The organism is Nostoc sp. T09 (assembly GCF_002154695.1).
Classification (GTDB): domain Bacteria; phylum Cyanobacteriota; class Cyanobacteriia; order Cyanobacteriales; family Nostocaceae; genus Aulosira.
On the sequence record NZ_MTAV01000108.1, the window covers coordinates 49,927 to 107,597 of the forward strand.

The 57,671-nt window shown below is 42.5% G+C and carries 50 protein-coding genes, 1 tRNA gene, 1 pseudogene and 1 other annotated feature (1 of these 53 running past the window's edge); of the genes and pseudogenes, 27 read left to right on the forward strand and 25 right to left on the reverse strand.

Annotated features, from left to right (window positions below):
• Positions 1–100 precede the first annotated feature (100 nt).
• The 3 genes and pseudogenes from BV372_RS21195 to BV372_RS21205 all read right to left on the reverse strand — a co-directional run bounded on the left by BV372_RS21195 (position 101) and on the right by BV372_RS21205 (position 1,523).
• Positions 101–574 (reverse strand): hypothetical protein, encoded by a 474-nt coding sequence (locus BV372_RS21195; RefSeq protein WP_086688470.1) that lies wholly within the window; start codon positions 572–574, stop codon positions 101–103.
• Positions 575–651: 77 nt separating this feature from the next.
• Positions 652–1,047, reverse strand: a pseudogene (locus BV372_RS21200) (RidA family protein); the annotation flags it as partial.
• 44 nt (positions 1,048–1,091) lie between these two features.
• A complete protein-coding gene (locus tag BV372_RS21205; RefSeq protein ID WP_086688472.1) occupies positions 1,092–1,523 on the reverse strand; it encodes an NUDIX hydrolase in 432 nt (143 codons plus the stop codon).
• A 159-nt stretch (positions 1,524–1,682) separates the two neighbouring features.
• Between BV372_RS21205 and malQ the strand changes: the two genes are divergently transcribed.
• On the forward strand, positions 1,683–3,203 hold the full coding sequence (gene malQ, locus BV372_RS21210) for a 4-alpha-glucanotransferase (RefSeq protein ID WP_306299001.1): 1,521 nt from the start codon (positions 1,683–1,685) through the stop codon (positions 3,201–3,203).
• A 102-nt stretch (positions 3,204–3,305) separates the two neighbouring features.
• Here the strand turns inward: malQ and BV372_RS21215 are convergent, their stop codons facing one another.
• Complete coding sequence (locus BV372_RS21215; protein WP_086688474.1) at positions 3,306–4,118, reverse strand: RodZ family helix-turn-helix domain-containing protein; 813 nt, start codon at positions 4,116–4,118, stop codon at positions 3,306–3,308.
• On the reverse strand, positions 4,093–4,908 hold the full coding sequence (locus tag BV372_RS21220) for a pseudouridine synthase (protein WP_086688475.1): 816 nt from the start codon (positions 4,906–4,908) through the stop codon (positions 4,093–4,095). Before BV372_RS21220 ends, BV372_RS21215 begins: the two co-directional genes overlap by 26 nt.
• 137 nt (positions 4,909–5,045) lie before the next feature.
• Between BV372_RS21220 and BV372_RS21225 the strand changes: the two genes are divergently transcribed.
• On the forward strand, positions 5,046–5,759 hold the full coding sequence (locus BV372_RS21225) for a DUF2993 domain-containing protein (protein ID WP_086688476.1): 714 nt from the start codon (positions 5,046–5,048) through the stop codon (positions 5,757–5,759).
• A gap of 203 nt (positions 5,760–5,962) precedes the next feature.
• Here the strand turns inward: BV372_RS21225 and BV372_RS21230 are convergent, their stop codons facing one another.
• On the reverse strand, positions 5,963–6,853 hold the full coding sequence (locus tag BV372_RS21230; protein WP_086688477.1) for a phosphatidate cytidylyltransferase: 891 nt from the start codon (positions 6,851–6,853) through the stop codon (positions 5,963–5,965).
• 160 nt (positions 6,854–7,013) lie between these two features.
• Positions 7,014–7,616 carry a precorrin-6Y C5,15-methyltransferase subunit CbiT gene (gene cbiT / locus BV372_RS21235; protein ID WP_086688478.1) on the reverse strand — a complete coding sequence of 201 codons (603 nt, stop codon included), beginning with the start codon at positions 7,614–7,616 and terminating at the stop codon, positions 7,014–7,016.
• A gap of 94 nt (positions 7,617–7,710) precedes the next feature.
• Here cbiT and BV372_RS21240 point away from each other — a divergent pair, with 94 nt between their 5' ends.
• Positions 7,711–9,114 (forward strand): serine/threonine-protein kinase, encoded by a 1,404-nt coding sequence (locus BV372_RS21240; protein ID WP_086688479.1) that lies wholly within the window; start codon positions 7,711–7,713, stop codon positions 9,112–9,114.
• Positions 9,115–9,158: 44 nt separating this feature from the next.
• The gene (tatA, locus tag BV372_RS21245; RefSeq protein ID WP_279432994.1) at positions 9,159–9,329 is read left to right on the forward strand and encodes a twin-arginine translocase TatA/TatE family subunit; all 171 of its coding nucleotides are present in this window, start codon (positions 9,159–9,161) and stop codon (positions 9,327–9,329) included.
• A gap of 97 nt (positions 9,330–9,426) precedes the next feature.
• Here tatA and cphA read toward each other — a convergent pair whose 3' ends face one another.
• Together cphA and BV372_RS21255 are read right to left on the reverse strand one after the other, a co-directional pair.
• Entirely contained in the window at positions 9,427–12,129 is a 2,703-nt protein-coding gene (gene cphA / locus BV372_RS21250; RefSeq protein WP_086688481.1) for a cyanophycin synthetase, read from the reverse strand.
• 171 nt (positions 12,130–12,300) lie between these two features.
• On the reverse strand, positions 12,301–13,164 hold the full coding sequence (locus tag BV372_RS21255) for a cyanophycinase (protein ID WP_086688482.1): 864 nt from the start codon (positions 13,162–13,164) through the stop codon (positions 12,301–12,303).
• 592 nt (positions 13,165–13,756) lie between these two features.
• Here BV372_RS21255 and trmD point away from each other — a divergent pair.
• From trmD to argH, 6 genes are all read left to right on the forward strand, one after another.
• Positions 13,757–14,485, forward strand: coding sequence for a tRNA (guanosine(37)-N1)-methyltransferase TrmD (gene trmD, locus BV372_RS21265; RefSeq protein WP_086688484.1), 729 nt, complete (start codon positions 13,757–13,759; stop codon positions 14,483–14,485).
• Between the two features lie 40 nt (positions 14,486–14,525).
• Positions 14,526–15,011, forward strand: coding sequence for a 2-C-methyl-D-erythritol 2,4-cyclodiphosphate synthase (gene ispF / locus BV372_RS21270; protein ID WP_086688485.1), 486 nt, complete (start codon positions 14,526–14,528; stop codon positions 15,009–15,011).
• A 25-nt stretch (positions 15,012–15,036) separates the two neighbouring features.
• Positions 15,037–16,821, forward strand: coding sequence for an ABC transporter substrate-binding protein (locus BV372_RS21275; protein ID WP_086688486.1), 1,785 nt, complete (start codon positions 15,037–15,039; stop codon positions 16,819–16,821).
• A 257-nt stretch (positions 16,822–17,078) separates the two neighbouring features.
• The gene (gene larB / locus BV372_RS21280; RefSeq protein ID WP_086688487.1) at positions 17,079–17,858 is read left to right on the forward strand and encodes a nickel pincer cofactor biosynthesis protein LarB; all 780 of its coding nucleotides are present in this window, start codon (positions 17,079–17,081) and stop codon (positions 17,856–17,858) included.
• Positions 17,859–17,932: 74 nt separating this feature from the next.
• On the forward strand, positions 17,933–18,136 hold the full coding sequence (locus BV372_RS21285; protein WP_086688488.1) for a hypothetical protein: 204 nt from the start codon (positions 17,933–17,935) through the stop codon (positions 18,134–18,136).
• A 122-nt stretch (positions 18,137–18,258) separates the two neighbouring features.
• Positions 18,259–19,653 carry an argininosuccinate lyase gene (gene argH / locus BV372_RS21290; RefSeq protein WP_086688489.1) on the forward strand — a complete coding sequence of 465 codons (1,395 nt, stop codon included), beginning with the start codon at positions 18,259–18,261 and terminating at the stop codon, positions 19,651–19,653.
• Between the two features lie 144 nt (positions 19,654–19,797).
• Here argH and BV372_RS36550 read toward each other — a convergent pair whose 3' ends face one another.
• Entirely contained in the window at positions 19,798–19,962 is a 165-nt protein-coding gene (locus tag BV372_RS36550; protein WP_009457656.1) for a hypothetical protein, read from the reverse strand.
• Between the two features lie 1,116 nt (positions 19,963–21,078).
• Here BV372_RS36550 and BV372_RS21295 point away from each other — a divergent pair.
• The 3 genes from BV372_RS21295 (at position 21,079) to BV372_RS21305 (ending at position 24,296) form a co-directional block, all read left to right on the forward strand.
• Positions 21,079–21,573 (forward strand): NUDIX hydrolase, encoded by a 495-nt coding sequence (locus BV372_RS21295; protein ID WP_086688490.1) that lies wholly within the window; start codon positions 21,079–21,081, stop codon positions 21,571–21,573.
• A 236-nt stretch (positions 21,574–21,809) separates the two neighbouring features.
• On the forward strand, positions 21,810–22,637 hold the full coding sequence (locus tag BV372_RS21300; protein ID WP_086688491.1) for an alpha/beta fold hydrolase: 828 nt from the start codon (positions 21,810–21,812) through the stop codon (positions 22,635–22,637).
• Positions 22,638–22,742: 105 nt separating this feature from the next.
• Complete coding sequence (locus tag BV372_RS21305) at positions 22,743–24,296, forward strand: sodium:proton antiporter (RefSeq protein ID WP_086688492.1); 1,554 nt, start codon at positions 22,743–22,745, stop codon at positions 24,294–24,296.
• 38 nt (positions 24,297–24,334) lie between these two features.
• Here BV372_RS21305 and BV372_RS21310 read toward each other — a convergent pair whose 3' ends face one another.
• The 3 genes from BV372_RS21310 to BV372_RS21320 are packed head-to-tail and all read right to left on the reverse strand — an operon-like array spanning position 24,335 to position 26,507.
• A complete protein-coding gene (locus tag BV372_RS21310; RefSeq protein ID WP_086688493.1) occupies positions 24,335–24,898 on the reverse strand; it encodes a DUF3124 domain-containing protein in 564 nt (187 codons plus the stop codon).
• A 5-nt stretch (positions 24,899–24,903) separates the two neighbouring features.
• Positions 24,904–25,581 carry a TrkA family potassium uptake protein gene (locus BV372_RS21315; protein ID WP_086688494.1) on the reverse strand — a complete coding sequence of 226 codons (678 nt, stop codon included), beginning with the start codon at positions 25,579–25,581 and terminating at the stop codon, positions 24,904–24,906.
• Between the two features lie 47 nt (positions 25,582–25,628).
• The gene (locus tag BV372_RS21320; protein WP_086688495.1) at positions 25,629–26,507 is read right to left on the reverse strand and encodes a pantothenate kinase; all 879 of its coding nucleotides are present in this window, start codon (positions 26,505–26,507) and stop codon (positions 25,629–25,631) included.
• A gap of 110 nt (positions 26,508–26,617) precedes the next feature.
• On the opposite strand from BV372_RS21320, the gene BV372_RS21325 reads away from it, so the two are divergent.
• Together BV372_RS21325 and BV372_RS21330 are read left to right on the forward strand one after the other, a co-directional pair.
• Positions 26,618–28,342: a diflavin flavoprotein gene (locus BV372_RS21325; RefSeq protein WP_086688496.1), complete on the forward strand. Its 1,725-nt coding sequence runs from the start codon at positions 26,618–26,620 to the stop codon at positions 28,340–28,342.
• A 107-nt stretch (positions 28,343–28,449) separates the two neighbouring features.
• Complete coding sequence (locus BV372_RS21330; RefSeq protein WP_086688526.1) at positions 28,450–30,162, forward strand: diflavin flavoprotein; 1,713 nt, start codon at positions 28,450–28,452, stop codon at positions 30,160–30,162.
• 398 nt (positions 30,163–30,560) lie between these two features.
• Here the strand turns inward: BV372_RS21330 and BV372_RS21335 are convergent, their stop codons facing one another.
• Positions 30,561–30,869, reverse strand: coding sequence for an RNA-binding protein (locus tag BV372_RS21335; RefSeq protein WP_086688497.1), 309 nt, complete (start codon positions 30,867–30,869; stop codon positions 30,561–30,563).
• A 432-nt stretch (positions 30,870–31,301) separates the two neighbouring features.
• The gene (locus tag BV372_RS21340; RefSeq protein ID WP_086688498.1) at positions 31,302–31,844 is read right to left on the reverse strand and encodes a phycobiliprotein lyase; all 543 of its coding nucleotides are present in this window, start codon (positions 31,842–31,844) and stop codon (positions 31,302–31,304) included.
• Between the two features lie 516 nt (positions 31,845–32,360).
• On the opposite strand from BV372_RS21340, the gene BV372_RS21345 reads away from it, so the two are divergent.
• Together BV372_RS21345 and BV372_RS21350 are read left to right on the forward strand one after the other, a co-directional pair.
• Positions 32,361–33,794: an efflux RND transporter periplasmic adaptor subunit gene (locus BV372_RS21345; protein ID WP_086688499.1), complete on the forward strand. Its 1,434-nt coding sequence runs from the start codon at positions 32,361–32,363 to the stop codon at positions 33,792–33,794.
• 39 nt (positions 33,795–33,833) lie between these two features.
• On the forward strand, positions 33,834–37,088 hold the full coding sequence (locus BV372_RS21350; protein ID WP_086688500.1) for an efflux RND transporter permease subunit: 3,255 nt from the start codon (positions 33,834–33,836) through the stop codon (positions 37,086–37,088).
• A gap of 43 nt (positions 37,089–37,131) precedes the next feature.
• On the opposite strand, the gene BV372_RS21355 is transcribed toward BV372_RS21350, so the two are convergent.
• Entirely contained in the window at positions 37,132–38,124 is a 993-nt protein-coding gene (locus BV372_RS21355) for a glycosyltransferase family 2 protein (RefSeq protein ID WP_086688501.1), read from the reverse strand.
• A 255-nt stretch (positions 38,125–38,379) separates the two neighbouring features.
• On the opposite strand from BV372_RS21355, the gene rplS reads away from it, so the two are divergent.
• The 8 genes from rplS (at position 38,380) to rplL (ending at position 42,692) form a co-directional block, all read left to right on the forward strand.
• A complete protein-coding gene (gene rplS, locus BV372_RS21360; protein ID WP_086688502.1) occupies positions 38,380–38,742 on the forward strand; it encodes a 50S ribosomal protein L19 in 363 nt (120 codons plus the stop codon).
• A gap of 151 nt (positions 38,743–38,893) precedes the next feature.
• A tRNA-Trp gene (locus tag BV372_RS21365) sits at positions 38,894–38,966 on the forward strand.
• Positions 38,967–39,155: 189 nt separating this feature from the next.
• Positions 39,156–39,377 carry a preprotein translocase subunit SecE gene (secE, locus tag BV372_RS21375; RefSeq protein WP_086688504.1) on the forward strand — a complete coding sequence of 74 codons (222 nt, stop codon included), beginning with the start codon at positions 39,156–39,158 and terminating at the stop codon, positions 39,375–39,377.
• Positions 39,377–40,009, forward strand: coding sequence for a transcription termination/antitermination protein NusG (gene nusG / locus BV372_RS21380; protein WP_086688505.1), 633 nt, complete (start codon positions 39,377–39,379; stop codon positions 40,007–40,009). The genes secE and nusG overlap by 1 nt, the downstream gene beginning before the upstream one ends.
• A 6-nt stretch (positions 40,010–40,015) precedes the next feature.
• On the forward strand, positions 40,016–40,441 hold the full coding sequence (rplK, locus tag BV372_RS21385; RefSeq protein WP_015128148.1) for a 50S ribosomal protein L11: 426 nt from the start codon (positions 40,016–40,018) through the stop codon (positions 40,439–40,441).
• Positions 40,442–40,558: 117 nt separating this feature from the next.
• Complete coding sequence (gene rplA / locus BV372_RS21390; protein ID WP_086688506.1) at positions 40,559–41,275, forward strand: 50S ribosomal protein L1; 717 nt, start codon at positions 40,559–40,561, stop codon at positions 41,273–41,275.
• A 48-nt stretch (positions 41,276–41,323) separates the two neighbouring features.
• Positions 41,324–41,492: a sequence feature (ribosomal protein L10 leader region), on the forward strand.
• 62 nt (positions 41,493–41,554) lie between these two features.
• On the forward strand, positions 41,555–42,106 hold the full coding sequence (gene rplJ / locus BV372_RS21395) for a 50S ribosomal protein L10 (protein ID WP_086688527.1): 552 nt from the start codon (positions 41,555–41,557) through the stop codon (positions 42,104–42,106).
• Between the two features lie 196 nt (positions 42,107–42,302).
• Positions 42,303–42,692, forward strand: a complete 390-nt coding sequence (rplL, locus tag BV372_RS21400; protein ID WP_086688507.1) for a 50S ribosomal protein L7/L12 — start codon at positions 42,303–42,305, stop codon at positions 42,690–42,692.
• A 74-nt stretch (positions 42,693–42,766) separates the two neighbouring features.
• Here rplL and BV372_RS21405 read toward each other — a convergent pair whose 3' ends face one another.
• Complete coding sequence (locus BV372_RS21405) at positions 42,767–44,557, reverse strand: serine/threonine-protein kinase (protein ID WP_086688508.1); 1,791 nt, start codon at positions 44,555–44,557, stop codon at positions 42,767–42,769.
• Positions 44,558–44,746: 189 nt separating this feature from the next.
• Positions 44,747–45,121: a response regulator gene (locus BV372_RS21410; protein ID WP_086688509.1), complete on the reverse strand. Its 375-nt coding sequence runs from the start codon at positions 45,119–45,121 to the stop codon at positions 44,747–44,749.
• Between the two features lie 870 nt (positions 45,122–45,991).
• On the opposite strand from BV372_RS21410, the gene BV372_RS21415 reads away from it, so the two are divergent.
• Positions 45,992–46,372, forward strand: a complete 381-nt coding sequence (locus tag BV372_RS21415) for a hypothetical protein (protein ID WP_086688510.1) — start codon at positions 45,992–45,994, stop codon at positions 46,370–46,372.
• Between the two features lie 128 nt (positions 46,373–46,500).
• On the opposite strand, the gene BV372_RS21420 is transcribed toward BV372_RS21415, so the two are convergent.
• The 5 genes from BV372_RS21420 to BV372_RS21440 form a co-directional block, all read right to left on the reverse strand.
• Positions 46,501–48,081: a serine/threonine-protein kinase gene (locus BV372_RS21420; protein WP_086688511.1), complete on the reverse strand. Its 1,581-nt coding sequence runs from the start codon at positions 48,079–48,081 to the stop codon at positions 46,501–46,503.
• Positions 48,082–48,227: 146 nt separating this feature from the next.
• Entirely contained in the window at positions 48,228–48,527 is a 300-nt protein-coding gene (locus BV372_RS21425) for a type II toxin-antitoxin system RelE/ParE family toxin (RefSeq protein WP_086688512.1), read from the reverse strand.
• On the reverse strand, positions 48,524–48,790 hold the full coding sequence (locus BV372_RS21430; protein WP_086688513.1) for a type II toxin-antitoxin system ParD family antitoxin: 267 nt from the start codon (positions 48,788–48,790) through the stop codon (positions 48,524–48,526). The genes BV372_RS21425 and BV372_RS21430 overlap by 4 nt, the downstream gene beginning before the upstream one ends.
• Before the next feature lie 104 nt (positions 48,791–48,894).
• A complete protein-coding gene (locus tag BV372_RS37760) occupies positions 48,895–49,692 on the reverse strand; it encodes a D-alanyl-D-alanine carboxypeptidase family protein (RefSeq protein WP_256973358.1) in 798 nt (265 codons plus the stop codon).
• Between the two features lie 2 nt (positions 49,693–49,694).
• Positions 49,695–51,377, reverse strand: a complete 1,683-nt coding sequence (locus BV372_RS21440; protein ID WP_218776749.1) for an IMS domain-containing protein — start codon at positions 51,375–51,377, stop codon at positions 49,695–49,697.
• Between the two features lie 184 nt (positions 51,378–51,561).
• Between BV372_RS21440 and BV372_RS21445 the strand changes: the two genes are divergently transcribed.
• The gene (locus tag BV372_RS21445; RefSeq protein ID WP_086688515.1) at positions 51,562–53,940 is read left to right on the forward strand and encodes an ATP-binding cassette domain-containing protein; all 2,379 of its coding nucleotides are present in this window, start codon (positions 51,562–51,564) and stop codon (positions 53,938–53,940) included.
• 353 nt (positions 53,941–54,293) lie between these two features.
• Here BV372_RS21445 and BV372_RS21450 read toward each other — a convergent pair whose 3' ends face one another.
• Together BV372_RS21450 and BV372_RS21455 are read right to left on the reverse strand one after the other, a co-directional pair.
• Positions 54,294–55,082 carry a thioesterase domain-containing protein gene (locus BV372_RS21450; protein WP_086688516.1) on the reverse strand — a complete coding sequence of 263 codons (789 nt, stop codon included), beginning with the start codon at positions 55,080–55,082 and terminating at the stop codon, positions 54,294–54,296.
• Positions 55,015–57,671, reverse strand: partial view of a type I polyketide synthase gene (locus tag BV372_RS21455; RefSeq protein WP_086688517.1) — the 3' portion only. 2,062 nt of this gene lie beyond the right edge of the window; 2,657 of the gene's 4,719 nt are visible here — the last part of the coding sequence; its start codon lies off the right edge, out of view; the stop codon is at positions 55,015–55,017. The genes BV372_RS21450 and BV372_RS21455 overlap by 68 nt, the downstream gene beginning before the upstream one ends.

The following is a 57,671-nucleotide window of genomic DNA, read 5'->3' on the forward strand; positions in this document are numbered from 1 at the left end:
TCGGGATTTTGGTGAATTTGTTACACCCGGTTATCGCACCATATTATTTAAATTGGCGGTGCGTTAGGCGTTCCGCCATAACGCACCATAATTTTTAGTGTTAGGTAGCAGAAGTTTCAGGTTGCTTTTTCTTAGGACGGCGGGTAAACCTGCGTCCCATCTCATCAATAACTGCATCTAATCCTGTAACATCACCGCTAGCTTTGGCATAGTTGTAAATTGCTAATGCTGATGCATAGGCTTCACTACCAGCAGCCATACAGGTGTCATCCACTAGTTCTTGCAGTTGCGTCAGCGATAGCAGCACTGGATATAATGCCTCATACAAGGCCAAATCCCGCCGCATTTCTTCCAAATCAAAGGAACGAGGCAAAAAATCGGGGTTTTGTGTGGCGACTTCCAAAGCTTTGCTGACAAAAGCCCGACTTTTATCGCCCATTTTGACTATTGTGCGGCGGTCTTCGGTGGTCAAATCGATTAAAAACGGTAACTTTTGCCGAATAGTGGCAATAGCTTTCATCACCGCTTCCCGATCTGCTGAGGAAAAGCTAGCACTGATATGATTGTCTGCCATTTTTAGCACTCCTTTAGGACACTTAATCTCAGTATTCCCAAAGTCAAAAAGGCGATCGCTAAACTCAACTGTATCACTCAGCCGGGAATCACCGCGATACAATCAATTTCCACCAACACATCCTTCGGTAATCGCGATACTTCTACACAAGCACGCGCTGGTGCTGTATCTTCCGGAAAATATTTCGCATAAATCGCATTCACCGCAGCGAAATCATTCATATCAGCCAGAAATACAGTTGTTTTCACCACATCTTTAAAACTTGCACCTGCTGCTGTCAAAATAGCTTCCAAATTAGCGATTACCTGCTCAGTTTGCCTTTTCACATCATCAGTGTAGACAACCTGCCCGATGCGGGGATCGATCGCAATTTGTCCAGCGACAAACAGCATTTGACCAGAAGCCGCGATCGCTTGATTATATGGCCCCACTGGTTCGGGTGCATTATCAGTACGAATAACAGTCTTACTCATCTTCTCTTTTCTCTGCGCCCTCTGCGCCTTGGCGGTTCGTTATCCTAACCCAATCTGGGACGTAACCCATAATGGCGATACTGCCAATAATCTCGCAGAATGCGATCGTGGTCAAAACACAAATTTCCAGGCACGCGCCAAGACTCAAAAATTCCGATATTCTTGGCATCATCACCTGCTTTTGGTTCTCCCTTCGCGATCGCCAAAAACACAATGCTAATCGTGTGCTGACGGGGATCGCGATTCGGGTCAGAATACACCAAAAATTGTTCAACTAACTCCACCTGCAAACCCGTTTCTTCCTCAGCTTCTCGTTTCGCCGCCACTTCCACAGCTTCACCGTAATCCACAAAACCACCAGGAATAGCCCAACCTAAAGGAGTATTCTGCCTCTCAATTAACACTATTGGTAGATGAGGTCGATCCACTAATTCAATGATGATGTCAACTGTTGGAGCGGGATTGCGGTAATTCATATGCAGCATTAAGTATTAAGTAGTAATTATTAGGTTTCATAGTGATTTATTACATTCTGTACTTCTCTCACTATTGGTAGCTTTTAAACCAGGCCCTACCGTGATAAATTCGATGCGTTCGCGTAGCGTATCGTTCAGGCGATCGCTTCCTCCTATATCATCAGATTAAATATGCCTTTTCCCAGATCCAGCGGCATTTTGCTGCATCCCACTTCCTTTCCTAGTCGATTTGGCATTGGGGATTTAGGCTTAGAAGCCTATAGCTTTATTGATTTTCTCAAAGATACTTACCAACAATACTGGCAAGTTTTACCTTTGGGTCCTACTGGATATGGTAATTCTCCTTATGCTTGTTATTCAGCAATGGCAGGAAATCCGCAGCTCATTAGCCCAGAACAACTCAAAGAACAAGGTTTATTAGCAGAGGATGATTTTGCTAACTTACCAGTATTTGACACTTCTAAGGTAGATTACGAGAAGATTAAACCAATAAAGATTGATCTGCTCAAGAAAGCCTGCGAGAACTTTAAGACTAAAGCCACGCCTTTGCAGCAAAAAGAATTCGCTGGTTTTTGTCATAGCAAAGCTTATTGGCTAGATGACTATGCCTTATTTATGGCGCTAAAAGATACCCACGAAGGGTCAAGCTGGCATACTTGGGAGCCAGAACTTGCCAAGCGGGAACCCCAAGCCATAGATCAAGCAAGGCGACAGCTGACTGCTGAGATATTCTTTCACAAATTTATTCAATTTGAATTTTTCCGCCAGTGGTCTCAACTTAAGACCTATGCCAATATGAGCGGTATCAGAATTATTGGCGATATCCCCATTTATGTAGCTCATGATAGCTCTGATGTCTGGGCAAACCCCGAAATCTTTTGTTTAGATGAAGAGACAGGTGAACCAGCCCTTATGGCAGGAGTTCCACCAGATTACTTTAGTGCTACTGGTCAACTGTGGGGGAACCCAGTATACAACTGGGAAGAATTGCAAAAACAAAATTTTAAGTGGTGGCTCGGACGCTTTCAAGCAATGCTGGATTATGTAGATGTAATTCGCATTGACCACTTCCGAGGCTTTGAAGCTTACTGGGCTGTGAAGAAAGGAGAAGAAACAGCTATTAATGGAGAGTGGTTAAAAGCTCCTGGGGAAGAATTATTTGAAACCATCAAACAAAACTTGGGCACCCTACCTGTGTTGGCAGAAGATTTAGGAGTAATTACGCCAGAGGTAGAAGCACTGCGCGACAAGTTTGAATTTCCCGGGATGAAAGTTTTGCAGTTTGCTTTTGGTTCTGATCCCGGTAATCCCTTTTTACCCTTTAACTACCCACGAAATGCTGTAGTTTACACTGGGACTCATGATAATGACACAACTTTAGGCTGGTACAACCAAGCTAGTGACTGGGAAAAGCAACAAGTTCTGCTTTATTTAGGTTGTCTCAGTACCGAAGGTATTCACTGGGATTTAATTCGATTGGCTTTGAGTTCTATCGCCAACCAAGCGATTATTCCTTTGCAGGATGTTTTGGGATTGGGAACAGACGCGCGGATGAATTTCCCTAGTATTGCTGAAGGTAATTGGGAGTGGCGCTACCCACAGTCAGCTTTGACTGAGGAATTAGGCCAGAGGCTGAAGATTCTTACCACACTCTATGGTCGTGCTCCTAAACAGTCCTGAGCTACAACTTAAGTCTTTCTAAGTGCCGAGTACCGAGTACTTAGTAAAAAAGCTCATTACTCAGGACTCAGGACTCAGCACTAACTCAGGACTTAGTACTATTCAAAACTTAGGTTTGGCAGCAATTTTAACTTCCTCTACCTTTCCTAGCTCTCCCATTTCCTTAGGTTGCTCCTGATTAACACTCATCAGCACACCCCCAGCATTATCAGTTTTCACCGTTAGTTGCTCTTGAGCTTTCCAAGTGCGATGACTTCCCTCTGGAAGAGTACCCTCAAACTGAGTTTTGCCATCGGCTACTACTCGAATCCAGGATGAAGCTTTCAAAGTGACACCAATTTGTACTGGTTGACCATCTTTGGTGGTCAGGAGGGTGTTGCTATAAGGATTGACCTCTGGCGCTTGTTTTGATTCTGTCTCCTGGGGTTGCGCCAAGGACTCTTTTTGTGCATTTGGCCGATTGGGGATAGTACTTGCTTGTAAAGCAGAATTATTCAGTAGTTGAGATAAGCCGCTGACAGAGCAGATAATCACAAATATATAAAGCAAGTAAAGATGCAGGGGACGCAATTGGTTAATTGGCTTAGTAGTCCAAGTTGGCTTGGGATTTATCTGTTGATAAACAATGGGGAAATTACTAGCAAATTCTACGCCATTAAAGCCCAATGCATCCGCAAATTGCCTAATTAAGCCCTGAATATAGACTGGTTCTGGTAGATCTTCTAAGTTACCTTCTTCAATAGCTTGCAACAGCCGTTTAGGAATCCGCGTTAATAAAACTACTTCCTCTAAAGATAGACCTTGTTCTTGACGCGATGCCCAAAGTTGACCACCAATTTCTGCTAACTTTTCGGCCCGTTGTTGCTCTACTGAAAGAGTTGGTGGCTGATTATCCTTCCTGTTTAACCATTTCATGCGTAGTTACACTCCTTAACTCAGCTGAATCTTTAATAGGTATGTGCTTGATTTGCTCTTGCAAAAAGCGCATCTCATCATCTTTTAGGGAACGATAGTTACCCTCTTTTAAATAGGGTTGTTTGGGAATTTGTAATTGAATCGGTCCAATAGCAGTCCGATGCAGCTTGATTACTGGGTAGCCTAACTGTTCGGCTATACGGCGAATCTGGCGATTGCGTCCCTCCTGTAAAACAATTTCTAAAGAGCTTTGTGTAGTCAAACTTTCTATGAGGCGCACCCTGGCTGGTCTTGTTCTTCTTCCGTCTAACACTACACCCTGACGCCACATTTGTAACAGTTCTTCTGGGGGATGTCCCTTAACTAAAACACGATAAGTTTTAGGTACGCTGTGACTTGGATGCGTGAGTGCGTATGTTAGGTCGCCATCGTTAGTAAGTATTAATGCTCCAGTGGAATCTGTATCTAAACGCCCAACTGGGTGAATACCTGTACCCTCTCGTAAATCTTTTGGCAGTAAATCTAGGATTGTCGTTCTTCCCTGAGGGTCGTAGCAAGTAGAAACTACGCCAGCAGGTTTGTTTAGCAACAAATATATAAGAGCCGGACGTTGTTTTGTAACTACGAGTTTGCCATCAACTGTAATTTTGTCTTTTTGGGGGTCAACTTTTTGACCTAAATGGGCCAATACCCCATTAATCCGCACACGCGATCGCCTGATCATTTCTTCGGCTTCACGACGTGAGGCAATACCCCATTGGGCGAGAACTTTTTGTAACCGTGCCTCCATGTGGAATTTGCTTATTCTTTGGCTAGGATTTAAATCATATTATTTGCATTTTGGAGTTAATAGCCATAAATGTTACATTTAAAGACTGATTAACTTCAGCCAATTGTTGAGTTTCTACCCATAAACACAAAAGTTAAATGCCTGAGCAAAATTCAGATTCTAAACGTACCCATAAGATACGAATAATTACGAATATGCTCACAACAGCACTAAAGCTATGGTTGAGAGCGCAAGTCAGTCAAGTAGCGCAAATAGAAGTGGAAATTAGAGCTAGCGATCGCCAACTTCTCTCTGGGAAGGTTCCCTGGGTATCGATTTTTGCTAGTCATGCTGTTTATCAAGGTCTCCATATTGGACAAATTCAACTTGTCGCAGAAAATATTCAGGTCAACATTGGCTCAGTCATCAAAGGACAGCCACTAAGACTGTTAGAAACAGTACCAGTAGTTGGTGAGTTGATCGTCGAAGAGAAGGATCTCAATCATTCCCTCTCATCTGAACTATTATCAGGGGCTTTAAATGATGTACTGGTTAAACTTTTACCAGAACAATGCGCAAAAACCAAGTCTATTGCTTGGCAAAAAATTATTCTAGAGAATAATCAAATTATACTGAGTGGCATTCTAACATCTGAAGGTAAACCTACGCCTGTGGAGATTTGCACAGGTTTAGATTTAATCAGTGGTCACGAGTTGCAACTAGCACCGCTGCAAATAAAATACAACATGGGAACTCTAGCACAGAGTAATCATGAGTACAATTTCAATCTCGGGTCAGATGTTGATATCCAAGAACTCACCTTGATCCCAGGTAAGCTAATGTGTCGCGGACGGATTAACGTTATCCCCTGAAGATTAGAAATCAAAAACTAAGAATGCTTATTATTTATAATAATTTATATTTTTAAAGACAAATGGGGATTGGGGATTAGGCATGATGGGTCATTGATTATTTCCCCAAATCCCTGTATCTCCTTCCCTCGTCTCTCCTGCTTCTTCATCTGCCCAATCTCCCAGCCCCTTTTTGATTTATAGTACTCAGGCATCGCGCTGGCTTACCGATCAGCAATCAGCGGCAATAGCAAAGTCAGGAAATAATAAACTAGCGGAGCCGTAAAAATATAACTATCTGTACGATCTAAGATGCCACCATGTCCGGGGATCAACTGTCCTGAATCCTTGACACCAGCATCACGCTTAAGAACAGACTCGATCAGGTCGCCTAAAAGACTAGCAATCCCAATCAGCAAACCCAACGCTAACCCAGTGTAGAGTGGTCTGGGCCAGTGAAGATAATAAGCCCCTGCTAGACCTACAGCAACGCTAGCGCTGATACCAAACACGGCACCTTCAACAGTTTTTTTGGGACTAATATCAGACAAACGGGTTTTGCCGAAGAATTTGCCAATTGTATAAGCGCCAATATCTGCTGCCCAAATGCACAGAAAAGTTAGCACAGTCGCCCTCAAACCTTGTGGTAATAAGGCGATATTTCTTTGATCTAGAATATCTGTCCATATGGTAGGCCAGTAACCCCCTAAAGGTAGATTACTGACGGCAACACTGCCAAGCGATCGCAATCGCACCCAGTAACTTGGTAAGTAACCGACATAAAATAGCCCCATAATCGAAGCGGAAATATCAGCGATCGTGGCCATTTTTGGCTGAAACAACAGATAAAAACAAATAAACGTTCCAGCTATTGGCATCACAGCGTCAGCTAAATTCCCATCTAGGGTACAAATCACCAGTAAGGCTAGGCTGACAAACATCGTGGTTTTAGCAGCAGGAGCTATGCCTCTGGCTCGTACCAAATTAAAATATTCCTCTTGCCCTAAAAAGACAACAACCGCAATCATAACGGTAAAGTACCAACCCCCCAACAGGGTTGCAAATAGAGCCAGAGCGATCGCAACAATTCCACTAATAATCCGAGACCAAGGCATAGAAGTATTTTGGATTAGGTATGGGGGATGGGGGATTGGGAATCGGGCATTGGAAATCGGGCATTGGGTATTAATTATTCTTCTGATCTCCTTCCCTTGTCCGCGTTCTTTAATTCTCTAGTCCCTGATCCCCAGTTTAAAATCTAAAATTTATGTAGATTTAGTCTAGTTTCTCACCACTGAGGATAAAAATGGGATCTAAGGCGGCAAAGGTTTGAGAAAAGCCGCGCATCTCCAAGCGATTGACCGCAGACTGAACAACTTCTATATTCCGAGCTCTTAATTGGGCAAAGCTTTGAGAAATAGCATACAGACTTTCTAGATTAGCAGCTGTAGCCACAACTCTACCTGTGAATGGTAGATAATCCCACACGGCTTGCAAAATTTCTTGAATGGGGCGTCCTCCTTCAATGCAAACGCGATGAGGGGTAATTTTAAGGTTCTGCAAACACTCCGGGGCGCTACCTTCAATAACTTCGACATTCTTTAGCTCAAAGCGATCGCAGTTGCGGCGGATCAGATTGGCTACTTCTTCATCCCGTTCTACAGCGATAATCTGCCCGCCTGGACACAACAGTCCTACCTCTACAGGAATTGTACCTGTACCTGCACCAATATCCCACAATACTGAATCTGGTTGAAGTCGTAGTTGGGCGATTAGCAATAGCCTAACTTCTCGCTGGCTCATGGGTATTCCTGGCAAGTGCTCGAACAATTCATCAGGAATACCAGGGGTAATATAAGGCCAAATTTCGGAGGGCATAGAATTACATATTTATACTAAAGATATCAGCTTGTCTATATTTGACGGTCGTAGGCTATAACCAGCTTTAGGCGTAGCGTTATCAGTAATCATAATGACTAACGAAATATTGGGCGATCGCTACGAAGTTCAGCAGCAATTGGGAAAAAAGGCAGGGCGGCGGACGCTATTAGCCCGTGACTTACTAACTCAGGAACTCGTCATCATCAAGTTACTTATTTTTGGCGGTGACTTTGAATGGGATGATCTCAAGCTATTTGAGCGGGAAGCTGAAACTTTAAAATCTTTATCACATCCCTTTATTCCTCGCTATTTAGATTATTTTGAGCTAGATTCAACTACTCTGAAGGGATTTGCCCTTGTACAAACTTATATCTCAGCACAAACTCTAGAGCAATATTTAAAAGCTGGGCAGATTTTTACAGAAGCAGAAGTTAAACAAATAGCCAAAGCACTTTTAGAAATTCTCTGTTACCTACATGGGCTGCATCCGCCTGTAATTCACCGTGATATTAAGCCTAGCAATATTTTATTGGGCGATCGCTCTGGTAATAGCGTTGGGCAAGTTTATTTGGTAGATTTTGGCTCGGTGCAGACTGTTTTGGCAACTGAAGGAGCGACTCGAACTGTAGTCGGAACCTATGGTTATATGCCTCCAGAGCAATTTGGTGGACGTACCGTTCCGGCTTCCGATCTTTATAGTTTAGGTGCGACATTAATTTATCTAGCTACGGGTATCCAGCCAGCAGATTTACCCCAAAAGGATTTTCGGATGCAGTTTGAGCCAGCCGCTAATCTCAGCCCACATTTCACTAATTGGTTGCGCTGGCTGATTGAACCTAACCTGGAACGGCGTGTAACTTCTGCCCTAGAAGCACTCAATTCTCTAGATCAGTCGCAGCTTCAACATGCTCAGGCTTTAACTATTGGCAAACCACCAGGAAGTAAAATTCAACTGACAAAAAATTGGGATGCTCTTGAAATTATCATTCCGCCGAGTGGTTGGCAATCGTCGATGTTGTTTTTAGGTTCGTTTGCGATCGCCTGGAATTCATTTATTCTCTTGTGGACAATTGGCGCACTCTCTGCACCTTTTCCCATGAACCTCCCCTTTGCCTTGTTCTCCCTGCCTTTTTGGGGTGCTGGCTGTTTTATGATGTATGGTTTTTTATTTACTGTGTGGGGAAGTATGCGGCTACGCTTGGATCGGCAGCAAGTAGCTTTAACTCACGAGTTATTCGGATTTAAATCTCATCATCCCCGACCATCGCTCAGGCAAAATATTACTCAGCTGGTGTATACTCCGCAACACTTTACTAAAGACTCTGAGGGTAACAGAACTCAAGTTCCAGCCCAATTAGATATTTGGGCTGGGGTACAAAAATACCAGGTTGGTGGCAATAATGGTGCCATTAAATCTGAAGCAGAACTGCAATGGCTAGCTCAGGAATTAAGTGATTGGTTAGGTATGGAAATCTCAACAGAGAAAGACTCTTAAATGTCTATAGTTAATTTAAGTAAGCTTTACAGGAGAGGCGTATGTTGTTTGGACTGGGATGGCCAGAGATTGCTGTGATTATGATAGTCGCTATTGTAATTTTCGGACCTAAAAGAATTCCCGAACTAGGAAATGCACTGGGTAAAACTCTCCGGGGTTTTAAGGAGGAAATCAAAGGCTCCGGTGCCGATACTAATTCAGAACGAGACCAATAATATTTAACTCCCTGAGGCAGGGGAAGTCTAAATTCAAAATTGAGGGCAAAGCAAGGGTCAATAGTAGAGATACGAGCGATCGCATCTCTACTATTGACTAAAGCAGTTTATTGACGATCCCAGATGCAACGCCATTTTGAGAATCTACGATTGCCGTAGTCGGATTTTGTTGATGTGTTTCTTCTTTGACTACGCCACGTCCTCTAATTAACCGAATAGCGCGGCTGACACTTTCTGGCAAAATCACGACCAGACTGTTATCTGGAGCCATGTCTAAAGCTTTATTGATGGCTTGGGTTTCATCTAAAATGGCTTCAAAACGGCAATTTGGTTTGACTTGGATAATGCCTTTAGTAATCAATTCTGAGGCTGAACCCCTAGGACGTCCTCTAGTGTCATCATCTTCTTTGACGATGATGTAATCAAAAATATCTGCTGCTAGTTTGCCCAAAGTGACAAAATCTTCGTCGCGGCGATCGCCAGGGCCTCCAACTACACCAATCCGCTGCCCAGAAGTCCAGTTACGGACGAAAGAACCTACAGCCTCGTAACTCGCTGGGTTGTGAGCATAGTCGATCAAAGCATGGTAGTTGCCTAAATTAAACAAATTCATTCTTCCTGGCGTTTGACTTACAGAAGCCCGGAATGTCTTCAAGCCAGCGCGAATCTGCTCAATTGTGACGTTTTGCACAAAAGCTGCCAAACTTGCTGCTAAAGCGTTAGCAATCATAAATGGCGCACGTCCGCCCATTGTCAAGGGAATAGTTTCTGCCCTTTCGATGCGGTGTGTCCAATCGCCTTTAACAATTGATAGATACCCATTTTCATAAACTGCTGCTACTCCACCCTTTTGAATGTGCTTGCGCACGAGTTCCGAGTCGGGGTTCATTGTGAAGTAAGCAATATTAGCTTTTGTTTTCTCTGCCATTGCCGCTACTCGGTGATCGTCAGCGTTGAGTACGGCATAGCCATCAGGGAATACTGCTTCTGCTACTACACTCTTGAGGTTAGCTAATTGGTCAATGGTATCTATATCGCCTATTCCCAAATGATCGGCAGCAACATTTAACACGACACCAACATTTGCGGCTTCAAAACCCAGTCCTGAACGCAGAATGCCGCCACGAGCGCTTTCCAATACTGCTACTTCTACAGTGGGGTCTTGCAAGATGAGATGAGCACTTTGCGGTCCCGTATTATCTCCTGCCTCTACTAAGTAATCACCGATATAAGTTCCATCTGTAGTTGTATAACCTACTACTTTACCTGTTTGCTTGTAGATGTGTGCCAGCAGTCGGGTGGTAGTAGTTTTACCATTAGTACCAGTCACACTCAGGATCGGAATGCAGCTCGATTGTTCATTGGGGAACAGCATATCCATGACTGCGCCAGCGACGTTGCGGGGAATGCCTTGACTGGGCGCAACGTGCATTCTAAAGCCAGGGGCGGCGTTAACTTCGACAATTACGCCATCTACTTCCCTTAAGGGGCGGCTAATATCGGTGGTGACAATATCCAGTCCGGCAATATCCAACCCAATAATCTTGACTACCCGTTGTGCTAGCCAAACGTTTTCGGGGTGGATTTCATCGGTGCGGTCTAGGGCACTGCCCCCTGTACTTAAGTTAGCTGTGGCTCGCAGATAACAAACTGTACCTTTAGGGAGAACACTATTTAGGGTGTAGCCTTGCCTTTCTAGTAGCTGGTAGCTAGTACGGTCGAGTTCAATTTTGGTGAGGATATTATCATGTCCTTCACCACGATTTGGGTCTTGGTTGGTTTCCTCAATCAGTTCTGCAATGCTAGATCTGCCATTACCAACTACATGGGCTGGTACGCGTTCAGCTACTGCTACAACTTTGCCATCTACCACCAATACCCGATGATCTCTTCCAACGTAATAACGTTCAACAATAATTGAGCGAGAAACCTGTCTGGCTGCTTCATAGGCGGCCTCTGATTCTTCCCAGGTTCTAATATCAATGGTGATACCCCGTCCGTGATTACCATCCAACGGCTTGATGACTATGGGATAACCACCTACATATTCAATAGCTTCTTCTAAATCGTCCAAGAAATTGATGACTGTACCTTTAGGTACTGGCACGCCAGCAGCAGCGAGGATGCGTTTGGTGGCTTCTTTATCGCAAGCTAGTTCTACTCCCAAAATGCTGGTGTTGTCGGTCATTGTAGCTTGCATCCGCTTTTGGTTCACGCCATAGCCTAGCTGAATCAAAAAGCGTGCCCCTAGAGCCATCCAGGGAATACCTCGTTTTTCTGCTTCTTTGATGATCGCTTCTGTTGAAGGTCCCAAAGAAGCATCTCGCCAGAAGTCTTTTAAGTCTTGAATATCTTGCTCTAGCTCTGCTTTGGGATAACGACCCCGATCGATAATACTTTGGCACAACCGCACTGCTGCTCTTCCAGCATAGCGTCCTGCTTCCTCATTTAAGTACTCAATTACTACCTGGTAAATGCCAGGTGTAGCTGTTTCGCGGGTGCGGCCAAAGCCTACATGCATACCAGCTAATTCTTGAAGCTCTAGGGCTACATGTTCGACGATATGGCCCATCATTGTGCCTTCTCGCACCCGCATTAAAAAACCACCACGACAGCCGGGGGAGCAATAGTGGCCCTCCAGACTTGGCAGCGCCTCTACTAATCCTTCGTAAAAACCAGGGATTTCATTTGAGGGTGTCTCGGCAAGGTTTTCTAAATCGAGGCGCATGACGATCAGCTTGTGGCGTCGAATGCTCCAGTAGTTTGGGCCGCGTAAGGTCTGGATCTTGAGGATTCTCATGGGAATAGGTAGATGGAGATTCGGAACCAAAATTCTAGTTTCTTACTGGAATTGACCGCTAAACTGTTTATGATGAACAGTTTTTTCTTTTTAAATGTTATTTCTCTGATTTTTCTACAGTAAGAAATAAACCAGCGATCAACTCAGTGTAACCTCAGATACTCTATTCCGTCAGCTGGAGATGCGGTGTACAGCAGGCAGTACAGTCCGCTGGTACAGGTGGAAGCGATCGCCATAGCTGAGGATATGCAGACGTAAATTATGTACAGTTAAGGGTTCGTTGGCACCTACATGGGGTTCGTTGGTGTGAGTTACCTCCGTGGGATCAACAATTGTGACGCTACCTTTGCCCATAACTTGTAGCCAACCATCGCGCTCGAAAACAGCACAAGTATCTTCATCAATACCGATACCTAGGCGATCAGGATGAGCTGCGATCGCACTAATTAATCGCCCCATGCGATTACGGTTGTGAAAGTGTTGGTCTACAATCACTTCGGGAATAAATCCTAAACCTGTGGCCATATCAACCAAAGAACGGTTTGGTGTCTCCCCACTACCGCCTCCAGCAATCATGTGATGCCCCATTACCGCTGCCCCTGCACTGGTGCCTGCTAAGGTAAGTTGCCCTGCCCTAACTCGCTGCCGGACAATTTCCATCACTGGTGTATCTGCCAATACGCCACACAGACGCAATTGATCTCCCCCTGTCAAGAAGACTCCGCTACAGGCTTCTAGGGATGCTTTAATCTGAGGGGCTTCGCACTGTTCCCTTTCGCGAATATCTAAAATCTCAACCTTCTCAGCACCCATTTCTTCAAAAATCCGAATATACCGACCACCAATGATGGCAGGTTCGCGAGAGGCAGATGGAATAATTGTAATATAGGCCTTGCTAGCACCAGCACGACCAAAAAAAGTTCTGAGGATATCACGTCCATGAACTTTATCTTCTGCGCCTCCGATAACCAGAACGGCGGTTTTAGTAGCTTGGGGTGTCCTCATTTCCAGCGATTTAGCTTGTAATTGCGGCATTGTGTTTCTCCTGTCAACAACTTCAGGAGCCATCGCCTTGGACGGGTTCCCCGGCTTGTGGCGAATGGCATGTGAATATAACAAGGTTCAGTAGCCTGATTGTTTTTAGCACTTTGCTTCTTGGGGAGGACACTTTTTTGAAGTTTGGATTAGCCATTGCCGCTGCTCCAAATTCTTTGCTCGATCCACACGACGCCTCAGTCTTCATATGTCCGTTGTCCTCAAAGCCAGTACCTTGTTGTTCACCTGTCCACTTTTGCCAATTTGGCAAAATAGTGCTTGGAGGGCTAAGTGGGGAATAGACTGCGCCCTAGAGTGGGGCAAGCAGGTTTTGACAAGCTGTGTTCTGAGGCTGGCTCGATGCATCCTGGAAGTTGTTAACTTAGTTGAGAATATTAATTTAAATGTAGTTGTGACAATATTTAAACATAAATTAAGTAATTAGAAAAACTTTTGATCCTCCGAAAGATCTAAGTTTTCTGGTACTTTTAGTTACTATTGACAAAGTTTATCTGTAGTTTCAGCAGACATTAGCTTCTTGTTTTTCCTAGACATACAAATTTAAGATTAGTGTTCTTGAATACGAATAACTGTGCGCTTTGATATAGTTACGCTTTTTCCTGACTGTTTTACCTCTGTTTTGACTTCTGGATTGCTGGCTAAAGCCTTAGCCAAACAGATTGCTCAAGTCAATCTGATTAATCCACGGGACTTTACCACTGATAAGCACCGGAAAGTGGATGATGAACCCTATGGCGGCGGTGTGGGAATGCTGATGAAGCCAGAACCCATCTTTGCTGCTGTGGAATCGCTGCCGATTCTACCTCAAAGAGAGGTAATTCTGATGAGTCCACAAGGAGAAACCATCAATCAACCGCTTTTGCGCGATTTGGCTACAAATTATAACCAATTAATTGTCATTTGCGGACATTACGAAGGAGTCGATGAGCGGGTATTACATTTAGTTACTCGTGAAGTCTCCTTGGGTGATTTTATTCTTACAGGTGGTGAAATACCTGCAATGGCTTTGATTAATGGCGTGGTACGACTGCTACCAGGAACTGTAGGCAAGGTAGAGTCACTGACAGCAGAGAGTTTTGAAGAAGGGTTGTTGGATTATCCTCAATACACTCGTCCGGCAAATTTTCGAGGGTGGAAAGTGCCAGATGTCTTGCTGTCTGGGAATCACGCAGCAATTGCCAGGTGGCGTTACGAACAACAGATTAAAAGAACAGGCGATCGCCGCCCCGATTTACTGGAAAAATGGAAGCGGGGGAAGGAGGGAGACGAAGGGGACAAGGGAGACAAGGAGAATAATTAGTATCAATGCCCTATGCCCTATCACAAGTGACAAATAACAAATGACAAACATACGTATTGGTAACGGCTACGATATTCACCGACTGGTGAGCGATCGCGCTTTAATATTAGGAGGAGTGAACATTCCTCATGAACTGGGTTTGCTGGGGCATAGTGATGCTGATGTGCTAACCCATGCGATTATGGATGCCATGCTTGGGGCACTATCTTTAGGAGATATTGGTCATTATTTTCCTCCCACCGATCCCCAATGGGCGGGAGCAGATAGTTTGGTGCTACTAACTCAAGTACACCAGCTGATTCGCGATCGCGGTTGGCAAATTGGAAATATTGATTCTGTAGTAGTAGCAGAACGACCAAAGTTGAAACCTCATATTGAAAAGATGCGCGACAAGCTAGCGGCTGTTTTAGAACTACAACCGAATCAAATTGGCATCAAAGCTACTACGAACGAAAAATTAGGGCCCGTCGGACGAGAAGAAGGCATATGTGCTTATGCTGTTGTCTTACTGGTAGCTGCTGATTAAATTCTTTGTTCGCGTATTTTTAATCATGAAATTTATTACTATCTTGGCTACGATTAAACGTTTTTGGTTACTCATAATTCTGAGCATAGCAACAGCGCTGACAGTTGCTGCTTGTAACCCATCTAATTTCAAAACAACAGCTGCTCAAGTCCCACAATTAGTAACTAGTATTCTCAGCGATCCTAAAACATTTAACTTTCCTCTAAGTTCTGAGGTTCCAAATATTTTTGGTCTAACTTATGAAGGTTTAATTACTGAAAGTTATGAAACAGGAAAAGTTGAACCTGCTTTAGCAGAATCCTGGCAAATTTCTGATGACAAATTAAAGATTGTTTTTACCCTGCGTGACAATTTGAAATGGTCTGATGGAAAACCACTAACAGTAGACGATGTGGTATTTACCTACAATGATATTTATCTCAACGAAGCAATCCCCACAGATGCCAGAGATGGAATGAGGATTGGTGAAAGTCGCAAGCTACCGACTGTGAGAAAAGTTGATAATCGGCGGGTTGAGTTTGCTGTTCCAGAACCCTTTGCTCCATTCCTACGTAGCGCTACAGGATACCCAATTTTACCAGCCCACGCATTGCGAGAATCAGTAACTACAAAAGACCAAGAAGGTAAACCCAAGTTTCTGTCAAAGTGGAGCGTGGATACTCCACCAGATCAGCTGATCGTTAATGGCCCTTTTAAGCTAGAGCGATACGATACTAGTCAACGTATAGTTTTCCGGCGCAATCCCTACTACTGGCGCAAGGATGCACAAGGAAAAGCCCAACCTTATATCGAAAGAATAGTTTGGCAAATTGTCGAATCAACAGATACATCTTTACTGCAATTTCGTTCTGGTGGTTTAGATACAGTAGGTGTATCGCCAGAGTACTTTTCGTTGCTGAAAGTGCAAGAAAAACAAGGTAATTTTAAGATATACAATGGTGGACCTGGCTCTGGTACAACCTTTTTAATCTTTAATTTAAATAAGGGTTCACGAAATGGCAAACCATTAATTGATCCTAAAAAATCACGCTGGTTTAATAATGTAGAATTCCGGCAAGCGGTAGCCTACGCAATCGATCGGCAAACGATGATTAACAACACGTTTCGCGGCTTAGGGCAACCTCAAGATTCACCTATTTCTGTACAAAGTCCCTATTATTTTTCACCTAAAGAAGGGCTAAAAGTCTATAATTTCAATCCAGAGAAAGCTAGGCAACTGCTAATAAAAGCTGGATTTAAATACAACGAAAAAAATCAGCTAATAGATGCTGAAGGTAATAATGTTCGCTTCACTTTGCTGACGAATGCTGGGAATAAAATTCGTGAAGCAGTAGGATCGCAAATTAAACGAGATTTGAGCAAGATTGGTATTCAAGTTGATTTTACTCCACTTGCATGGAATACATATACAGACAAACTTGCTAATACTTTGGATTGGGAAGCATCTTTGTTAGGTTTAACAGGTGGTTTAGAACCAAATGATGGTGCTAATGTTTGGTCTCCTGAAGGGGGATTACATATGTTTAATCAAAAACCCCAAGCAGGACAAAAGCCAATACAGAATTGGCAAGTTGCTCCTTGGGAAAAGCAAATTGGTGAACTTTACATCAAAGCAGCAAGAGAGTTAGACGAAACTAAGCGGAAAGCAATTTATGCGGACACTCAAAAACTCGCTCAGGAATACTTACCATTTATTCACTTAGTTAACGCCTATTCGATGTCAGCGGTTCGTAATCGCTTTGAAGGTATCAAATACTCTGGACTTGGTGGCGCATTCTGGAATATTCATGAAATCAAAATTACAGATTAGTCATTGGTCATTAGTCATTGGTGTAATAGCAAATAGCCCCTCAGACTAGAAGTCTGGGGCTAAACAAACAAAGCCTGCCTCCGCAGGCTCAATATAATCCACGCAAGTGGATTTGGTTTTTATAGCCGCGATTTCTAATCGCCTGGTGTTTTTTCCAAAAGTGGATGCTCCCTTACTGACAAAGTGCAAAGTCTCAGCAGAGGAAACTTCTGCTGAGGCTTTGGAAGAGAGGACAAAGGACAAAGGACTAATTACAAATGACCAATGAAAAAGCTTTGCGATCGCTCTTAGAAGCGGTTGCTCATGGTAAGGTTAGCCCAGATAAGGCATTAGACTCACTCAAAGACTTAGCCTATGAAAAAGTGGGTGATTTTGCCAAAATTGACCACCATCGGGCGCTGAGAACTGGTTTCCCTGAGGTAATTTGGGGTTTAGGTAAGACTCCCGATCAGATTGTCCAAATTATAGAGGTAATGCGTCAGCGTAATCCAGTAGTGATGGCAACTCGAATTGAACCAGCGGTATATACTGCATTGCAATCAAAGGTTAGAGGTTTGCAATACTACGAATTAGCACGAATTTGTGCAATTACTCCTGCTGAAATCGAACCCCAGTTTGACGGTGTTATCAGTATTCTATCTGCGGGAACGGCTGATTTACCTGTTGCTGAAGAAGCAGCAGTGACAGCAGAACTTTCTGGTTTTCGGGTTCAGCGCCTTTGGGATGTTGGAGTTGCAGGTATCCACCGCTTGCTGAGTAATCGCCACGTGATTGAGTCAGCCTCAGTTTTGATTGTCGTAGCGGGGATGGAAGGCGCATTACCCAGCGTTGTTGCAGGTTTAGCGGATTGTCCTGTGGTGGCTGTACCCACAAGCATAGGTTATGGTGCAAGTTTTGGCGGGTTAGCACCATTATTGACAATGCTGAACTCTTGTGCGCCTGGAGTGGGTGTAGTCAATATTGATAATGGCTTTGGTGCAGCAGTTTTAGCAGGGCAAATTTTGCGCACAGCTGAGAAATTGAAGAACATGTATTAAATATCAGTAGAGCGATCGCTGGACATCACCTAGAAGTAAAGGTTATGACATAAAAATCTTTTACGTGACTAAGTATGAACTACTTCAGCGATTTACTATCTGAGTTATTTTGGCATTTGCCTCTCAATTCAGTGTTAGCTCAATACGTTCACGATGCCAATCTTATGGGGCAGATGCAGCATAGCTGGCAGCACTTTGTCAAGACAGGTCAAATTTGGGCGCTATTGATTGGTTTAATCATTGGCTTTATCATTCGCAATCTAACTAGCTACGGTTAAAGTAATTTAAGATTTAAGATTTTGCGAAAAGTCGGAGCGCCGGCTTCCGGCGATCTGAACTTTTCAAGACGGATTTATCTAAAATCCAAAATCTTAAATTGATTGCCCCACCTTTAACGTTTATGACCGAACAAAAAACTTGGAGCCAGCGGTTTGAATCAGCGTTGCATCCAGCGATCGCTCGTTTTAATGCCAGTATAAGTTTCGACATTGAACTAATCGAATATGACCTTACTGGTTCGCAAGCCCACGCGAAAATGCTGGCCCATACTGGCATCATTTCCGCACAAGAAGGAGAACAACTAGTTGCCGGATTAGAACAAATTCGCCAGGAATATCGCCAAGGAAAATTTCAGCCTGGTATTGATGCGGAAGATGTTCACTTTGCTGTAGAACGGCGATTGACAGAAATTGTGGGTGATGTTGGTAAAAAGCTCCACACTGCGCGATCACGTAATGACCAAGTTGGCACCGATACTAGACTTTATCTGCGCGATCAAATCCAACAAATTAAGAGCCAACTACGAGAATTTCAAACTGTTTTACTAGATATAGCTGAAAAAAACATTGAAACTCTGATTCCGGGATATACCCATCTGCAACGCGCCCAACCCCTGAGTTTGGCTCACCATCTCCTAGCATATTTTCAGATGGCGCAGCGGGATTGGGAACGTTTAGGAGATGTTTATCAGCGAGTTAATATCTCTCCGTTGGGCTGTGGTGCTTTGGCAGGAACAACTTTCCCTATAGATCGCCACTACACAGCCGAACTCTTAGAGTTTGAGAGTGTTTATGCTAACAGCCTCGATGGAGTGAGCGATCGCGACTTTGCGATCGAATTTCTTTGTGCTGCTAGTCTCGTTATGGTTCACCTCAGCCGCCTGTCAGAAGAGGTAATTTTTTGGTCATCAGAGGAATTTCGCTTTGTTAGCCTCAAAGATACCTGTGCTACTGGTTCTAGCATCATGCCCCAAAAGAAAAATCCTGATGTCCCAGAACTTGTACGGGGAAAAACGGGGCGTGTATTTGGTCATCTGCAAGCGATGTTGGTAATTATGAAGGGGCTACCCTTGGCATATAACAAAGATTTGCAAGAAGACAAAGAAGGCCTATTTGACAGCGTTAACACAGTTAAAGCCTGCCTAGAAGCAATGACAATTTTGCTACGAGAAGGATTGGAATTTCGTCCCCAGCGCTTGGCACAAGCAGTCACAGAAGACTTTTCCAATGCTACAGACGTAGCAGATTATTTAGCAGCAAAAGGTGTTCCCTTCCGAGAAGCCTACAACCTCGTGGGTAAAGTTGTAAAAACCAGTATTGCCGCTGGTAAACTCCTCAAAGATTTGACATTACAAGAGTGGCAACAAATTCATCCAGCATTTGCAGCTGATATTTATCAGGCAATATCTCCTCGTCAAGTAGTTGCTGCTCGTAATAGTTATGGTGGTACTGGCTTTACACAAGTACGCAATGCAATTCTTGCAGCCCGTACTCAAATTGCTGAACCCAAAGACTAGATGCTAGGGACTAAAAGAGAAGGGAGACAATAAAGAAATAATTAATGACTATTGCCTAATACCCTACTAAATAAATAAGGGCGTACACAATGTGTACGCCCTGAAAAATTAAAAACTCAAAGAGTAAGAATTTTATTAGATAGCTTACTCAGCATCAATTGCTGCTGCGCCCTCATCTTCTTCACTCTTAGGAGGTCTTTGTTGGAACCTTCTCTGCATTCTTCCTGTAGTAGTTCGTTTACGAAACTTTCTGGCATATGCCTGGTTCCGTAGCGCCTTTTCTTTTTTCGGGTTACGGCGCTTAGCCATGTTCACCTCATTAATAAACAACAAAAAAGAGCTACTAGGCAATATCAGCTACCGTTGTTATTGATATATTGTTAGCCTAGTCTAGCTATCACACAGTTTGAACAACTTACAATTATAACTTATTTATATTAAAAATGTCAATATGTCTATTGAATCATCTTATTTCTAATTAGCAGTCTTGAGCAAATCATCTGTGGCAGATATTGCACCAAGGGTAAGGATTTTCTTCAATTTGTTGTGTATTAACTATATAAGCATATATCTTCAATAGAAGAGCTAGGGATTGGAGATTGGGGAATAGAGAATTAGAAAAACAGACGTTTTCAGCACTTACATGTGGACAAATGGGTGGGGTTTTTATCTGAAAAATTGGGCAGAAAGAAGAAAATTTTTAAAACTTTGTTGTGCTTTATAGTTTATGAGCATCTTTGACCAAAAATCAATTCTTTCAAAAACGAAGGCATAAATACACACAATTATTCATTATTGTCAATGGGGTTTTATCTGTTGTTTTGAATAATCAATAGTCCTTTTTGCTCTCTAATCTAAATTAGCTAGAAAAATCTCTCTAATTTCGGAGATATTTATCAAATCATTGTTTATCAGTATAAGTCTGGAAACCCTTATTTTATAAGAGATATTTAAAAATTACATTCTGAGTTTTTGCTAAATATCTAATCTTGATTGATAAATGATACATAGATTTTATTTAAAATTTTGTTTTAAGAGATTAATTAAGCAGTACAATTACCAAATAAATTTTGAAATTCTTTTTTTCTTTACCACAAGTACTATTTGCAATAGTTAGTACTGTATTAGACTATTCTACAAGCCTGCTGGTAAATATCTTAAATCTCAAATCTACAATCTCAAATTACTAAAAATATATATACATATTAAGTAAAATTTTAAAAAGCTCATTTATCAATTTTATTTGTATAAAGATATACGCTAATAAATTAGCGCTGATGTTAAGATTGAGATATTCTAATGAAGTGTTAGAATAAAACTCCGAACTACCAACATAGTTGTATAATTAATAACTCAATACATTAGTATTTAGACATCTATGTTAAGTGGTAAGGAATTATAGAATACAACCCCAACATTTGCAGATTGAACGTTCTTGCTTTTTTTACGATAGCTGTAAAGTCCACACGTAGCTTATGGCGCTTTGGACAAACAGTATTGGGTATAATCTTTCGTCATCCCATTACTGGCACCAGCATCATCCCGATTTTACCTGATGGTCGGATTGTGCTAATTCGGCGCAGCGACAATGGTCGCTGGTCATTGCCTGGAGGTATGGTGGACTGGGGAGAAGATATTCCTACCACAGTCCGCAGAGAGTTAGAGGAAGAAACTGGATTGCAGTTGGTGCAAATTCGGCGTTTAGTCGGGGTTTATTCTTCCCCGAACCGCGATCCTAGAATTCATTCAATTTGTATTGCTGTGGAAGCAGAAGTACAAGGAACAATGGAGATTTACGATCCTTTGGAAGTCATAGAAATTAAAGCTTTCTCTCCTAACTCCCTACCTCTAGAACCCATGTCTCACGATCACTCTCAGCAGTTGCAAGACTATTTAAATGGCTTGACAAAAGTGGCATAACAATATTTTGTTTGTCATTAGTCATTAGTCCTGTGTCCAAACTCTGTTTTCTATAGATAATGACTATTAACTATTGAATAACTATGCTAAAACTTAAAGCGGTTTGCAGTTGAGTGTAATACAAATTTTGGTCTTAGGGTAACGGGCAATAGACAACAGTTCTTTGTTCATTGTTTCCTGATGCCATAATTCATGTACATCACCAAGTGAGAATTGCTATAACTCTTAAAATTCAGATGGATACGCTATTTCATAACTCTCGGAGAAAACTCTCGCAAGGGCTATTATTCTGGCGCGAAGCTGGTAAAGGAACTCCGGTAATTTTGTTACATGGTGCTTGGAACGATAGCAGTCAATGGGTATCGGTGATAGATTCTTTGTCTTGTAATTTCCATTGCTTTGCACCAGATTTATTAGGATTTGGTGAATCCGAAAATCCTAATATCCACTACTCAATTGATTTACAAGTAGAGTGTCTAGCTGAGTTTTTACAAGCTTTGAAGCTAGAAAAAGTATATTTAGTAGGACATTCCCTTGGCGGTTGGATTGCGGCTAGCTATGCTTTAAAGTATCCAGAGCAAGTTGATGGTTTGGTGTTGCTATCACCAGAGGGTGTAAAGATAGCAGGACAAGAAAAGCAATGGCAAAAGATGCAGCGGTTAGTGAAATATTCACCTTTGATATTTAAACTCTTACAACTGCTTCGTCCCTTAACTAAAATTCTAGGCTTGCACACAAAAATTCAACAATATTTGCAGCCACGTAAGTTGATGTTGCAATATCCTACAGCCTGCCAGTTATTGTTCCAAAGACAACAGCCAGAATTGGAGGCAGAATTACTACAAAACCGATTACACCTGATAGAAGTCCCAGCTTTAATTTTACAAGGTGGTAAAGATACACCAGATGCTATAACCAAGAGTCAAACTTATGCTCAACTAATTCCTAAAGTCGAGTTGAAAATCATTTCTCATGCTGAAAACGATCTCCTAGAATCTTGTGTTGGGGTTGTAACTGAAGATATTCAGGAATATATCAAAGAAAGATGTTCTTGGGTTATATAGATTTTTCAGCCAGAGAGTCACTACTTTATTTTATAAAGTAGTACAAGTTTACAGGAAAGTGATATTCTTCTTTAGTACTTCCAGCCATTTTCTCTCCATTTCAAAGTGAATGTTGCTGAATTAGTCACTGTTTCAATTATTCTCCTACTCGTAGCCACTGTTGTAGCTTTACTGTCGCGCTGGCTACGAGTTTCTTATGTTGCGGGTTTAGTTTTAGCGGGTTTAGCAGTTACAGAACTTTTACCACAGCGCATTGGTCTGAATGATTCCCTGATTTTAAATTTATTTCTGCCAATTTTGGTGTTTGAGGCAGCTATCAATACAGATATTAGCCGCCTCCGTACCACGGTTAAACCAATTGCTTTATTAGCTGGGCCAGGAATTATCATTTCTTCTGGTGTCACAGCCGCAATCTTGAAATGGGGACTCGGACTAAATTGGACAGCAGCACTACTGGCGGGAGTAATTTTGGCAATTACTGATACCGTTTCTGTAATTGCTGTATTTAAGGAGGTACATGTCCCTTCTCGTCTTTCAACGATTGTTGAGGGAGAAAGCTTATTTAACGATGGAGTGGCGCTAGTTTTATTTAGTTTGATTTTAAAAGTTCATGCAGCTGGTTCACTCTCAATTCTCGCCGGACTACAAGAATTATTTGTGGTAATTATTGGGGGAACTTTAGTAGGGTTAGCTGTAGGGTATTTGAGTACGGGCTTATTTGTACGTGCCGATGAAGCACTTAGTAGTATTTTGCTCACAGTAGCTGTGGCTTTAGGCGCTTTTCAACTTGGACATTCTTTTAGCGTCTCTGGTGTAGTGGCTGTGGTTGTTGCTGGGTTAATTGTCGGCGCAGTAGGACTATCAAGTAAAGTATCGGCTTCCACTCGATTAACATTACTTAGCTTTTGGGAATCTATTGCTTTTGGGGTGAATAGCTTTATTTTTCTGCTGATTGGTATAGAAGTTGACTTGATAACTTTATGGCAAACCTTACCTGCCGTGGTGCTAGCGATCGCAGCTTATCAAATAGCACGCATAGTCTCTGTCTATCCACTGTTAGCTATTGTACGTTGGTTCGACCGTCCAATTCCTTGGCGCTGGCAGCACGTTCTGTTTTTTGGCAATATTAAGGGTTCTCTTTCGATGGCGTTGGCGTTGAGTATCCCCACAACAATAACAGGACGAGAACAACTGATTGCTATAGTATTTGGGACGGTATTGCTGTCTGTAGTTGGGCAAGGAGTGAGTTTACCTTGGTTGGTGAAGCGGCTGCAATTGTCTCAAGTGTCAGCAACTCGTCAGCAGGTTGAAGAATTGCAAGCTCAATTAATTACGGCTAAGGCAGCACAGGATGAATTAGATACTTTGTTGAAAACAGGGGTGTTACCAAAAGCTGTTTATGAAGAGTTGCGTTCAACTTACCAAGTGCAAGTAGCAGGTGCAGAAAAGGCATTACGAGAATTATATAATCGCCGTGCGGATGAGTTAGAAATTAAAAGTGGTGAACCCAGTAAGCTTGATGCTATTCGCCGTCGATTGCTATTAGCAGAGAAAGCAGCGCTAAATGAGGCAATACGTCAGCGAATTCTCTCAGAAGGAATTGTGTATGAACGGCTGAGAAAAATTGATGAGCAATTGCTGAAATTAGAAGATGATTAATTATATTAATTCGTAATTCGGAATTCGGAATTTCTAATTCATTTTAAAGATGTGCCTTGGGAGTTTTTTTGAGTTTTGATTACTTTGCCAGGGCTAACAAAAGAAACTCCTTGTTGGAATTCAGTAGCAATCATCACTGCTTCTACTATCGGCTCAGAAATGACTTTTTGAGATACCCACTCTACAATAAAATTTGCTCCTAAACCTCCACTGGTATCTGTTCTATTAACAAAAAAATCTGTAGAAGCTAAGGCATTAAGTTGAATAGGACGTTCTAAATATTGCTTAATTAACTTACCATCTGAATCATAGTAGCGCACAGCAGTAACGATCAGAGGATTAGTTAAATCTGTATTCCGAATACTCAGGGTAGCTGCTAAATCTAAAATCTTCCGCTCATCATTATGATAAATATGAGAATAGATGGGTACATAAATAGTTTGACCCATTGCTATTTGAAAGTTTTTATCCAGAGTTACTACTTGTTGCGATAATTGTGCTTGGGTAGTTTGGGATTGTGCCTTTGGTGGATTCTTTAATGATGTGCAAGACACCAAAAAAATTAAAGCAATTACTAAATAAAAGCGTAAGTACAACTTCATTAAATTTATTTACAGCCTTCAATAAAATCAATCATTTGATGCAATGACCCTGGTTTAGTGACAATCAGTACAGTTGAACCTGGTTCTAGTACTGTACTTCCGTTAGGAATGGTTAAATCTTCGTGGGGATGGGGTTGATAGCCGATAATTAAAGAACCACTAGGAAACCGAGAATCCTGAGCAATTTCGGCAATGCTACGACCAACAACATAGCAATTATTAGGAATTGAAAGTTTTAAAACCTCAATTTGTCCTTGCTCAAAATGCATCATTGATTCGACTTGTGGATATTCGATCGCATTTACCATTGTTGAAACCGCTAGTTCAACAGTACCGATAATATGATTGGCTCCAGCTAATCGAAAAGGTTCAGCGAAATCGGAATGGCGCATCCGAGTCACAATGTGGGGAACACCATAATGTTTGGCGAGAGTTACCATCGCTAAGTTCAAAGCATCACTTCGCAGCATAGCTGCCAAAGCGTCAGCTTTACGAATTCCTGCTTCTAATAAAACGCCTGTACTAACAGCGCTACCTTCAAAAGCCATTGCTCCTACTTGTTCGCGTGCGTAGCGACAAGCATTAGGATCAATGTCAATCACAGCTACGGTATGTCCTAGTTCCACCAATTTCTGTGCCAAGCTTAGTCCCACCAAACCAGATCCACCAATTAGCACGTACATGGCTGCTTTTTGTTACTGTTCGACTCTTACTTTACCAAAGGCGGCTTTTATATAATGCTCACTACTTTTTCCATACCCCAAAAGCTTAGATTAGGTTCTACAGTCAAATGTGATGCGATCGCAGGATACAAAGCTTGGAAATAGTTTAATAGTATTGTGCGATCGCCTCCTTTAATCGCAATCTTGCCCTCAGGAAATAATTGCCACCAAACCTCAATAAAATCTTTGATTCCAGCAAGTAGCGTATAAATCACGCCGCTTTGAATGGCTTCTGTTGTATTTAAAGCGAAGCGTGGCGGTAGAGATGAGATGAATTGCGTCTCTATTAAAGGTAATTGTCCGGTTTTTTGACCGAGAGTCGCAAATTGCAAGCCTAGTCCTGGTAAAATTGCACCCCCAACTAGATGCTGGTTAGCATCCGCAGCCGTAAAAGTCAGTGCAGTTCCCGCATCAATCACCAGCATCGGGAATCCCCAAGTCTTACCAGCACCCCATAACGCTAAGGCGCGGTCAATTCCTAATGTGGGATACAGTCCTTTGAGAGGTATTTTGTCTAAAGTAATTACTTTAACATTGGGATAAGTTTGCCAAAGTACTGTTTGACGGGGAACTACAGAAGCGATGGTGAGGGGGAGGGGGGATGGGGGGGACAAGGAGGAAGGGGGAGCATATTCTTTCTTGTCCTCCTTGTCCTTTTTATCTCCTTGTCTTTCCAATATTCCACTTCTGTAAATGGGGGGGAAAACCTCTGGTGGTAAATCATCCAGGGTTTGACATTGTGCTAACTGCTGTATGACTGACTCAGGTAAATAGTCACTGTCCCAGGTACAATCAAGCGTTGCGCCGAAAAATAATGCCCAATGTAGCCGGGAATTGCCAATCTCCAAAGCTAGCCAAATATTGTCTTTGTGCCTCTGTGGTTTCACCGTTTTAACTTTCTTAAGCTATCTATAGGCTTTTTAATAAAAATTAACATTCAACACGTGTAACAATAAAGTCAGAGGAAAATATACTCATTTTGTCAAGGAAGGGAGTTATGGTAGCGCTCACCGAAAAAGTTGAAAAAAGGCTCACCATACAAACTGTGGAGATTGCTCAAGATACTACAGCAATTCGCTCTTTGGATTGGGATCGCGATCGCTTTGATATTGAATTTGGTCTGCAAAACGGTACGACCTATAACTCATTTCTGATACGCGGTGAGCAGACTGCTTTAGTTGATACTTCCCACGAAAAGTTTCGCCAGCTGTATTTTGACACTCTTACAGGGCTAATCAATCCTACAGAAATTGATTATTTAATTGTCAGCCACACTGAGCCAGACCACAGCGGCTTAGTTAAAGAGCTAATACAAATGGCTCCAGAAATCACTGTTGTCGCCTCGAAAGTGGCGATTCAGTTTTTAGAGGATTTGGTACACCAGCCGTTTAAGCGCCGGATTGTGAAAAATGGCGATCGCTTAGATTTAGGTAACGGTCACGAATTTGAATTCGTCATCGCCCCAAATTTACACTGGCCTGATACTATCTTTAGTTTCGATCATAAAAACCAGATTCTCTATACCTGCGACGCTTTCGGGATGCACTATTGCACCGAAAGTACTTTTGATGACGATTTAAAAGCTATTGAACCAGATTTTAAATATTACTATGAATGCTTAATGGGACCGAATGCGCGGTCAGTGCTGTCTGCCCTCAAGCGGATGGGAGAACTGCCAACTGTAAAAATGATTGCCACCGGTCACGGGCCGCTACTTTACCACAACGTTGAAGAACTGACCGGACGCTACCGCAATTGGAGCCAAACACAAACTAAAGCAGAAACAGCAGTAGGAATATTTTACGTTTCCGAATACGGCTATAGCGATCGCCTTGCCCAAGCAATTGCCAACGGTATCAGCAAAACTGGAGTAGCTGTGGAATGGGTGGACTTGAGTTCGGGAGTTGATTTACAAGAACTGCGGGAATTAGTAGGTCGTTGTGCTGGACTTGTTGTTGGTGTGCCGCCAGTTTCTAGTTCTGCTAGTACTCAAGCGGCCCTTAGCACCGTTTTAGGATCTGCCAAAGAAAAGCAAGCCATCGGCATATTTGAAACTGGTGGCGGAGATGACGAACCGATAGATCCTTTAGTGAGTAAATTCCGCAACTTGGGTCTGACAACAGTTTTCCCACCAATTCGGATTAAACAAACCCCTACCGAAAACACCTACAAGCAGTGTGAAGAAGCGGGAACTGACTTAGGGCAATGGGTAACACGCGATCGCAGCATCAAAGCGATGAAATCTTTGGGTGCTGACTTGGATAAAGCACTAGGTAGACTTAGCGGCGGACTCTATATCATCACTGCCAAAAAAGGCGATGTTTCCAGTGCGATGTTAGCTTCTTGGGTGGCTCAAGCAAGCTTTAAACCTCTGGGATTCTCGATTGCAGTAGCCAAAGATCGGGCGATTGAATCACTGATGCAAGTAGGCGATCGCTTTGTCCTCAACGTCTTGGAAGAAGGTAACTATCAAACACTGATGAAGCACTTTTTGAAACGATTCGCCCCTGGTGCCGATCGCTTTGAAGGCGTGAAAACTCAGCCAGCCGAAAACGGCGCACCTATCCTCACTGATGCTTTGGCCTACATCGAGTGCGAAGTCGTCAGTCGGATGGATTGTGGCGATCACTGGGCAGTCTACAGCACCGTCTATGCCGGACGAGTTTCTAAACCAGATGCCTTGACTGCTGTGCATCACCGTAAAGTTGGTAATCACTATTAAGGACTAGGGAACAGGGAACAGGGATTAGGCATTAGGAAAACTCATGCCCAATGCCCAATGCCCCATGCCCAATGCCCAATGCCCAATGCCCAATTCCCCAAATCGCTATGTCAACAACCAAACCCCGCGACGTTCAAATACTCCCCATAGCTACAGATACAACAGTACTGCGATCGCGCAGTTGGTCAAGGTTGAGGTTTGAAATTGAATACGCTTTAGCTAAGGGTACAACTGCTAACTCTTATGTGATTCAAGGAGATAAAATCGCCCTGATTGATCCGCCAGGGGAAACTTTTACCCATATCTACTTGGATGCATTGCAGCAAAGATTTGATATTAAAGCCATTGATTATGTAATTTTGGGTCATGTCAATCCCAACCGCGCCGCCACTTTAAAAGCTTTGTTGGAAGTAGCACCGCAAATTACCTTTGTATGTTCTAATCCCGGGGCGATCAATTTACGTGGGGCGCTAGAAAACCCAGATTTACCAATTATCGTCATGCGGGGGGAAGAAACCCTTGATTTAGGCAAGGGTCATGATTTGCAATTTATTCCCACTCCCAATCCCCGCTATGCCGATTTACTCTGCACTTATGACCCACAAACAGAAATTCTCTACTCAGATAAGTTTTTTGGGGCGCATATTTGTGGCGATCAGGTCTTTGATGAAGGCTGGGAAATAATTAACGAAGACCGACGTTATTATTTTGATTGCTTGATGGCTCCCCATGCCCGGCAAGTAGAAACAGCTTTAGATAAACTTGCCGATTTGCCCGTGAGATTGTACGCCACTGGACACGGGCCTTTGGTGCGTTATGCTCTCATCGACCTTACGAAAGCTTACCGGGAATGGAGTCAGCAGCAAACATCTGCCGACTTGACAGTAGCCTTGATTTATGCATCTGCCTATGGAAATACAGCAACCTTAGCCCAAGCGATCGCTCGTGGCATTACTAAAGCTGGTGTCGCTGTAGAATCAATCAACTGCGAATTTACAGATCCAGAAGACATCCGGGCGGCTGTGGAAAAATCTGCTGGCTTTGTCATCGGTTCACCTACTCTTGGTGGTCATGCACCTACACCTGTACAAACAGCCTTGGGAATTGTGTTGTCCACTGCTACGAACAATCAACTCGCAGGCGTATTTGGTTCCTTTGGCTGGAGTGGTGAAGCCGTTGATTTAATTGAAGGCAAACTCAAAGACGCTGGCTATCGTTTTGGTTTTGACACCATCCGCGTCAAATTCAAACCCAACGATGTCACCTTACAACTGTGCGAAGAAGCCGGAACCGACTTTGCTCAAACACTAAAGAAAGCCAAAAAAGTGCGATCGCAAAGTGTTCCGGCTACAACTGTAGAGCAAGCTGTCGGTCGGATTGTCGGTTCCCTATGCGTTGTTACAGCCAAGCAAGGCGAAATATCCAGTGCGATGTTAGCCTCTTGGGTGGCGCAAGCTAGCTTTAGCCCTCCTGGTTTAACCATAGCCGTCGCCAAAGATCGTGCAGTGGAAACTTTGACGCACACAGGAAATAAATTTGTCTTGAATATCCTCAAAGAAGGTAATCACTTAGGTTTGATGAAACACTTTCTCAAGCCCTTTGGCCCAGCCCAAGACCGATTTGCGGATGTCGCCACTCAAGAAGCCGAAAACGGTTCTCCCATTCTCAATGATGCTTTGGCATACTTGGAGTGTTCCGTCAAAAATCGCCTGGAATCTGGGGATCATTGGCTGGTTTATGCGACTGTTGAAAATGGCAAAGTGCTAAATCAAGATGGCGTCACAGCTGTGCATCATCGCAAGTCGGGAACTCATTATTAATGGAAGGGAACAGGGAACAGGGAACGGAGTATCATATTAATTCCGTTATTGGGAGTCAGATTCTCCTGCTTCCATAAGCACCAGGTTTGTCTTGAGGATTATCTACCCTAGCGAAACAGCTTCTGGTAAGAATTGCCCACTTGAAGGATAATCGATTGGTTAGTGGTTCATGTCATTGATTTTGAGTGCTTGCAAGATTCCCGACTTCTTGAAGAAGTCGGGAATCTGATCAATCTAGATAATCGAGTGGCTACTCCCAGAATTTAGGGAATGATCTACCAGGTTTTCAGATTAAAAAAGCTCAAGCATCGGTGCTTGAGCTTTTGCAAAATTTAATTAGTTGATGGGTCTGATGTAATTACAAACAGCCCCTAACCTTTTTTTATAAACCCTGTAACTTAGTAGCGATTGCGGTTACCACCGCCGTAGCCACCACGGTTACCACCACCAAAGGAACCTCTATCTTCCTTGGGCTTGGCTTTATTGACTTTTAGGTCACGTCCCATCCACTCAGCACCATCAAGAGCTTCAATGGCAGCTGTTTCTTCTGTGTCTGTACCCATTTCCACAAAAGCAAAGCCGCGTACACGGCCTGTTTCACGGTCGGTAGGTATTTGAACACGCTTTACAGAACCATATTCTGCAAAAACAGCAGTCAATGCCTCTTCTGTAACTTGGTAAGAAAGGTTACCTACATAAACTGACATACAATGTCTCCAAAATCATCAGAGTGTAGAGATTTAGATTTCGGAGAGAGTCTGCAAATACTAAAAGGAAAAAGCCCATCAATACTAACAAAAAACACTATCACCGAATTAATTCTCATCTTTCATAATAATACCTCAACTCACTATAGAAGAGGAGAATTTAAAAAAGTTTTAATGAGATCGTCATAAATAAAGTGAAATCGCTATAATCGTAGATTGCCAAGAAGTAATAGGCAAGGGTCACTAGGGTTGGGTTTTGTGAAATATTCACTTGGCAATGAGATTTGTGAGTTCAACCCTCCCATACAAGGGTTAATAGGCAATAAACAAGGGACAAAAGTCATAATTTTGAATCTTGAAATTTGAATTTTGAATTTGCTTGTCCCTGTATACCCCTCCCCTTGCAAATCTTCGCCTCACCTACCTCAAAGGCTAACTCTCCAATCTCTTCTCTAAATACTGACCAATCATCAACTGTTCACCAGCACGCGAGATAATAGTCTGGCGAGTACGGTATTTACTACCAATCAGCTTTAACTCTTCTTCAAAGACTGAGCCATTGTATTCTGTTCTCAAACACAGTGTTTTGGGGTTGGGAAAATAATATTCGGCAGTAACTGGTTTGGATGTGGCAAAACCGCGATCGCGATACAAAATGTTTCCTAAAGCACCAAATAGGGTGGAACCTTGAGATTCTTTCTTTCCCGTGATTGAATCTGTACTTTCCCACATCACTTCAGTACCACATACCAAACTTACTGAATCTGGTAAGTCGTGCAACTGAGCCAGCTTTTGCAATTCTTTGCATCCCTGTTCTAAAAACCGGACGGCGATCGCACTCACCATTTCTTTAGTAGTTCCCGATGACAGGGTGTAATAGCGCCGTTCCGATCGCCACTTACCCACGGATTCTTGAAAAAATTCTGCAATCTGGTATTCTTCAGCGGTTTTTGCAACTTTTAGGGGTGATGTCACTGCTTGCCTTCCTCACGCACAATCAATATATAGTTAGGTGTTGAGACTCAATACATTACGTCTGTCCCAAGTACCATATTTCTTTACTATTCTTAATCTAAACTAGATAAGAGAATATTTACTGATAGTTTGGCTACAATCCTAAGCATTCAGATGGCAAGTTGATTCTGTCTGAAGAGAGAAGCTAAAAAAGAGAAAACTACTTTTGTAGTTCTGAGCAGCCTTATACCTTGAGGCAGAGTTTAGAAAAGCTAAAAATACGTATACTAATCTTTACAATTGGCTCAATACAAAACTATTTGCACCTGCTCTAGCAGTACGGTGTTGAAAATTTTTCTGATTCTGTTTTAAAAAAGCATGACTTTTTATACTCGAACATTTCTAAGAGAAAACTTACACTTGTTAAACAAACCGATTAGAAACACTCATTGCTAGACGGCTGTTATAACCCGAAGCCGTTCTATGAGGAGTACATCAATAATTTTGGACGGACATTAGCCGCACAAACTGTTGAAAATGCCAAATACCCCAAATACCAAAGCTGCATCTCAAATAATTAACTCTCAGTTAGATAAAACAAGTAATAAAGAAAATCGACAGAAGTTTTCCCTTAGCTTTGGATCGCAGTCTAATTTATTGATTGCTTGTTTCCTGAGCGTGGGATTAATGACAGTCGGTTGTGGCTCATTTGACAAAGAATCCGCCGATGCTGAAACTCAAGCTCCCAAATCGGCTAGACAAGGAGGAAGTGCAACACCTGTAGATGTTGCGATCGCCCGCACTGAGACCCTACAAAAATCCCCAGAGTATACAGGCACTACCATACCGTTCCGCACAGTGTCAGTGCGATCGCAAGTTGAAGGGCGGCTGTTAGGAATGAATGTAGATGTGGGGGACAGCATCAAGCAAGGGCAAGTTATTGGGCAGTTAGACGATGCTCTGTTGTTAACCGCCCTCAAGCAAGCAGAAGCAGAATTAGCATCTCTTAAATCAGAAGTAGCAAGGGCACAAACTCAGGTAAGCAATGCTCGTGCCGAAGTTGAAAGGGCACGGCTAGAAGTTGTGCAAGCGCAAGCAGATTCACAACGCCAGCAGCAACTACTCAAACAAGGTGCGATCGCCGAACAAGCTGCCCAACAAGCCCGTACTCAAGCTCAAACAGCCGCCCAAGCTCTACGAGCTGCTAACGAGCAAGTGCGTACAGAACAGCAAGCCGTTGCTGCTGCTCAAGGTAGAGTAGTTGCCCAACAAGCAGTAGTTGCCCAAGCCAAAGAACGTAGATCCTACACGCGATTAACATCTCCTATCACTGGCCTCGTCACCGAAAAGGTAACAGAACCAGGTAATTTGCTCCAAGCAGGTGGCGAAGTCTTAAAAATTGGCGACTTTAACCGCGTCAAAGTCGTAGTGCAAGTTTCCGAATTAGAACTGGCACAAATCAAACTTGGGCAATCTGTGCAAGTTCGTTTAGATGCCTTTCCTAATCAAACATTCACAGGAAGTGTGATCCGGATTTCTCCAGCTGCGGATGTCACAGCTCGTTTGATACCTGTGGAGGTAGTGATTCCTAACATTAACGGCAGAATTGGCAGTGGGCTGTTAGCAAGAGTCAGTTTTGCAACTCAGGCAACACAGCGAGTAGTGGTACCGCAAACAGCTATACAAAAGCCAGCAAACAATCAAGCCGCTTCCTCATCTGCTGGAGCTAAACAACAGCCAGATAATCAAAATGGAACTTTATTCGTAGTTACAGATGAAGAAGGTAAAGCAAAGGTAACAGCTCGTTCTGTCACTCTCGGGAAAAAAGCTGATGCCAAAGTCGAAATTTTATCTGGTTTGCAACCAGGAGAGCGCTATGTTGTTCGCAGTGGTAAACCGCTAAAAGATGGGGCTGCTGTAAGCCTTTCAATTCTTTCAGAAAAAACAGATTCAGTCCCTAGGGGCAATTAGAAATTGTGTTTTTAAATTTTGAATTTTGAATTAGAAACGATGCAGCAAGCAAATAACAATAGTGGATTTAGTATCAGCGCGATCGCTATTCGCCAACACATTGGTACGCTCATGCTCACCCTGGCAGTGATTGTGGTTGGCGTATTTTTTCTCTCAACTATCCAAGTCGATCTTCTACCAGCAATTACATATCCACGAATTGGCGTTCGGCTAGAAGCGCCTGGTATTTCTCCAGAAGTAGCAGTAGATGAAATCACCAGACCCCTAGAAGAAGCTTTATCGGCTACTGAGAATGTGGTGCAAGTTTTTTCCCGCACCCGTGAAGGGCAGGTTAGTCTCGATTTATACTTTCAACCAGGGGGCGATATTGACCAAGCCCTAAACGATGCTACTGCTGCTTTTAACCGAGGGCGAGGACAACTGCCAGACACGATAGAAGAGCCACGCTTATTTAAAGTCGATCCCTCTCAATTGCCGATTTATGAATTGGCACTAACATCTTCCTCCCTGCAAGGTAAAGATTTACGCGTATTTGCCGATGAAGACTTAGCACGTGAAATCAGTGTGGTGCCAGGCGTCGCCTCAGTCGATGTTTCTGGCGGTGCTGAAGAAGAAGTACGAGTGCTTGTGGATTTAAATCGGTTACAAGCTTTGGGCGTGGGCTTAAATGATGTACTAGATGAATTAACAGCCCGTAATCAAGATACTTCTGGTGGTCGAATTTTGGGGCAGAATGCTGAACCGTTGACTCGGACTGTGGGACGCTTTCGAGATGCTAGAGAAATTGAGAATCTCTCCTTAGAAGTTTCTTCTGCTCCCTCGGCTACTAACACTCCCTCTGCACCTTCCCGCCGTGTCTATTTGCGAGACTTTGCTGAGGTAATTGACGACACAGAAGACCAACGAGTATTTGTCTATCTCAACCGTCAGCCTGCTGTGAAGGTGTCAATTCAAAAGCAACCTGAGGCGAATACAATTACAGTTGTAGATGCTGTCAAGCAGCGAATTGAACAATTACGGCGATCGGGTACAATTCCTGCCGACATGGCATTAAGTCCCACTACAGATGAATCTCGCTTCATCCGTAATTCTCTCAATGATGTCATCTTTTCGGCGATTTCTGGAGCATTGTTAGCCGCAGCAGCAGTATTGTTATTTTTAGGGTCATTCAGGCAAACATTAATTATCAGTTTGACAATTCCGCTGTGTACTCTAGCCGCGATCGCGTTGATGAAAATATTTGGCTTGACTTTGAATGTCTTCAGTTTGGCAGGACTAACATTGGGAATTGGTCAAGCAATTGATACATCGGTTGTGATTTTAGAGAATATTTCTGAAAAAACAGGCATGACTCCTAATCAACGAGAGAGAGGGGAGCAGCAAGAGGAGAATCAGCAGGGTAATTCAAAATTCTTTATTGAAAATGCGATTACTTCTTCTCAAGAAGTAGAATCTGCTTTAGTTGCAGCTACTGCTGCCAACTTAGTTTCTGTAGCGCCATTTCTGTTAGTTGGCGGTTTTATCGCTCTGCTGTTTAATGAACTGATTCTGACAATTAGCTTTGCAGTAGCAGCCTCCCTTGTGGTCGCGATTACAGTAGTGCCAATGCTGACTTCCCGACTTTTGGGAATTCGTTGGTCTAGTCGGATTAGCGAATTTTGGCTGCTGAGACAGTTTAATCATCGGTTTGAAGATGCTACGCGGGGATACGGTAAGTTCTTAACTAAGGTTGTACGTTATCGGTTCTTTGTAGTCATTGCTGCTTTGGTAATTTTAGGCGGCAGCAGCTTGTTTATGTTTGGACAAATTCCCCAAGAAATCCTACCCCGGATCAGTACTGGCCAAGCCAACTTGAGAGCGCAGTTTCCTCCCGGTACACCTTTAGCCACTTCTGAGAAAGTCATGCAAATTGTCGATGACATTTTGCTGAAACAACCAGAAACTGAGTATGCTTTCACAACTGTCGGGGGTAATCTATTTGGCAGTAATACTACAGAGAATCCCTTACGTGCCAGTAGCACTATCAATCTAAAGCCAGGCACAGATGTCGAAGCCTTTGTCAAAAAAGTAACTCAGGAATTTAACAAACTCAACTTAGCAGGAATTCTGCTACGCCTCAATCCTGGTCAGGTACGGGGTTTAATCTTGAGTAATTCTCCAGTGCAAGGGTCAGAAATTGACGTTATTCTGCAAGGTGAGAATGAAGAAAATTTAACGCAAGCAGGAGCCGAAGTACTGCAAGCTTTGCAGGAAAAGGCAAAATTAGCCACATTCCGACCAGATGCCGATGCTAGGCAACCGGAAATTCAAATTCGCCCAGACTGGGAAAGAGTTTCGGCTTTGGGGCTGACTGCTCAACAAATTGGTGACACAATTCAGACAGCAATTGAAGGTTCAGTACCTACACAAATTCAACGCGGTAACCGTTTAGTTGATGTGCGGGTACAACTAAATAAAGAAGCCATTCAGCGTCCCTCTCAACTAGAACAACTACCACTCTTTACGGAAAACCATCAACTAGTTCGTCTTTCAGATGTTGCTCGCATCGAAGAAGGTCAAGCGCCTGGCGAGGTGCAGCGAATTAATCAGCGCCAAGCTTTTATTGTTGCAGGTAACCTCAGCGAAGGAGCTAGCCTAGGTGAAGCCATAGCAGAAGTCAATGAGGTACTCAAGAGCGTCAAGTTACCTGAAGGCGTTTCAATTGTGCCTAGTTCTGCCGAAGCAACTAATCAGCAGCTTCAGAATGCTCTAAAAACTTTGGGGGCGTTAGCGACGTTCTTAATCTTCGTTGTGATGGCGGTGCAATATAATTCGCTGATTGATCCGCTGGTAATTATGTTCACTGTACCACTGGCTTTAGCTGGAGGAATTTTTGGACTTTACATCACCCAAACGGCAATAGGTGCAACTGTCATCGTCGGCGTAGTGCTGCTGGTGGGAATTGTGGTAAACGCAGGGATTCTGATGGTAGAGCTGGCGAACCAAATTCGTGATGAAGAAGGTTGTACTCGCCAAATTGCCATCCTCAAAGCGGCTCCTCAGCGTCTACGTCCCATTATGATGACTACAGCCACTACTATTTTGGGACTTTTTCCCTTAGCGTTGGGTATTGGTGAAGGTTCCGAGTTTTTGCAACCCTTAGGGATTGTAGTTTTCTTTGGGATGGCGATCGCTACAATGTTGACACTATTTATCATCCCCTGCTTTTATATTCTGCTGCACGATCTCTTGGGTTGGCGCTGGGCAAAGCCGATTTTTACGCGACTGCGTTTATGGAAAAAACACTTTTCCTAAATCTCAGTAAATTTCTCAATCAAATCGCACATCCAAAATGGGATTATGCTTTGCCACCATCCCAAACCTCTGTAACCATATCTAATGGCAAATCAGTATTAATTAACACAAATTTTTGCAGATGAGCATTAGGGCGATTTAAACGACGTGATAAAACAGCAACCAGCAACAGCCACCAAGCAACAGGAGAAAAAATCGCTGGATATACCATAGTGAGAAATAGCTTTAGCTGTCCCTGCTTCAATGCCACCAAAGACCAATGGAGTCTGACATAATTCTTAGTATTCTCAAGCTTGGGCAGATGCGATCGCTGCTTTTGATCAACTAAAGCGTAAATCTTCTCCTTCATCAAAATGTTTGTCTCTAAACGTTTAAGAAGAGAAAACTTTTGATTGTAAGCACCTGGCCAAATTGTGCGGTAAGCAAGGCGTTGATTCAGGAAGATAGCATCGCCAAACTGAGCAATACGAATCCAAGAATCAATGTCATCACAGTTAGCATCAAGTTTGGAATCCCAACCACCAGTTTGTAAAAAAGCGTCGCGACGGCAAGCTACTTGAACAGGTGTACCAAAAGGTACAAGCTCTAAGAGCATACCGTAATGAATATCGACTTGGGGAATATAAAAAGCCAACCCAGGGCCAAATTGTCTGGTGCGGCTGAGTTCGACTTCATTACTGTCTACCTGAGCCGCAATACAAGAGCACATGACAGCACTAGGATGGAGTGCGATCGCCTTTGCCATCTCTTCTAAACAATTAGAAGCTAGGTAGTCATCATCATCCAAAAACTTAATCCAGTCGCCGCTAGCTTTTTCAACTCCCGCATTTACCGTAGCAGCATGACCTTTATTCACCTCATTGCGATGGTAAACAACGGAGTTACATAAGCTTTTGACATAAGTTTCAGTTTCATCAGATGAACAGTCATCAGCAACCACGACTTCACAGGGAATCGTTTGCTTAAGAACTGAGTCAATTGCTCGTCGCAGTAAGTTTAAGCGATTGTAAGTAGTGATGACGACACTAAATTTCATATTTTGTCAGTAGTCAGTAGTGGATTTAGATACCCGATTTTTAAATAAGTAGGAGCTAGGCAGGTTTTGGTTTAAAGCATCAAACCCAACCTAAAGGTTTTTTGCACCAAAGGATAAGTTAGACAAAACAATATAAATATAGAGTTACCAATTACACCTGTTATAACCTCGTAATTTTGTATTTCCAATCACTGGACTGTCAGGCAGGAATAGATTTATGATTGATGATCGTGAGTTTTTTAAAGCAGATAGGCAATGAACGCTCAAGAGATCATCCGCTCAATTGAAGCGGAACAACTAAAATCGAACCTCCCCGAAATTTACGTGGGCGATACAGTCAAAGTCGGAGTGAAAATTAAAGAAGGTGATAAATACCGCGTTCAACCCTATGAAGGTGTAGTGATTGCCAAACGCAATGGCGGTATCAACGAAACAATTACAGTCCGTCGAGTATTTCAAGGCGTTGGTGTAGAGCGGGTATTTCTCCTGCATTCACCTCGGATTGACAGCATCAAAGTAATGCGTCGTGGTAAAGTACGACGTGCCAAACTCTACTATCTGCGCCAGCGTGTGGGTAAAGCCACCCGGATCAAGCAACGCTTCGATCGCTCTTTGTAATTTGCGATTACAAAGTATGGGAGAAGTGTTAAACAAAAAGCGGCATCTGCCGCTGACTTGTCCTCTAAACAAAATTAAGGTAAGATAAGATTCGGAATTGCGTTAGACTAAAAATAAGTTCAGCGCAATCACTGAATCCAAAACAGCTTGTGCGCTCTTAGTTCAGTTGGTAGAACGCAGGTCTCCAAAACCTGATGTCGGGGGTTCAAGTCCTCCAGGGCGCGCTCGAAAGCAAAAAACAAAGCCCGAAATACAACACAGCTGCTATATTAGCGGTTATTAGTGATGATTTCGGGTATAATTATTTTGCAGCTTTTTTGCTTCCAGATTCTAAGTTGGGATTGAGTCAAGCTGTAAACCTGAATCAAAATTAGCAGCATCTAGCTGTCGAGAAAACGGGGGGATAAACGGCTGTGGCCAAAAAAAATGAAGCGGAAATCCCAGGAAACACAAGTGGGTCAACCTTATCTAACTTCTTTCAAGGAACCAAAGAAGAACTTGAAAAAGTTGTTTGGCCCAGTCGCAAACAACTGGTGAGTGAATCAGCAGCTGTTTTGTTAATGGTGACACTATCTGCATCTTTGATTTATTTGGTTGATGGATTCTTTGGCTGGGCAGCAAAACAGGTGTTCTGATGACTTTTGCAACAGAAGAACCACGCGACTCAACGTTGCAGTCAGAGGAAGCCGCAGAAGCAGCGCTTAAAGAAGCACGGTGGTATGCGGTGCAAGTAGCCTCAGGCTGTGAAAAGCGCGTTAAGACAAACTTGGAACAGCGCATCCAAACCTTTGATGTGTCTGACAAAATTATCCAAGTAGAAATTCCGCATACGCCAGCGGTGAAAATCCGTAAAGATGGCAGTCGTCAGCATACAGAGGAAAAGGTTTTCCCTGGTTATGTGCTGGTGCGAATGATCCTGAATGACGACACGTGGCAGGTAGTACGCAACACTTCCCATGTAATTAATTTTGTGGGAGCAGAACAAAAACGTGGCAGCGGTAAAGGTCGTGGTCACGTTAAGCCGGTACCCCTGGGTCCTTCAGAAGTTGAACGTATATTCAAACAGACTAGCGAACAAGAGCCAGTAGTCAAAATTGATATGGCGACTGGTGATAAGATAGTCGTGCTTTCTGGTCCGTTTAAAGACTTTGAAGGTGAGGTTATTGAAGTGTCTCCAGAGCGGAGTAAGCTCAAAGCCTTGCTGTCGATTTTTGGACGAGATACACCAGTAGAGTTGGAATTTAATCAGGTAGAGAAACAGAGCTAAATAAAAATGGCAAAGAAAGTAGTAGCGGTCATTAAACTGGCCCTGAATGCTGGAAAAGCCAATCCAGCACCGCCTGTCGGACCTGCTTTGGGTCAACATGGCGTTAATATCATGATGTTTTGCAAAGAGTACAATGCCAAAACAGCAGACCAAGCTGGGATGGTAATTCCTGTAGAAATTTCGGTGTTTGAAGACCGGAGTTTTACATTTGTACTCAAGACACCACCAGCATCAGTACTGATTCGTAAGGCAGCAAAGATTGAGCGTGGCTCAAATGAACCCAACAAAAAGAAAGTTGGTAAGATCACAAGAGCACAATTGCAAGAAATCGCTCAAACTAAACTACCCGACCTCAACGCCAATGACATAGAAGCGGCGATGAAGATTGTGGAAGGTACTGCCAAGAATATGGGCGTAACAATTGCAGATTAGTCAAGAGTTATTTAGTCATTAGTAAATGAAGAAATACAAATGACAAATGACAACTGACAAATGATAAAAAATTATTGGGGGAGAAGTGAAGCTTCGTAACTACCCCTGGAGAGAAAAATGGGAAAAAAAATATCACGCCGCTTGCAGGCATTGCAAGACAAAGTAGAAGATAGGGATTATACACCTTTAGAAGCGCTAAACCTGCTCAAGGAAACAGCAACAGCTAAATTCCCCGAAGCCGCTGAAGCGCATATCCGGCTGGGAATTGACCCTAAGTATACAGACCAACAATTGCGGACAACGGTAGCACTGCCTAAAGGTACTGGACAAGTGGTACGTGTAGCAGTAATTGCTAGAGGCGAAAAGGTTAACGAAGCAAGCAATGCTGGTGCGGATATCGTTGGCTCAGAAGAGTTAATTGACGAGATCCAAAAAGGTAGAATGGACTTTGACAAGCTAATTGCTACACCAGATGTGATGCCACAAGTGGCGAAGCTGGGTAAATTGCTTGGTCCTAGGGGTTTGATGCCATCACCCAAAGGTGGAACAGTCACATTTGACATAGCAAGTGCGATCGCAGAATTTAAAGCTGGTAAATTAGAATTCCGAGCTGACCGTACAGGCATTGTCCATGTTATGTTTGGTAAGGCAACCTTCTCGCCAGAAGATTTGTTAGTCAACCTGAAGGCGTTGCAAGAGACAATTGATCGTAATCGTCCTTCAGGAGCCAAAGGTCGTTACTGGCGCACAGTGTATGTGTCTGCCACAATGGGACCCTCAATTAAAGTCGATATCAGCGCCCTACGGGATTTGAAACTGACCGAAGCAGCCTAATCTCAGTTATTAGCCATTTGCTATTAGTCATTTGTAACAGCAAAGGACAAAATTAAATAGACAAAGCCGGAGACAGCAGGAGCTAATAGCTTAATATCCTGCCGAGGTTAAAGCTCTAAATTGCCTAAAGCACTACCCGTAATGGAGTGATTGCTGTGGCAGCAAGAGTCTTGCTACTAAACCCCGGTCTAAAAAACTGGGGTTTATTGTTTGGGTTGGTCAGTACAAAAGGCACAAGTAGGGAAAATCGATGATTTTGCCTTAGGAGGTGAAATAAAGATGGGTAGAACGCTAGAAAACAAACAAGAGATAGTTGCTGACCTCAAAGAAACTTTGAGTGAGTCAACTCTGGCACTGGTAATTGATTATCAGGGATTAACTGTTGCTGAAATCACCGACTTACGGCGGCGGCTGCGTCCCAGTGGCACTGTTTGTAAGGTGACGAAGAACACCCTGATGGGCATTGCCATTCAAGATCAAGAAAAATGGGAACCACTGTCAGAACTACTGAAAGGGTCTTCTGCCTTTTTATTAGTTAAAGAAGATTTCTCTTCTGCAATTAAGGCTTACCAAGATTTCCAAAAAGTCTCCAAGAAGACAGAGCTTCGTGGCGGCGTCATGGAAGGTCGCCTCCTCACAGAACCCGATGTCAAAGCTCTAGGAGACTTGCCATCTAAGGAACAACTCATGGGTCAAATTGCTGGAGCTATCAACGCTTTGGCTACCAAGATTGCCGTGGGTATCAACGAAGTTCCTGGTTCACTGGCGCGTGCTTTGCAAGCGGTGGCTGAGGGAGAAAAAGGCGATAGTGCTGAAAGCGCAGGCGAATAGACAGTCAAACAATTTTGAATTTTAGATTTGCGATTTGAGATTGACGATTTAGATTTTTGCCACCGACAAGCGGCCTTGCCTAAACCGAAAAATCAATCCAAAATCCAAAATTCAAAATCTAAAATTGGCACGGTCAAAAGTCTTAAATGATGACTATTGACAAATAACTAAATCAAACATCATAGGAGTTATATCAATGTCTGCTACAACCGATAACATTCTGGAACAATTGAAATCCTTGACTTTGCTAGAAGCTGCTGAGTTAGTTAAGCAAATTGAAGATGCTTTTGGCGTCAGTGCAGCAGCACCTGTTGGTGTTGCGATCGCTGGACCAGCAGCAGGTCCTGCTACTGCTGAACCAGTAGAAGAGCAAACCGAGTTTGACGTAATTCTCGAATCCGTTCCCGCTGACAAGAAGATTGCCGTACTGAAAATTGTCCGCGAAATTACTGGTCTGGGTCTCAAAGAAGCGAAGGACCTCGTGGAAGCTGCGCCCAAGCCTGTTAAGGAAGGTATTGCCAAGGATGCCGCTGAAGACGCTAAGAAGCGGATCGAAGAAGCTGGCGGTAAGGTAACTGTGAAGTAATCAAAATTACATTACTATTTTTGAATTAGGAGCCTAAGTCAGGCTCCTTTTTTGTATTGTCAACGTAAAACTGTTTAACTACACTGTTTAGCTGACGATGGACTGACAAAATCATGTAAGTCTGCATCCCAAATACTGATGTAAATAAAATCACAATTTTGCCGCACAATCTGACCTTTTACTGAACCCTTGGAAAACTGGAAATTGTCAGATTGACGACGTTGTATTTGTTGTAGCCCTTGTTTAATTTCTTCAGTCGCTTGACCGCCTAACATTCCATCTAAAGTACTCTGCATTACTTGAGGATCTACCGATTGGGCAAAAGCTGCTTCAGTTTGGCGTAACGCTCCAGTTTTACGATCAAATAAGTAGCCTAAATCGATTTGGTTAGGCACCAAGTTATAGGTGACAGCACGGGTATTGCGCCAAACACCTTTTAAATCCCTTTTAGAACCAAGAGTAGCTTCCACACTGCTTCTTGATGTACCAGTAGGAAATGCAGGAACGCTTTGTCTGTTGCTACTAGCTGACTGGCGAGGCTGATTGTTGTTCTGTGGTGTTGAACGTGCCTCTGGCGTCGAAACTACAGGTGGCTGATTTTCTGATTTTGGCTGTGGTGCTAATGTTGCGATTGGTGCAGGGGTATCAGAAGTTACAGGCTCTTTTTCTGGCAGAGATGTTGTTGCTTCTGGAGGATTGGATTCTGCTTTGGGGTTAAGGGTAGGAATAGGTGCTGGAACTACTTGCACAGGTGATGGTGATGCAGTCGGGGAAGGTTGGGAATCAACGGGAGTATCGGTAGGTTCTGGTGAGGGTGTAGAATTTGTGGCAATCGGTGCTTCAGACGCTGGTTGGCGGGTAATGCTAGAAATTACTAGCCCACCAATCAATCCACCTACTATTAAACTGCTGACAATTACAGCAGGCTTTTGCCAATTTCTAGAAGCAATTGTTTGGGGTTGAGAGGAAAGCAATGGCTGGGTGTGCCCAATTGATCTAGCAGCCGCGGCAGGTCTGGTAACTGTTTGGGGAATAACGTAACTAGCAGACTCCAAAGCATAGAGCATTTTACTGGCAGTACTGTAGCGATCGCTAGCATGAGGTTTAATTGCTTGGTTGAGTACCTTTACCAAACTAGCAGACACGCTAGGAGCATAATCTTGCCAAAGAATTTCTCCAGTTTGCTGGTCAGTTTCTAGTTCTTGTGGTTGTTTGCCAGTTAGTAAATAAATTGCTGTTAAGCCTAAACTATAGATGTCAGTGGCATAAACTGGGCGTCCTAAGGCTTGTTCGCTGGCCATATACCCTGGTGTACCAATTACCATTGATTGCACAGGTAATCCTGGGGAACTCACCACTGAACGGATAGTTTCTTTAACGGCACCAAAATCAATCAGAACTGGCTTATTATCTGGGGAGCGGAGAATAATATTATCCGGTTTGATATCTCGGTGAATGATACCCTTGCTATGGATATAGTCTAAGACAGGCAAAAGACTTAAGAGAATTTCTCGAACAACAGTTTCACTTTCGTATCCTTTAGCTTGGACAACATCTCTCAAGGTTTGACCGTGAATCCATTCCTGAACGAGGTAAAACTGCCCATTTTCAGAAAAGTAGGCATAAAGTTCCGGAATTTGGTCACTACTTTTACCTAAATACTCTAAAGTTGTGGCTTCTCTCTCAAACCGCTGTTGAATCATTTGGTAGGTTGGCGGGTCATTGCTGAGCGGTTTGAGTTGCTTGATTACACAGCGACGGCGAGAAGGCATATGAGTATCTTCTGCTAGAAAGGTTTCGCTAAAACCTCCAGCACCGAGTACCTGAATAACTTGATACCGATTGTTCAGAAGGGTTATTGTCATGCTCTGTTAAAAGCGTGGACGCCTAGTGGCTTGTCGTAAGACATCGCTCCTTCCAATGTATACCAGATGGTCTCAGACATACCGTGATAGATATTTATGACATTAACAAATGCAATAATTCGCTACACATAAAAATGCTTATTTGGTTTGAGAACAGCAAATAAATAGCTATTTGAGATCGATCAAAATTTAGCGGTCAAAGTCAGCATTCAGGCTAGCAAGAATCGTAATTAACTCAGCTGGATCTACTGGCTTGGGAATATGCCTTTGAAAACCTGCCTTTAATGCTTGATTACAGTCTTCGTTGGAGGCATAAGCTGTAAGTGCGATCGCCGGAATTTGTTTAATTCGAGAAGATTCCAGTACTCTGACTCGGCGAATAAAATTATACCTATCTTCTCCTGGCATTTCAATATCGCTGAGCAAGACATCTGGTTGAAACTGTTCTAAGCGTTCTAAGGCTTCTGTTGTGGAAGCTGAAGCCAAAGCGATCGCTCCATGCTGCTCTAGGATAAAAACCAGAAACTCCCGTGCATCAACATCATCATCAACAACTAGTAGCAAAAAACAGTACTAGTATGCTTTTGTTGAGAACTGGCTGCAAGATTATGGTCAGTAGCAGTGCTACTAGCACACTCAATACAGCTATACCGTAATACAACGTGAATTCGACAAACCTCACCCACCCAACCTCCCTCTCCTGCGAGGAGAGGGAGGAGCAACGAAAAATTAGGCTTTTCGCTCCCCTCTCCTACTAGGAGAGGGGCTGGGGGTGAGGTCAAAATGCTGTGCATCGAACTCACGTTAATGCAGTATTCGAGGACTTATGACTCTCAACATTTCCCGTTTTTCCCGTTATGGGATACGCTGTAAATAATTATTAATTTTGCTGCTCATTAAATATGGACAAGCATTCAAAATTTTAGCGATACATAATCAAGTTTTGACTCTATTTAGGTTAAGAAGCTTGCGCATAAACGTTTTATTTTAACGATAACTGTTAATTAAGATAGTTACTCGGATAGGATGTTATTACCTCAAATCTATCTAAGACACAGATAGTAGGCAAAATGGCATTATTTAAATAATTATTGCAATATTTATTTTAGCCACCCAATGATTAAATAAATCCTGATAAGCAAACTAATTCTATTATCTAAAACTGACAAAATCTAAGCATTATATAATTGACATATTTACGCCATAATTTATCCACGAAATTGACACATACATCATTTAATTTATAAGTAATTTGTTTAAATTAAAGTAATTAAGCATGGCAAAACTGTTTTTTACCTTTATTGATAAATATCATTAATATCTATATAAATCCGATTTGATTATTGAAAAAATTTACATGTAGGGTGTACATCGCCTACCAAAACTCTGATTCGGTGGGTAGTGCCCACCCTACCTGTACTTCAAAAATAAAGTATGAATCCTATAGTAATTAAAAATAATAGTAGATTTAAAATTCTTGATAGTTGGATATTTCAAGTTTTAGTGGAAAAATCTAGCGTGCAGCAAAAACAACCAAAACAAGCTTTATCCTACCACATCCTACCAACGGCTTCAACAATGATTGGTGTATGCGTAACAGTGATTACGTTTTTGAGGACAATAAATTTTCACATGAAAACCTATGCCGATGATATATTAGGATTTGATACGCTTGTGTTCATTACTTCTTGTTTCTTATCCTATATATCTATTAGGAATAATAATAGAAACTTTGAATTAATTGCAGATAACCTATTTTTAGTAGGTATGTTTATTATGGTTTTTGTTGGTTTGCTAATTTTACATTTAAAATAATAAATTTAATAGCTTAATCATTTATTGTGGTTGATTATATCCGTTCACAGTTTAGAATTACTATCAGATTTATAGTAAAAGCTAGAACTTTTTTTTGAACCAATAAACTGCTGACTACGAACCATAAACTACCTGGCATCACCAACAACCCATCTGCGATTTTCGGCATCCCATAATAACAAGAAATTTACAGAACTAGGGGCAATTTTTCCATTTTTCATTGAGTATTGCAAACGAGCATTAACGGTTGCTGTTTCTGCACTTGCTTGCACTAAATTAACTTGCTGAACAGATACGCTTTGTACCCTGTTTCCCCACCAATCTATATAGGAAAGATAACCATTAGGGTGAAGCTTTCGATTATTTTGTAAGCTAGGAGATAGCTGGTTCCAAGCAGTTTGAAACTGACCTTGATTAATATTTGCGTAATAATTTTGTACAGCTTGTTCTGGCGATGGCCGATCAACTGGTGTTGGTGTTGAGGAAGGAACTTGCAGAGATGGGGTTTGACTAGGAATTGCTGTAGGAGAAGAATCTGTAGTTCTTATGGGTGTTGGAGTCTCCTGCGGTTCATTGCGCACTGTCGCAGATTCATTAGCTGACTGTGTTGACTGTGCTACTGGTTGAGGTTGTTTGTTGTTGAGGGCAAAACCAATGATGATAGCAGTTCCTATTAAACCACCTGCAACTAAACTGGCAACAAAGACTCCCCTCTGCCTATTAGCTGGTGGTAGGTTGTTAGCTTGATAAGATTGGCCTGGACTGACTGGAATTGTATTTTGTTGATGAGAGGGGCCAGGACTAACGGGAATTGTATGTTGAGTTGTTGCTGCTGGTGTATTGACTACTGGTGGATGGTTATAGGGTACTGTTGGCGGGAAGGTATTTGCTCCAACCTGCAAGGCTTGTAGCATTTCTCTAGCAGTGGCGAAGCGATCGCGGGGATGATAAGCGATCGCCCGATCTATCACCCCTGCAAATGTCGGACTTACACTCAAGGCGTGTTGATGCCAAATAATTTCTCCAGTCCGCGGATCTGTTTCTAGTTCTGGCGGTTGTTTCCCAGTTAGCAAATAAATTGCTGTCATTCCTAAACTGTATAAATCACTGGAAAACACTGGTCTACCCATTGCTTGCTCACTGGGCATATATCCAGGCGTACCAATTACAATCGAGCTGGTAGGATTTCCTTGGGAATTAAATACCGTTCCCATTGTTTCCCGCACTGCACCAAAATCAATTAGTACAGGTTTGTTATCTCGATAACGCAAGATAATGTTATCGGGTTTTATATCGCGGTGAATGATGCGCTTTGAGTGAATATACTCTAGAATTGGCAACAAATTTACTAAAATTTCCCGGACTGCACTTTCACCTAATAATCCCTGCTGTTGTACTTTTACTGTGAGAGTTTGCCCTTCTACCCATTCTTGAACTACATAGAATTGCCCTTCTGACTGAAAATAAGCATACAACGTCGGAATCTGGTCAGTAGAGCCGCCCAAGTCTTCTAAAATTGCTGCTTCTCTTTGAAACCGTTCTTGTACCAGTTGATAAATCTGGGGGTTGTTGTGAATCGGTTTGAGTTGTTTGATGACACAGCGACGTTTGGAGGGCATTTGGGTATCTTCTGCGAGAAAAGTTTCACCAAATCCACCGCCTCCCAAAGTCTGAATAACTTGATAGCGATTGTTCAGCAGCGTTTGCATAAATTGGCGTTAGCCAGTCAAGACAAGGGTGATTCTTGTATACTTTATAGCATTTTGGGATTTTAAATTAAGGGAAAAATTTAGTTAAACGCTGCGGGCTTCCAAGTGTCTACGTATGGTTCAGATTTTGATTCAACAAATTATAATTATTGGTCTTCAAATATAGATGGTAAATCTCGGCGAGCATTTACTACACGGAGAATTTCAATACCATCATCCAAAACTCTATAGAAAATAATATACCCATCTAAAAGTAGACCACGCAAATTAGGGTAGATTTCAGCATAACTCCTACCCATGTTAGAGAAATTTATCAATTGTTCACAACGACGGTCAAACTTATGAAAAAACTGTTCCCCAGCTTCGATACTATTAGCAGTAAAGTAATCAGCAATTTCTTTGAGATCTTGAGTAGCAAGAATGTTGATTACATAGCGACGATTTATTCTTGCGCCTCACGCACTTGCTGAAAGTGTTCGAGAATTTGGTTAACTAAAGTTTTTCCGTCGATAGGCGGAGTTTGTTCACTCGTAGTAATTGCTGCATCTATTTTTGTCCGCACAGAGTTTATCCACTCAGTGTCAGCATGTTCGTATTTATCAAGTAGCCTGAAAGCAATTTCTAGCAATTCTTGTGCATTACGATATTTACCTGTTTGCAACTTGGCTTGAATAAATCTTTCTTGCTCCGGCGTAAGTATAATGCTCATTGCACTTGATTTCAGCGTTTGCTTTGTATTTTAAGTGTAAATTAAGTTTTTGGAATTAAGTTTAGTATTTATTTGCGATCGCGTAGCGACACCTATGGAAATAGTTATCGCTGATTTCTAGCATTAGCAAATACTGCGGCTGCATCTGATGAACCTACATATCGCCAGTGCCAAGGCTCAAAACTTACTCCTTGCTTATTGTTGCGTGGAAAAGACAGTTCAAAGCCAAATTCTTTAGCATGGCTAGTCAACCATCGATAAGCATCAGTATTTTCAAATTCAAAAGTAATATCTTTTTTAGGAAATTTGCCATCTGTTAAATCTAAAGCAAAGCCTGTATGGTGTTCACTATATCCAGCAGGGGCACTAATTTTTGCTGCTTCTTTTGCAGAACCCCGGCGCTTAATTTGTTCTTGAAATAATTTTTCTTGTTGTTCGATAGTGCGAAAACCAGAAACAGGAATAATCCAAACGCCTACTTCTCTGGCTGCATAAGTCATTTTCATGAATGCTTGAACAGCTTCAGTATTCAAAGACTCAAAGCGTTGATCTGCACCAGTCGCATAGCTACCAATCAGCATCATTTGGTTTGAGTTAGCTTGTGTGTAGGGAAAATGCCCATAAGCCAGCTGATTAGATGTTGGTTTCTTCTGAACTTGTGTGATTTTACTGACTTCAATGGGTGTGGAATTAGTCGGAATAATTGCAGTTGGTAGGGCTGCTGGAATTGAGTTTGGTTGAGAAGCGACTGTAGTTTTTGTTGGAGAATTTTTAGCTTGAACTTGTGGATTTGAAGCTGAAAATCGCATTGCAAAAGTACCACAAATGACTACGCCAACTGCAACAACTGTAGCAATTACTAAAATTCGCGTAAGATAAGGCAATTTTGAGAGAAATCTCATAATTATTTGCTAAGTATTTGAGTAGAAGCTATTTTCCAGCGCTGATCTACAAACTGTAAATTATAGCGGACTGTTCTAGTTTTAAAGTCAGTTTCTTTAGGAAGAATGTTGCCATCTCTGTCCATAAGTTTCCGTTCTTCAGTAACTTTTAGTTGAATAACAGCTTGATTGCCGTTAACTGAAAATTCATCAACCCCATCAATTTGTTGGACACCATATTTATAAGAATGACCATCAGTTTTGAGAGAGTTAATTGAGCCATCATATCCAGCAACTTGCTCATATTGTTCACCAGTAGTTAACTCAGAAGCTGGCTGAGGATCGTAGGGAGGAGCAAACATAACTTGCTTTGCTTGTAGCCAATTAGTAATTAAATTTTTTGCTCCAGCTTCTGTAAGTGTTGATGCTGATGCTAAAGGTTTTTCTGTGCTGGTTGTATTAGTATTGTTAGGTATAGTTGGATTCTGCGTGCTAGTAGATGTTGAAGGATGCTTTATTTCGCGATCGGAATTAGACGAGGTTGAATCCAATGATTTGGATGTTGTTGGAGGTGATTTGTCCTGATTATTGAAAGTTGGGGAAGGAGATGAGGCTATGGTTGTCAATGGCTGTGGTTGGTTTGATAATTGTCCTTTGGCTAACCATAAACCACCAACAACAACCATGCCGATCGCACCGCCAATAATTACACCTTGTTGCCAAGTTCCTAAACCTTTAGACGATGCTGCTAGATTTGGATATGGCGAAGGAATTTGCGGCTGGTATACAGGTGGTGAAGATGCGACTGTTGGCTCTGTGATATAGCCTACTGTTGCAGGGGAAGTAATTAATGTTGGCGGGGAAACAGGCACAGTCGGTGCAACCGGAGTCTGCAATGCTGCTAGCATATCTCTAGCACTGAGATAGCGATCGCGTGGTGATGATTGGATGGCTTTATCCAATACAGCAGCAAAATCAGGGCTGATGTTGAAAGTAAAATTGCGCCAGAGGATGTCGCCTGTATCTGGATCTGTAGGCAAGTCTGCGGGTAATTTACCTGTCAGTAAGTAAATTGCTGTTAGTCCCAAACTATACAAGTCACTAGAAAATACTGGTCTACCTACCGATTGTTCCATTGGCATAAACCCTGGCGTACCAATGACAATTGACTGATTCGAGTTGCCAGAAGCAGTTATCACTGTACCCATTGATACTTTGACTGCGCCAAAATCAATTAAGATTGGTTTGCCATCAGAGAAACGTAAAATTATATTGTCTGGTTTGATATCGCGATGGACTATGCGCTTGCTGTGAACAAATTCCAGAACTGGCAAAATATCAATTAAAATTCCCTTGACTGTACTCTCATGCAAAATTCCCTGTTGTTGCATTTTTTGAGTCAAGGTGTGACCTTCAATATATTCTTGAACTAAATAAAATTGCCCGTTGTCTACAAAATAAGCATACAACTTGGGAATTTGATTGCTGCGATCGCCCAGTTCTTCTAAAATTGCTGCTTCCTGCTGAAACCGTTGTTGTACTAATTGATAAACCTGGGGATTATTAGCCACAGGTTTGAGTTGTTTAATTACACAACGACGGCTAGATGGCATTTGGGTATCTTCTGCTAAAAAAGTTTCGCCAAATCCACCGCTTCCAAGCACACGCAAAACTTGATAACGATTATTTAATAATGTCAAGGTCATAATATTTTAGTTGTCAGTTTTTACGTATAATTGATATTTAGCTGTTCAATATCATAAACTTTTGCTACTGCTAATTAATATAGTTTCTTCGTAATAAATTAATTTTTTATAAGTAAACAAGTATTGCAACTAACCGATTCAATCTTCAGAGTGAATAGACCTCTTTTAATTTTCCAAGCAATTTATGGCACAGCCACCTTTACAAAGTCGGACTGTCTTAAGTACAAATCCTTTTTTAGAATTAAACAATCAAGGTCAAATTATATACTTTGAACTCAAAAAGCCACAGCATATTTTGGGACGTGACCCAAATATTGCTGATTTACTTGTTCCCCAACACTGGGAAGTTGCTTCTCGATGTCAAGCAGTATTACGTCAGGATGGTACAGACTACCGCATTTATGACGGTGATGGAGAAAAACCCAGTAGCAACAAGTTATATATCAATCATTCGCTGATTACTCCAAAAGAAGGCTATTACTTAACCCACGGTATTGAAATTCAAATTGCCCAAAACCCCAATCAACTCATTCAAATTAGATACTGCAATCCCTCCAACGCACACTCAGTTACTACACCGACAACGCGTTCGATTCCGTTAAAACAACGATCAATTTTATTGGGACGCGATCCGCAAGCTAATTTGCAATTAGATGCACCTACCGTTTCCCGGCGTCACGCGACGATTGATACTGATGCTCAAGGACGCTACATTTTGCGGGACTATAGCACCAATGGAGTGTTTATTGACGGTAAACAAGTTACAGGGACAGCCTTACTGTCAAATGGTGCGAAAATCCGTATTGGGCCGTTTACTTTGGTGGTGCGCGACGATTGTTTAGAAATTCTCGATCAAGGCGATCGCATTCGTCTAGAAGCGCACAATTTACTCTTAGAAACTAACGGTAAGCGGCGGTTGGATGATTTATCTTTTGCCATTGAACCAGGACAGTTTGTGGCTTTGGTTGGGGGGAGTGGTGCGGGTAAGTCAACTTTAATGCGGACACTTTTAGGAATTGAGAAAATCACCAAAGGTGTTGTGCAGATCAACGGCGAAGATTTGCAGAAAAACTTCAATCTGTACCGCACTCAAATTGGTTACGTACCGCAAGATGATATTATTCACCGTGAATTGACCGTTGCAGAGGTGCTTACCTACGCCGCCAAGCTACGATTACCACCAGATATTAATCTGCAACCACTGGTAGAACAGGCGTTAGAAGCAATTAAAATGAGCCATCGCCGTCATGCTTTAGTCAGTGACCTCAGCGGTGGACAACGCAAACGAGTTAGCATTGGCGTAGAATTACTGGCCGATCCTAAATTGTTCTTTTTGGATGAACCAACTTCTGGACTAGATCCCGGTTTGGATAAACAGATGATGCAGCTATTGAAGGATTTAGCGCATCAAGGAGGAAGAACGATTATTTTAGTAACTCATGCCACAGCTAATATTAGTGGATGCGATCGCATTGTGTTTCTCGGTCTGGGTGGCAGACTTTGCTATTTTGGCACACCTCAAGAAGCTTTGCATTTTTTTGGTGTGAACGATTTTGCTGATATTTATATCAAACTCGAACAAGAGCAAGAAGTTATTAGATATGCGACTCAATTTCAGCAATCTAGCTATTATCAACATTATGTTGGCAATCAAATAAGTTCTGGAAATCAACAGCCAACCAAGTCTTTTGCGCCAACACGCAAGAAAGTTTCCTTTTGGCAGCAGTGGTTTTTATTGTGCCAACGTTATTGGCAATTAATATTACGCGATCGCGTCAATCTTTTCCTTTCTCTATTAACAGCACCTATCGGTATTAGCCTAATCACTTTAGCAATTAGAGATAAAACACCCTTTGTCTTAGGCGAGCAACCAGATCCAACTTTAGCTCCATTAGCTTTGCAAGTATTGTTTGTCTTTACTTGTGCTGCATTGTGGGTAGGACTTTCTAGTTCTTTGCAAGAAATTGTCAAAGAATCGGCAATTTACTTAAGAGAACGCTTAGTGAATTTGCGATTATTTGCTTATCTTGCCTCCAAATTTACGATTTTGGCAATTTTGGCGATCGCGCAAACTTTGCTGATAGTTGCAGTGATTCTCATAGGGTTTAAATCTCCCAATCCAGAATTATTTTCCTGGCATCTCGGATTAGGAATTACAACTTTTTTAACATTATTAGCCAGTTCTAGCTTAGGTTTACTCGTATCCACAACTGTTAAAAATAGTAGCCAAGCAAATAGCGCTCTACCATTACTACTACTACCCCAAATTATCTTTTCTGGAGTTTTATTTAAAACACAGGAAGGTGTGAATAAATTTTTATCATGGCTAATGTTAAGTCGTTGGTCAGTAGGAGCTTATGGCTCTTTGGTAAATGTCAATGGCTTAGTGCCAGAACCAACAAGATTAGTAGACGGTAGTACAGTTCCCCAGCCATTTGAACATACATTAGTTTACGAAGCAACATGGGGAAACTTAAATTTGAATTGGGGACTTTTATTATTGCATACAGCAATTTATTTGCTTGTTACTTTTTGGTTGCAAAAGCGTAAAGATATTTTTTAGATACAGCATTTCTGATACCAATTCTCTATCTATCTTGTACGGTCGATGTTTCTTACTCTTATCCATAAACAACGCTCCATCCAATTGAACATTCATTAGACTTCTTGCAGAAGTCGGTAAAAGAGAAAGGGGAAAAGGGGAAAGGAACTCAAAACCCTTTCCCTTTTACCTTTACCCTTTCCCCCCTCTTGCAAAAATATATTTTTGCAAAAGGTCTATTCTCCATCGGGAAATTATCATATTTCAGGGTTATGTGGCATCAAAACTAAAAACATAACTCAACCCCGGAGCAAGGATATCGCTCTGGGGTTTTTAAATGGAATCTTGAGGTGAGTTTTAACTCTGTTAAAAGTTTAGTTTTGTGTATCGCTATCCAGATATGCCTTTAACAACTTAGCCATAACTTGGACTTGAGGAGGAAAGTTCATTGTAATGTGATTGCCAGGGACTTCGTGAATTTCTAGCCCTGCCATTGCCAAATCTAGCCAACCTAGTTCTGGGTTTGCTGGGTTGAAGGAGTCGCGATCGCTTGCTTTAAAAAAGATGACTCGACCTGGATAAGCTTGCGGGACGTAGCTTCTCATCGCTTTAATGTTGCTTCTAAATAGATGGTAGTAGTGGCGAATTTCACTGATATCTAAGTCAGCAGGCATTCTTAAACCGCTTTTTCCTTGTTCCAAAAAGTAGTGTAGCCGTTCGTCAGGGCTAAGTTGTTCTAGGGAATCTGTGGCGATGGGAACGTTAGCACCAACACCCAGCAAGTAAGCCATGATTTTGAGTTCGTCATCTTCTATATTTGCTGAGGGCATGTGACCGAGACTAGGAGTATCAATCAGAGCCAGTAAAGCTACTTCTTCCCCGGCTGCTTGGAGTTGCTGCGCCATCTCGTAGGCGACTGTACCCCCAAAAGAAGCACCTCCCAGAAAATAGGGACCTTCTGATTGGACAGTGCGTAGCGCTTTTAAATAATGCGCTGCCATTTCCTCAACCTGAATCAAATTATGGCTTTTTCCTGCCGTACTCTCAGACTGTAAACCATACACTGGTCGATCTGAGCCGAGATAATGTGCTAAGTCACGGTACTGGTAAACGTGTCCGCCAGCTGCATGAACTAAGAACAGAGGCGGTTGGGGGGTTTCCAGCTTGAATTTCTACCAGGGATGAAGGTAATGCCTTAACTATAGATGATGAGTTGGTTGTTTCTATCAACTCTGTTAACCCAGCAATTGTCGGGGCATTAATTAAACTATGGGGAGACAATTTTGTTTGCATAGCTTCACTCACCTGAGTCAGGAGATGAACGGCTAGTAATGAGTCTCCCCCTAACTCAAAGAAGTCATCGCTAATGCCGACTGGCTCAACACCTAAACATTTTTGCCAGATATCTGCAATAGTTTGTTCTAAAACGTTACGCGGTGCAACATAAGCATTGCCTAATTCAGGCCGGGAGTGCTTTGATCTGGAAGGATTGTAGTCTACAACTAATGGTTGCTGGAATCGGGGGAGAAAATCTTGAGTTGAGACTAAAACCTGGGGTAGCGAACTTGCAAGAATGCGACTAAATACCTCAATCCCTTCAGAAGGTAAGATTCCTTGTTTCAAACTTTCTTCACGCCATTTCTTCAGTTCATCTGGGCCAATTCCATTGGCTGCTTGTCCAACTTCTTGCCAACCATCCCAGTTAATTGCAACGGTGAACCGATGGGAGCGATCGCTATTGTATTGCGCAAAGGCATCGAGAAAAGCATTTGCACCACAATGATCTACTATCCCAGGAAAGGGTAAGACTGAAGTTAGAGAAGAACAAAGGACAAAGAAATCTAAATTGAAATTCTTCAGGAGAGTATCCAGTACCAAAGTTCCTTGGACTTTCGGTGCGAGAAGATTAGCGGAAATTTCTGGCTTTTTCATTTGAATTATGCCTGCTGGTGGAATTCCCGCAGAGTGGATCGCACCATGAATGGCACCAAAGCGATCGCATACTTGCTGAATCACCCCTTGCATTTGTTCAAGATTGGCAACATCAGCACAAACAACCATTACCTCTGCACCTAATGCTTCCATCTCTTGGAATTTGCAGATCTTGACACTGACGCTATCCTGTTCATTATGAGTACTGAGCCATTGTTCCCACTCGGATCTTTGGGGAAACTGCGATCGCCCAACCAGCACTAATTTCGCTTGTGCCGTTTTTGCCAGATATTCCCCCAGAACTAAACCAATACCGCTTAATCCACCTGTAATTAGATAAACTCCGCCATTTTTTGGCCGAGGCGTTGCTTTCTCAGCTTTATCTAATCGGACAGGTGCAAAGGTTTGTACCCAACGATGATTACCACGATAGGCGATCGCCACATCTGAGGTTTGAACAGTTAGTTCTTTTAGTAAATTGTTAATTAATTTTTCTTGTTGCTGACTTCCAGGCGCAGGCAGAACTATATCAATGCTGCGACAAGAGATATTGAGATATTCTTGGGGAATAATTTTACAGGGACCGAGTAGGGTTGCTTTCTCCGGGCAGAGATTTTCTTCACCCGTAACTTGTTGCAGATTGTTAGAAATGATTGCAATATTTAAGCGATCGCTAATATTTTGTTTCCCAAGTGCCTGTGCTAAAAATAGTAAGCTCCAGAAACCCAAATTTTGCAATTTTTCTACGCGTTCAAATCTTTCTTCCACAACCTCATCAGGCGTAACACTCCATAAATGCACGATAATTTGTGGCATCTTGTTGAGTGCGTGTAGTTCTTGCAATAAAGTGTCGTAGTCTTGGCGCTGTGAGGGATTGAGCGTGTAGGCATTTTGACGTTCACAAAGTGACTCCGCAGGAGTATCGCGGCTAAACTGCGCTCCAATGCTGACAGTAATTACATCTTGATTTGCCAGTTTGAGTTGATTGATCATGCGATCGCCTAAACCGCACTCATCTACAAACACCAACCAACAAGAACGCTCCTTGGCAAGGCTATCATTTTGCGCCAGAATCGGTGAACGTTGCCAAGAAGGAATATAGAACCAGTCAGCAATATCCGGTTTTTTAGTCAAAGAGTTAGCAGCTTCTTGTACTGGTAACCCTTGCGGTTCAATCCAGTAACGCTGACGTTCAAAGGGATAGGTTGGCAACGGTATGCGGTAACGTTGTTCGCCAGTATAAAACTCTGACCAATCAATTTCTACCCCTGCCAACCAAAGTCGCCCTAAAGCGTTTAACAAAAATGCCACATCTGATTGTTGTTCTTGAGGATGGCGTAAGCAAGACAGGATGAGCGCCCCAGCATCTTTATCGGGATGCTGCTTAGCAAGTGTCGTCAGCGTTCGTCCAGGCCCAATTTCTAAGAGAACTCTGTCCGAGTCTTGCATTAACTTTTGCACACCATCAGCAAAGCGTACCGTTTGACGTAAGTGTTGTGCCCAATAGTTGGGATTGGTAGCTTCTGCGGCGGTAATCCAAGTTCCGGTGACGTTAGAAATATAGGGAATTTGTGGGGGATTCAGCTTGACTTTCTTAACACACTCAATGAAGGGTTCTAAAATCGGTTCCATCATCTGCGAGTGGAACGCATGAGAAGTATGCAAGCGACGACTTTCTGGTAACTGCTGTTCTAAAGCATCTATCTCTGCAATTGTACCTGCAATCACGCAACTATAAGGAGTGTTAATCACTGCCAGAGACAGGTTATCGTTGAGATGCGATCGCGCTTCTGTTTCTGTTAAAGGTACGGCTAGCATCG

Coding starts and splice junctions, on each gene's coding strand:
- BV372_RS21220 (WP_086688475.1), bottom strand. CDS start 4,908: ATGGAGGCACGGTTACAAAAAGTTCTCGCCCAATGGGGTATTGCCTCA.
- larB (WP_086688487.1), top strand. CDS start 17,079: ATGACCAATGAAAAAGCTTTGCGATCGCTCTTAGAAGCGGTTGCTCAT.
- rplA (WP_086688506.1), top strand. CDS start 40,559: ATGGGAAAAAAAATATCACGCCGCTTGCAGGCATTGCAAGACAAAGTA.
- BV372_RS36550 (WP_009457656.1), bottom strand. CDS start 19,962: ATGGCTAAGCGCCGTAACCCGAAAAAAGAAAAGGCGCTACGGAACCAG.
- BV372_RS21345 (WP_086688499.1), top strand. CDS start 32,361: ATGCCAAATACCCCAAATACCAAAGCTGCATCTCAAATAATTAACTCT.
- BV372_RS37760 (WP_256973358.1), bottom strand. CDS start 49,692: ATGAGATTTCTCTCAAAATTGCCTTATCTTACGCGAATTTTAGTAATT.
- BV372_RS21420 (WP_086688511.1), bottom strand. CDS start 48,081: ATGCAAACGCTGCTGAACAATCGCTATCAAGTTATTCAGACTTTGGGA.
- BV372_RS21335 (WP_086688497.1), bottom strand. CDS start 30,869: ATGTCAGTTTATGTAGGTAACCTTTCTTACCAAGTTACAGAAGAGGCA.
- BV372_RS21445 (WP_086688515.1), top strand. CDS start 51,562: ATGGCACAGCCACCTTTACAAAGTCGGACTGTCTTAAGTACAAATCCT.
- BV372_RS21415 (WP_086688510.1), top strand. CDS start 45,992: ATGAATCCTATAGTAATTAAAAATAATAGTAGATTTAAAATTCTTGAT.
- rplS (WP_086688502.1), top strand. CDS start 38,380: ATGAACGCTCAAGAGATCATCCGCTCAATTGAAGCGGAACAACTAAAA.
- rplK (WP_015128148.1), top strand. CDS start 40,016: ATGGCAAAGAAAGTAGTAGCGGTCATTAAACTGGCCCTGAATGCTGGA.
- BV372_RS21325 (WP_086688496.1), top strand. CDS start 26,618: ATGGTAGCGCTCACCGAAAAAGTTGAAAAAAGGCTCACCATACAAACT.
- rplJ (WP_086688527.1), top strand. CDS start 41,555: ATGGGTAGAACGCTAGAAAACAAACAAGAGATAGTTGCTGACCTCAAA.
- BV372_RS21255 (WP_086688482.1), bottom strand. CDS start 13,164: ATGCCGCAATTACAAGCTAAATCGCTGGAAATGAGGACACCCCAAGCT.
- BV372_RS21330 (WP_086688526.1), top strand. CDS start 28,450: ATGTCAACAACCAAACCCCGCGACGTTCAAATACTCCCCATAGCTACA.
- BV372_RS21225 (WP_086688476.1), top strand. CDS start 5,046: ATGCCTGAGCAAAATTCAGATTCTAAACGTACCCATAAGATACGAATA.
- BV372_RS21405 (WP_086688508.1), bottom strand. CDS start 44,557: ATGACAATAACCCTTCTGAACAATCGGTATCAAGTTATTCAGGTACTC.
- BV372_RS21350 (WP_086688500.1), top strand. CDS start 33,834: ATGCAGCAAGCAAATAACAATAGTGGATTTAGTATCAGCGCGATCGCT.
- BV372_RS21315 (WP_086688494.1), bottom strand. CDS start 25,581: ATGTACGTGCTAATTGGTGGATCTGGTTTGGTGGGACTAAGCTTGGCA.
- cbiT (WP_086688478.1), bottom strand. CDS start 7,616: ATGCCCTCCGAAATTTGGCCTTATATTACCCCTGGTATTCCTGATGAA.
- BV372_RS21300 (WP_086688491.1), top strand. CDS start 21,810: ATGGATACGCTATTTCATAACTCTCGGAGAAAACTCTCGCAAGGGCTA.
- BV372_RS21440 (WP_218776749.1), bottom strand. CDS start 51,377: ATGACCTTGACATTATTAAATAATCGTTATCAAGTTTTGCGTGTGCTT.
- nusG (WP_086688505.1), top strand. CDS start 39,377: ATGACTTTTGCAACAGAAGAACCACGCGACTCAACGTTGCAGTCAGAG.
- BV372_RS21215 (WP_086688474.1), bottom strand. CDS start 4,118: ATGAAATGGTTAAACAGGAAGGATAATCAGCCACCAACTCTTTCAGTA.
- argH (WP_086688489.1), top strand. CDS start 18,259: ATGACCGAACAAAAAACTTGGAGCCAGCGGTTTGAATCAGCGTTGCAT.
- BV372_RS21275 (WP_086688486.1), top strand. CDS start 15,037: ATGAAATTTATTACTATCTTGGCTACGATTAAACGTTTTTGGTTACTC.
- cphA (WP_086688481.1), bottom strand. CDS start 12,129: ATGAGAATCCTCAAGATCCAGACCTTACGCGGCCCAAACTACTGGAGC.
- BV372_RS21240 (WP_086688479.1), top strand. CDS start 7,711: ATGACTAACGAAATATTGGGCGATCGCTACGAAGTTCAGCAGCAATTG.
- BV372_RS21205 (WP_086688472.1), bottom strand. CDS start 1,523: ATGAATTACCGCAATCCCGCTCCAACAGTTGACATCATCATTGAATTA.
- BV372_RS21310 (WP_086688493.1), bottom strand. CDS start 24,898: ATGAAGTTGTACTTACGCTTTTATTTAGTAATTGCTTTAATTTTTTTG.
- BV372_RS21355 (WP_086688501.1), bottom strand. CDS start 38,124: ATGAAATTTAGTGTCGTCATCACTACTTACAATCGCTTAAACTTACTG.
- BV372_RS21230 (WP_086688477.1), bottom strand. CDS start 6,853: ATGCCTTGGTCTCGGATTATTAGTGGAATTGTTGCGATCGCTCTGGCT.
- BV372_RS21195 (WP_086688470.1), bottom strand. CDS start 574: ATGGCAGACAATCATATCAGTGCTAGCTTTTCCTCAGCAGATCGGGAA.
- rplL (WP_086688507.1), top strand. CDS start 42,303: ATGTCTGCTACAACCGATAACATTCTGGAACAATTGAAATCCTTGACT.
- BV372_RS21285 (WP_086688488.1), top strand. CDS start 17,933: ATGAACTACTTCAGCGATTTACTATCTGAGTTATTTTGGCATTTGCCT.
- BV372_RS21430 (WP_086688513.1), bottom strand. CDS start 48,790: ATGAGCATTATACTTACGCCGGAGCAAGAAAGATTTATTCAAGCCAAG.
- ispF (WP_086688485.1), top strand. CDS start 14,526: ATGACAAACATACGTATTGGTAACGGCTACGATATTCACCGACTGGTG.